This is a genomic window from Bacillus sp. N3378-2at, from assembly GCF_033412715.1.
Classification (GTDB): domain Bacteria; phylum Bacillota; class Bacilli; order Bacillales; family Bacillaceae; genus Bacillus; species Bacillus subtilis.
Window position 1 is genome coordinate 2705008 of sequence record NZ_CP117986.1, and the last position, 42493, is coordinate 2747500.

43 protein-coding genes, 3 tRNA genes, 3 rRNA genes, 1 other RNA gene and 1 other annotated feature (1 of these 51 cut by a window edge) are annotated in these 42493 nt (G+C 43.1%); of the genes, 5 read left to right on the plus strand and 45 right to left on the minus strand.

Annotation, left to right across the window (positions count from 1 at the left end; genetic code table 11):
- The 14 genes from PUN35_RS14560 to metG form a co-directional block, all read right to left on the minus strand.
- Positions 1 to 666, minus strand: the 5' portion of a protein-coding gene (locus tag PUN35_RS14560; RefSeq protein WP_014478600.1) for a ribose-phosphate diphosphokinase. The gene continues 288 nt to the left of window position 1, outside the view; 666 of the gene's 954 nt are visible here — the first part of the coding sequence; it begins with the start codon at positions 664 to 666; its stop codon lies off the left edge, out of view.
- A gap of 22 nt (positions 667 to 688) precedes the next feature.
- Entirely contained in the window at positions 689 to 2059 is a 1371-nt protein-coding gene (gene glmU / locus PUN35_RS14565) for a bifunctional UDP-N-acetylglucosamine diphosphorylase/glucosamine-1-phosphate N-acetyltransferase GlmU (protein WP_014478599.1), read from the minus strand.
- A 192-nt stretch (positions 2060 to 2251) separates the two neighbouring features.
- Positions 2252 to 2545 carry a septation regulator SpoVG gene (gene spoVG / locus PUN35_RS14570; protein ID WP_003218346.1) on the minus strand — a complete coding sequence of 98 codons (294 nt, stop codon included), beginning with the start codon at positions 2543 to 2545 and terminating at the stop codon, positions 2252 to 2254.
- Positions 2546 to 2739: 194 nt separating this feature from the next.
- Positions 2740 to 3117: a 2-iminobutanoate/2-iminopropanoate deaminase gene (ridA, locus tag PUN35_RS14575; protein WP_003226738.1), complete on the minus strand. Its 378-nt coding sequence runs from the start codon at positions 3115 to 3117 to the stop codon at positions 2740 to 2742.
- Positions 3114 to 3971, minus strand: a complete 858-nt coding sequence (gene purR, locus PUN35_RS14580; protein WP_014478598.1) for a pur operon repressor — start codon at positions 3969 to 3971, stop codon at positions 3114 to 3116. The genes ridA and purR overlap by 4 nt, the downstream gene beginning before the upstream one ends.
- A 55-nt stretch (positions 3972 to 4026) precedes the next feature.
- A complete protein-coding gene (gene ispE / locus PUN35_RS14585) occupies positions 4027 to 4896 on the minus strand; it encodes a 4-(cytidine 5'-diphospho)-2-C-methyl-D-erythritol kinase (protein WP_031600066.1) in 870 nt (289 codons plus the stop codon).
- Positions 4897 to 5043: 147 nt separating this feature from the next.
- A complete protein-coding gene (locus PUN35_RS14590) occupies positions 5044 to 5229 on the minus strand; it encodes a small, acid-soluble spore protein, alpha/beta type (protein ID WP_003218333.1) in 186 nt (61 codons plus the stop codon).
- Between the two features lie 159 nt (positions 5230 to 5388).
- Entirely contained in the window at positions 5389 to 5649 is a 261-nt protein-coding gene (veg, locus tag PUN35_RS14595; protein WP_003218330.1) for a biofilm formation stimulator Veg, read from the minus strand.
- A 210-nt stretch (positions 5650 to 5859) separates the two neighbouring features.
- The gene (gene prtG, locus PUN35_RS14600) at positions 5860 to 6732 is read right to left on the minus strand and encodes a sporulation-specific protease PrtG (protein WP_014475574.1); all 873 of its coding nucleotides are present in this window, start codon (positions 6730 to 6732) and stop codon (positions 5860 to 5862) included.
- A 161-nt stretch (positions 6733 to 6893) separates the two neighbouring features.
- Positions 6894 to 7772 (minus strand): 16S rRNA (adenine(1518)-N(6)/adenine(1519)-N(6))-dimethyltransferase RsmA, encoded by an 879-nt coding sequence (gene rsmA, locus PUN35_RS14605; RefSeq protein WP_003226751.1) that lies wholly within the window; start codon positions 7770 to 7772, stop codon positions 6894 to 6896.
- Positions 7765 to 8325 carry a ribonuclease M5 gene (rnmV, locus tag PUN35_RS14610; protein WP_014478596.1) on the minus strand — a complete coding sequence of 187 codons (561 nt, stop codon included), beginning with the start codon at positions 8323 to 8325 and terminating at the stop codon, positions 7765 to 7767. The genes rsmA and rnmV overlap by 8 nt, the downstream gene beginning before the upstream one ends.
- 144 nt (positions 8326 to 8469) lie before the next feature.
- On the minus strand, positions 8470 to 9783 hold the full coding sequence (locus PUN35_RS14615) for a ubiquitin-like domain-containing protein (RefSeq protein WP_003226754.1): 1314 nt from the start codon (positions 9781 to 9783) through the stop codon (positions 8470 to 8472).
- A 155-nt stretch (positions 9784 to 9938) separates the two neighbouring features.
- The gene (locus tag PUN35_RS14620; RefSeq protein ID WP_014478595.1) at positions 9939 to 10706 is read right to left on the minus strand and encodes a TatD family hydrolase; all 768 of its coding nucleotides are present in this window, start codon (positions 10704 to 10706) and stop codon (positions 9939 to 9941) included.
- A gap of 79 nt (positions 10707 to 10785) precedes the next feature.
- Positions 10786 to 12780, minus strand: coding sequence for a methionine--tRNA ligase (gene metG, locus PUN35_RS14625; RefSeq protein ID WP_014478594.1), 1995 nt, complete (start codon positions 12778 to 12780; stop codon positions 10786 to 10788).
- A 494-nt stretch (positions 12781 to 13274) separates the two neighbouring features.
- Here metG and abrB point away from each other — a divergent pair, with 494 nt between their 5' ends.
- The gene (gene abrB / locus PUN35_RS14630) at positions 13275 to 13565 is read left to right on the plus strand and encodes a transition state genes transcriptional regulator AbrB (protein ID WP_003226760.1); all 291 of its coding nucleotides are present in this window, start codon (positions 13275 to 13277) and stop codon (positions 13563 to 13565) included.
- Positions 13566 to 13613: 48 nt separating this feature from the next.
- Here abrB and rsmI read toward each other — a convergent pair whose 3' ends face one another.
- From rsmI to tadA, 25 genes are all read right to left on the minus strand, one after another.
- Positions 13614 to 14492, minus strand: coding sequence for a 16S rRNA (cytidine(1402)-2'-O)-methyltransferase (rsmI, locus tag PUN35_RS14635; RefSeq protein WP_003243457.1), 879 nt, complete (start codon positions 14490 to 14492; stop codon positions 13614 to 13616).
- The gene (locus PUN35_RS14640; protein WP_003242983.1) at positions 14467 to 14766 is read right to left on the minus strand and encodes a GIY-YIG nuclease family protein; all 300 of its coding nucleotides are present in this window, start codon (positions 14764 to 14766) and stop codon (positions 14467 to 14469) included. The genes rsmI and PUN35_RS14640 overlap by 26 nt, the downstream gene beginning before the upstream one ends.
- Entirely contained in the window at positions 14753 to 15496 is a 744-nt protein-coding gene (locus PUN35_RS14645) for a tRNA1(Val) (adenine(37)-N6)-methyltransferase (protein WP_003244526.1), read from the minus strand. Before PUN35_RS14645 ends, PUN35_RS14640 begins: the two co-directional genes overlap by 14 nt.
- A 58-nt stretch (positions 15497 to 15554) precedes the next feature.
- The gene (gene yabA / locus PUN35_RS14650; protein WP_003218308.1) at positions 15555 to 15914 is read right to left on the minus strand and encodes a replication initiation-control protein YabA; all 360 of its coding nucleotides are present in this window, start codon (positions 15912 to 15914) and stop codon (positions 15555 to 15557) included.
- A gap of 14 nt (positions 15915 to 15928) precedes the next feature.
- The gene (gene ricT / locus PUN35_RS14655) at positions 15929 to 16756 is read right to left on the minus strand and encodes a competence/sporulation regulator complex protein RicT (protein ID WP_003226767.1); all 828 of its coding nucleotides are present in this window, start codon (positions 16754 to 16756) and stop codon (positions 15929 to 15931) included.
- A gap of 2 nt (positions 16757 to 16758) precedes the next feature.
- The gene (gene holB / locus PUN35_RS14660) at positions 16759 to 17748 is read right to left on the minus strand and encodes a DNA polymerase III subunit delta' (protein ID WP_003226770.1); all 990 of its coding nucleotides are present in this window, start codon (positions 17746 to 17748) and stop codon (positions 16759 to 16761) included.
- A gap of 11 nt (positions 17749 to 17759) precedes the next feature.
- Entirely contained in the window at positions 17760 to 18200 is a 441-nt protein-coding gene (locus PUN35_RS14665) for a YaaR family protein (protein ID WP_009966249.1), read from the minus strand.
- Positions 18201 to 18212: 12 nt separating this feature from the next.
- On the minus strand, positions 18213 to 18542 hold the full coding sequence (darA, locus tag PUN35_RS14670; RefSeq protein WP_003242755.1) for a cyclic di-AMP receptor DarA: 330 nt from the start codon (positions 18540 to 18542) through the stop codon (positions 18213 to 18215).
- Between the two features lie 73 nt (positions 18543 to 18615).
- Positions 18616 to 19254, minus strand: coding sequence for a dTMP kinase (gene tmk / locus PUN35_RS14675; RefSeq protein ID WP_003226776.1), 639 nt, complete (start codon positions 19252 to 19254; stop codon positions 18616 to 18618).
- Positions 19251 to 20693, minus strand: coding sequence for an aminotransferase class I/II-fold pyridoxal phosphate-dependent enzyme (locus PUN35_RS14680; protein ID WP_014478592.1), 1443 nt, complete (start codon positions 20691 to 20693; stop codon positions 19251 to 19253). Before PUN35_RS14680 ends, tmk begins: the two co-directional genes overlap by 4 nt.
- 81 nt (positions 20694 to 20774) lie before the next feature.
- Positions 20775 to 21935: a toxic anion resistance protein gene (locus tag PUN35_RS14685; RefSeq protein WP_014478591.1), complete on the minus strand. Its 1161-nt coding sequence runs from the start codon at positions 21933 to 21935 to the stop codon at positions 20775 to 20777.
- Between the two features lie 18 nt (positions 21936 to 21953).
- A complete protein-coding gene (locus PUN35_RS14690; protein ID WP_014478590.1) occupies positions 21954 to 22568 on the minus strand; it encodes a 5-bromo-4-chloroindolyl phosphate hydrolysis family protein in 615 nt (204 codons plus the stop codon).
- Between the two features lie 119 nt (positions 22569 to 22687).
- Positions 22688 to 22882, minus strand: a complete 195-nt coding sequence (gene csfB / locus PUN35_RS14695) for an anti-sigma-G factor (protein ID WP_003243294.1) — start codon at positions 22880 to 22882, stop codon at positions 22688 to 22690.
- Between the two features lie 178 nt (positions 22883 to 23060).
- Positions 23061 to 23176 (minus strand): 5S ribosomal RNA (gene rrf / locus PUN35_RS14700).
- 55 nt (positions 23177 to 23231) lie between these two features.
- Positions 23232 to 26159: ribosomal RNA gene (locus PUN35_RS14705) — 23S ribosomal RNA — on the minus strand.
- Positions 26160 to 26240: 81 nt separating this feature from the next.
- A tRNA-Ala gene (locus tag PUN35_RS14710) sits at positions 26241 to 26316 on the minus strand.
- A gap of 11 nt (positions 26317 to 26327) precedes the next feature.
- A tRNA-Ile gene (locus PUN35_RS14715) sits at positions 26328 to 26404 on the minus strand.
- Between the two features lie 102 nt (positions 26405 to 26506).
- A 16S ribosomal RNA gene (locus PUN35_RS14720) occupies positions 26507 to 28056 on the minus strand.
- Together the 16S, 23S and 5S rRNA genes with 2 tRNA genes alongside form the textbook arrangement of a ribosomal RNA operon.
- A 246-nt stretch (positions 28057 to 28302) precedes the next feature.
- Positions 28303 to 28566, minus strand: a complete 264-nt coding sequence (gene bofA / locus PUN35_RS14725) for a sigma-K factor-processing regulator BofA (protein ID WP_003225421.1) — start codon at positions 28564 to 28566, stop codon at positions 28303 to 28305.
- 66 nt (positions 28567 to 28632) lie between these two features.
- A complete protein-coding gene (locus PUN35_RS14730) occupies positions 28633 to 28857 on the minus strand; it encodes a YaaL family protein (RefSeq protein WP_003242387.1) in 225 nt (74 codons plus the stop codon).
- Positions 28858 to 28874: 17 nt separating this feature from the next.
- A complete protein-coding gene (gene recR, locus PUN35_RS14735) occupies positions 28875 to 29471 on the minus strand; it encodes a recombination protein RecR (protein WP_003225425.1) in 597 nt (198 codons plus the stop codon).
- Positions 29472 to 29485: 14 nt separating this feature from the next.
- On the minus strand, positions 29486 to 29809 hold the full coding sequence (locus PUN35_RS14740) for a YbaB/EbfC family nucleoid-associated protein (protein WP_003225427.1): 324 nt from the start codon (positions 29807 to 29809) through the stop codon (positions 29486 to 29488).
- 23 nt (positions 29810 to 29832) lie between these two features.
- Positions 29833 to 31524, minus strand: a complete 1692-nt coding sequence (dnaX, locus tag PUN35_RS14745; RefSeq protein WP_014478588.1) for a DNA polymerase III subunit gamma/tau — start codon at positions 31522 to 31524, stop codon at positions 29833 to 29835.
- Between the two features lie 129 nt (positions 31525 to 31653).
- An RNA gene (gene ffs / locus PUN35_RS14750) (signal recognition particle sRNA large type) lies at positions 31654 to 31918 on the minus strand.
- Positions 31919 to 32000: 82 nt separating this feature from the next.
- Positions 32001 to 32486 carry a tRNA adenosine(34) deaminase TadA gene (gene tadA, locus PUN35_RS14755; protein ID WP_003226784.1) on the minus strand — a complete coding sequence of 162 codons (486 nt, stop codon included), beginning with the start codon at positions 32484 to 32486 and terminating at the stop codon, positions 32001 to 32003.
- A gap of 85 nt (positions 32487 to 32571) precedes the next feature.
- Between tadA and PUN35_RS14760 the strand changes: the two genes are divergently transcribed.
- From PUN35_RS14760 to dck, 4 genes are all read left to right on the plus strand, one after another.
- Positions 32572 to 33117: a cysteine hydrolase family protein gene (locus PUN35_RS14760; RefSeq protein ID WP_014478587.1), complete on the plus strand. Its 546-nt coding sequence runs from the start codon at positions 32572 to 32574 to the stop codon at positions 33115 to 33117.
- Between the two features lie 69 nt (positions 33118 to 33186).
- Positions 33187 to 34470, plus strand: a complete 1284-nt coding sequence (locus PUN35_RS14765; RefSeq protein WP_014478586.1) for a glycoside hydrolase family 18 protein — start codon at positions 33187 to 33189, stop codon at positions 34468 to 34470.
- Between the two features lie 98 nt (positions 34471 to 34568).
- Positions 34569 to 35192 (plus strand): deoxyguanosine kinase, encoded by a 624-nt coding sequence (dgk, locus tag PUN35_RS14770; protein WP_003226790.1) that lies wholly within the window; start codon positions 34569 to 34571, stop codon positions 35190 to 35192.
- On the plus strand, positions 35189 to 35842 hold the full coding sequence (gene dck, locus PUN35_RS14775; protein ID WP_014478585.1) for a deoxyadenosine/deoxycytidine kinase: 654 nt from the start codon (positions 35189 to 35191) through the stop codon (positions 35840 to 35842). Before dgk ends, dck begins: the two co-directional genes overlap by 4 nt.
- 111 nt (positions 35843 to 35953) lie before the next feature.
- On the opposite strand, the gene PUN35_RS14780 is transcribed toward dck, so the two are convergent.
- From PUN35_RS14780 to guaB, 6 genes are all read right to left on the minus strand, one after another.
- Positions 35954 to 36046: transfer RNA gene (locus PUN35_RS14780), tRNA-Ser, on the minus strand.
- Between the two features lie 134 nt (positions 36047 to 36180).
- Positions 36181 to 37458 carry a serine--tRNA ligase gene (gene serS, locus PUN35_RS14785; protein ID WP_021479916.1) on the minus strand — a complete coding sequence of 426 codons (1278 nt, stop codon included), beginning with the start codon at positions 37456 to 37458 and terminating at the stop codon, positions 36181 to 36183.
- 56 nt (positions 37459 to 37514) lie between these two features.
- Positions 37515 to 37727 (minus strand) — a binding site (T-box leader).
- A 52-nt stretch (positions 37728 to 37779) separates the two neighbouring features.
- Complete coding sequence (gene pdxT, locus PUN35_RS14790; protein WP_003226797.1) at positions 37780 to 38370, minus strand: pyridoxal 5'-phosphate synthase glutaminase subunit PdxT; 591 nt, start codon at positions 38368 to 38370, stop codon at positions 37780 to 37782.
- A gap of 21 nt (positions 38371 to 38391) precedes the next feature.
- The gene (gene pdxS, locus PUN35_RS14795; RefSeq protein WP_014478583.1) at positions 38392 to 39276 is read right to left on the minus strand and encodes a pyridoxal 5'-phosphate synthase lyase subunit PdxS; all 885 of its coding nucleotides are present in this window, start codon (positions 39274 to 39276) and stop codon (positions 38392 to 38394) included.
- A gap of 196 nt (positions 39277 to 39472) precedes the next feature.
- Positions 39473 to 40804: a D-alanyl-D-alanine carboxypeptidase gene (gene dacA, locus PUN35_RS14800; protein ID WP_014478582.1), complete on the minus strand. Its 1332-nt coding sequence runs from the start codon at positions 40802 to 40804 to the stop codon at positions 39473 to 39475.
- A 152-nt stretch (positions 40805 to 40956) separates the two neighbouring features.
- Entirely contained in the window at positions 40957 to 42423 is a 1467-nt protein-coding gene (gene guaB / locus PUN35_RS14805; RefSeq protein ID WP_014478581.1) for an IMP dehydrogenase, read from the minus strand.
- Positions 42424 to 42493: the final 70 nt, after the last annotated feature.

A 42493-nucleotide genomic window follows, 5' to 3' on the forward strand; every position in this document is an offset into this window, starting at 1 on the left:
GAGGATAGCAGTCTTCCCTTCGATGTTACCTACAATATTCATGACTTCCGCCACGTTTGGACGCGGACGGCGTTTATCGATAATCGCAATTGGCGCTTTTAGTCGGTCAGCCAGTTTGCGGGCACGTGTCACACCGCCATGGTCTGGTGAAACAATGACGATATCTTCAAGATTTTTGCCTTCAAAATATTCTCCTAAAATCGGAACACCCATTAAGTGGTCAATCGGTATATCAAAGAATCCTTGAATTTGCGGCGCATGCAGGTCAAGTGCAATCACACGAGTCGCACCGGCTGTTTCAAGCAGGTTAGCGAAAAGTTTAGCTGTGATTGGCTCACGGGATCTTGCTTTTCTGTCTTGACGCGCATAACCGTAATAAGGAATAACAATGTTAATCGTTTTTGCAGAAGCGCGTTTTAACGCATCTACCATAATCAGCAGTTCCATAATATGCTCGTTAACGGGGTCACTTGTAGACTGGATGATGTAACAATCACATCCGCGAATACTTTCTTCGATATTAATTTGGACTTCCCCGTCACTAAATCTTGTGACAGAACATTTCCCTAATTGAACTCCAACTATATCTGCGATTTCTTTTGCAAGCTCTGGATTCGAATTCAAAGAAAAAATCTTTAAATTCTTATCTCCGTATTGATTAGACATGGATAAACCTCCGAATTTAGGATTATTTTTTATGAATATTTTTCACATAATCGTCTTTATTTACTTGTCTCGCTCTGGCAATAGCAAGTGCTTTTCCAGGTACATCTTCCGTAACAGTTGAACCTGCCGCCACATAAGCGCCTTCTCCGACTGTGACAGGGGCAACCAAGTTGGAATTACAGCCGATAAACGCGCCATCTTCAATTTTTGTCAAATACTTATTCTTTCCATCATAATTGACAGTAATTGAACCGCAGCCCAGGTTTACATCAGTGCCTACCTCAGCATCGCCGACATAGCTTAGATGAGATGCCTTGCTTCGGTCTCCGAATTGAGTCTTTTTAATTTCTACAAAATTCCCGATCTTCACTTCATTCCCGATGACAGAATCAGGTCTGATGTGAGCAAAAGGTCCTATGTTTACATCATTCCCCACTTTACTGTGATTGACTACCGATTGTTTAATAACCGTACGGCTGCCAATGGCACTATTCATAATCTCCGTATGAGGGCCAATAATCGTATCTTCTCCGATTTGCACCTCACCTTTAATCACAGTTCCAGGGTAAATCACAGTATCGCTTCCGATAACAGCGTCAGGAGAAATATACGTATTCATCGGGTCGATCAACGTCACGCCATTTTGCATATGCCGTTTATTAATGCGCTCTTTCATAAATTGTTCTGCCTGAGAAAGAGCAACTCTATCATTAACTCCGAGCGTTTCTTGGAAATTACCAGTCTGGTAAGCGGCAACAGTTTCGCCTTCATTTTTAAGAATCTCTATGACATCCGGCAAATAATACTCGCCTTGGGCATTATCATTAGACACCTGATCAATAGCCCGAAATAGCGCTTCATTGTCAAAACAATACGTACCGGTGTTGATCTCAGTTACAAGACGTTCTTCTTCAGAGGCGTCCTTATGCTCAACGATTTTTTGAACCGCTCCGTTTTCGCTGCGAATAATGCGGCCGTATCCAGTTGGATCTTCTGCAACCGCAGTTAAAATCGTAGCTTTCGCTTCTCTTTGTGCATGTTCTTTCAGCATCTGTTCCATCGTCTCTGCTGTCAAAAGCGGCGTATCTCCGCAAATGACAATTGTGACGCCTTTTTCGTCAGCAAGAAATGGCTGTGCCTGTTTTACAGCATGAGCAGTGCCAAGCTGTTCTGCTTGAAGCGCGTACTCGCTTTTATCACCAAGCTGCTTTTTCACTTCTTCCGCACCATGTCCGACAATCGTGACAAGCTTCGATAAAGATAATTTTAAGGCTTCGTCCACGACGTGCTCTACCATAGGCTTACCGCAAACTGGATGAAGGACTTTATAAAGCTTCGATTTCATTCTCGTTCCTTGTCCAGCCGCTAAAACAACTGCAAACCGCTTATCCATTTATTGGCCTCCAATATCCCTTTTATCCATAGAAAAATATATCCTAAATATCTTCTGATTTCAAGGAGACTTCATGAAGTGCAAGAATTTTCTATTGAGTGCAACTAAGTTTGAAAAATCAGAATTAAAAAAGGACCGCCGGCAAAAGGCTTATGTCAGCCCTTTCAGCAGTCCTTGCTTTTTGGTTATTTTTTAAGAAGCTCCAGCTTCTTCGAATTCTAATGCTTCAGTGTCACCCAGACGATGATACTCATTTAACACGGCATCTTGAATCTTTCCTCGCGTGCTTGAATTAATAGGATGAGCAATATCGCGGAACTCTCCATCAGGGGTGCGTTTACTCGGCATCGCAACGAAAAGACCATTGTTTCCATCAATCACACGAATATCATGTACAACAAATTCGTGATCCAGCGTGATGGATGCAATCGCTCTCATGCGACCATCGGTATTCACGCGGCGTAATCTTACGTCAGTAACTTCCACAGTAGTTCACCACCTTTTCCCTATATAAAAGCATTAGTGTATCAATTCCACGATTTTTTCTGAAATCCTGCTCGTTTTTAAAATATTTTTTGAAAAAATAGGATATAGTTACACAATTAGGTCATAAAGCTTTCATTTCGGGCATAAGGTAAATAAAAAAGTGATCCCGGGCTCTCCCAGAATCACTTTTCTTATTATTTCACCAGTGCAATAACTTCAATCTCGACTAACGCATCCTTCGGGAGTCTCGCGACTTCAACACAAGATCTCGCCGGTTTGTGAGTGTCAAAGTATTGTCCGTACACTTCGTTTACTTCCGCAAACTGTTCCATATCCGCGATAAATACAGTTGCTTTTACAACTGTTTCAAAAGAAGCACCCGCTTCTTCCAGAACCGCCTTTAAATTGCTGAATACTTGATGAGTCTGCTCCTTAATATCGCCGTTCACCATTTCGCCTGAAGGAGTCAAAGGGATTTGGCCTGAGCTGTAAAACATATTGTTGACGATAATCCCTTGTGAATAAGGCCCGATTGCCGCTGGCGCATGTTTTGTGTGGACTGCTTTTGTCATGATTCTGTCTCTCCATTCTTTAAAAGATTGTCTTTAAGAAAACGCAGAAAATTGCCATTCTGAATTTCAATGGACTTCTCTTTCATGTTGATGGTTGAAAGAGTAAGAAGTGACATATATTCGTCAACAAGACGTTCATCTACTCCTTCGGCTTCAACTAAGACGCCGATTCCCGCCACATTTGCGTTAAACTCATCCAACAGATTAATCATACCATTAATGGTGCCGCCTGCTTTCATAAAGTCATCAATAATGAGTACGTTTGACCCCGTTTTCATGCTTCTTTTCGCAAGTGACATTGTTTGAATGCGGTTTGAGGAGCCTGAAACGTAATTAATGCTGACTGTGGAGCCCTCTGTTACCTTATTGTCTTTACGAACGATCACAACAGGTACATTCAAATAACTTGCAGCTGCATACGCAAGAGGGATGCCTTTCGTGGCAACGGTCATGACAACATCAATTTCGCGCTCTGCAAACACGGAAGCAAACAGCTTCCCTACCTTGGAGAGTACAGATGGCTTTCCTAAGATATCCGTTAAATATACATAACCGCCCGGAAGGATACGCTCAGGATTTGCCAGCGACTGTCCAAGTGTCTGCACAAACTCTTCAGCTTCAGCCTGCTTCATTTTCGGAATATATTTAACGCCTCCGGCAGCTCCGGGAACAGTAAGCAAAGTACCAATCCCCTGCTGTTCAAAGGTTTGTTTAATAATTGTTAAATCTTCACTGATCGATGATTTTGCAGATTCATACCGCTCAGAGAAAAAGGTTAGCGGTATTAACTCGTGCGGATGGGTTAACAAATAATTTGTTAAGTCCACCAATCTGCCGCTGCGACGAAACTTCATGAACTTACCCCCAAAATCCGAATATTTTAAGATCAATATAACTTAACATACGGATTTAATCAAGAGCGTTCTGTTCGCCGATCATTCTCACCGCATAAACTTGATCGCAGAAGCCTCTTAACCCGTTATAAATTCTCTGCACCTTCGACTCATACTGAACCAGTCCAAACACTGTCGGGCCGCTCCCGCTCATTAACACGGCATCTGCACCAAAGCGTTTCATCTGGTTTTTGATCATTGCAACTTCAGGATGCATATCGAGCGTAACAGATTCAAGCACATTGCCTAAACGGCTGCACATCTCCTGAAAACTCTTTTCTTCTATCGCCTCGATCATTCCTTGTACATCGGGATGCTCTATACCATCCAGTTTCAGCGCTCTGTACACTTCAGCAGTTGAAACACCGATAGTCGGCTTCGCTAAAATGACCCAGCAGTGCGGAGGCGTGCTGATATGTTTAATTTTCTCGCCGCGCCCTGTTGCTAATGCAGTTCCGCCATAGACACAAAATGAAACGTCAGAGCCAATTTCCGCTCCAAGCTCAGCAAGCGTTTCCGCAGACAGATTTAAATTCCACAGTCTGTTCAGCCCTCTGAGCGTCGCCGCCGCATCACTGCTCCCGCCGGCAAGACCGGCAGCCACCGGAATTACCTTCGTAATCATGATGGAAACTCCCTTTTTCACGTTGTATCTGTCCTTGATCAGCTTGGCAGCCTGATAAGCTAAGTTTCTTTGGTCATCAGGCACAAATCGGTTGTGGGAGGAAACCCTCACTTCATCCTCTGCAAGCTCCGTCAATTCAATTCGATCAGCTAAATCAATTGTCGTCATGATCATTTCGACTTCATGATAGCCATCCGGGCGTTTTCGGGTGACGTCAAGTGACAGATTGATCTTAGCTGGCGCTTTTTCTAAAATACGCATAGCTTTCACCTACTTCTCCATCTAAACATAAGTATGAACATTGTATCACATTTGAAGTACAGGATGAACATATCCATATTCAGCCCATTATGTATTTATATCCAAAATAAAAAAACCAGGGAACAGCACGTCCCCCAGGTCACATCCTTATCGGTTATTCTGATTCTGAGCCATTTGCTGTTCGGCGATTTCAATAGCACGCTTCACCATGTTACCGGCATCGCGAGCCCGAATTTCGCCCCAGCCGCCATTTTTTACTGTGTCATAAAAACCAAGGTCTTTAGCCAGCTCATATTTAAACTCATCTGACATAACTCCACGACGTCTGCCCAAACGAAACAACTCCTTTTTTAGAAGTGATAGCCATTCGTGCACGTCACGATAATATGTGACTGTTTTATCTTTTGTTAAATCAGATGGAACTTTCGTTAAAATTATTGGAAACCAAAAAAGGGCAAAACAAAAAGCAGTAAACAAAAGGTTCACTGCCCGTTAAAATGCCACTGAGCTTGCGGCGTCATCATTAAATGTCAGCTCAACAGTCTCAGTCAAAATATCAGCATAACTGTATGAAACTCTTTCAAACGAGTTCTCGTCTTGATCTAGTTGTATCACAAAAACAGAAGGGTACGTCTCAGCTAAAATGCCCGAACGCTCAATCGTTTTTCGGCGGCCACCGTTTGCTTTTAACGTCAGCCTTTTACCTAAATTCCCATCAAGCGATCTTTTAATATCGGACAACGTCTTCGCCATTGCATCCACCTCACTACATTTATTGTACAACACGAGCCCATTTTTGTCAAATAAAATTTAAATTATATCAACGTTAATAAGACGTTGTCAATAAAATTATTTTGACAAAATTCTATGATTCCTCAATTATGTTCCGCAAGTTTCGGTAAATTATGTATCATTATGTAAAATAAAAAACCCGCATAGCTCTCCTATGCAGGTTTTCAACTGTTAATTGGACTTATAAGGCATACCAATTCTCAGAACTCCTCTTGTTTCAATACCTCCAAGCCCTTTCTCTCTTGTCAGCGTATTACGGAGCACTTCCCATACATTAATCCGTTCCATAAACGGCGTAAAGCTGATCTTCGCGACGATATATACCGGATCAAGCGCATGAATATTGACTCTTGACGGTGAACTTGCAAAATTCGCACCCGCTCTGATGAGTGATTCAAAATGGGATTGGCAGGCCCCCGCAAAAATAACAAGCTGATCTAAGTGAGGGATCTTTTTTCGGGCTGTTTGAACAGTTTCAACAAAGTGCTTAGAATGTCTGTACGCATTCAAATCATCAATGCCGCCCTTTTGCTTCGAATACGCATCATGCCCTGTGATCACCAGGATATCAGGTCGATATTTGTCGAGCAATTCTTCAATAGAAGCAGACATTTTCTTTTCATGGCAATGGATGCCATAGACCGGCACTCCAATTTTTTTATAGACATTCAGGCATTTTTTCAGATATGCTTCGTCACCATCCAGATGAAGCACTTTGCCCGGCATATGGAAATAATGCTCCTGATGCTGATATTGGCTTGTCGCATAGTACTCCTGCTTTTCTCTGAGCAGCTTATAATCTTGGCGGAGCAATTCGAGCGACTCATTCATTCTGCTCTCATCTTTCTTTTTCCGCATCATCTGCTCATCCTTTTTCACTGCCACCAGATCAGAAAAATCCGAATCAGCAATCAGCCTGACTTCATCTCCATGCAAAATGGCAATTGAATTTCCTTTGCTTGTTTGCTCTATTCCTATAATTCGAAACAAAACATCCATCTGATAGGATTTTCTGGCTACCATATCCCCTATTTGAAATTGCACGTTCCTCACTCCACACATAGACTAAGCCTCATCATGAAAGAAAGAGCCTTGAGAAAGCGCCTTTTTTCGCTGAGTCCAAGTTTTTTCTTATCATTGAATGAAAGGTCCTTCTCTAGCCTATGTAGCGGCAGTCCATGTGGTGCGCAAAACAAAAAGCCCTTTTAGAAAAGGGCTTTATACAATCCGTTAGACAGCGCTGCGAATTCCTCAATAGACAGGGATTCACCTCGGCGCTTACCGTCAATATTTGTTTCTTCGAGCACTTGTTCAATCGTTGATTTTTGTGCTTTTCCTTCAGGCAGATTGTTAACTAAGTTATTGAGCAGCGTTTTACGGCGCTGTGCAAAGCTTGCCTTGATGAGCTGAAAGAAAAAGGATTCGTTTTCCACGTCCACTGCCGGGCCGTCTCGGAGAATCAGACGAATGACTGCGGAATCGACATTAGGCTGAGGAACAAATACGGTTTTCGGGACGATCATCACCGTTTTGGCTTCTGTATAAAACTGCACCGCGATTGAAAGCGAGCCGTATTCCTTAGATGAAGGATCAGCCGCCATGCGCTCAGCCACTTCTTTTTGCAGCATAACCACAATCCCTTTCAGCGGAAGATGTTCTTCAAGCAGTTTCATGATAATCGGTGTTGTTACGTAATAAGGAAGGTTGGCAACTACCATGATCTCATCACAATCTTGAAATTGTTCTTCAATGACTGATTTGACATCAGCCTTTAACACGTCCTGATGAATGACAGTGACATTTTCGTAAGGTGACAGTGTATCCTTCAGAATCGGCAATAATCGCTGGTCAATCTCAAATGCCACGACCTTTTTCGCCCGCTTGGCAAGCTGTTCGGTTAAAGCCCCGATTCCCGGGCCGATTTCAATGACACCTGTTTTCTCCGTCACTTCCGCGTGATCAACAATTCTGTTTAAAATGTTCGTATCAATTAAGAAATTCTGTCCTAAGCTCTTTTTAAAAGAAAAACCGTATTTCTTCAGTATCTCTTTCGTTCTAATCGGTGTCGCAATATCTTTATTCATTCTGTTCCTCCCGCATAACGGTATCGAGCGCACTCATAAAATCACTTTTTTTAATTTGAAACATTTGCAGCCGTTTTTGAAGCTGTTTGCCATTTGTATAGCCGATTTTCAACAGATCACCCAGTCGTTCCCGGCGGCATTTGGCCGCATGCCCGCCTATTAGTCCGGCATGAATCAAATCCTCAGCTGAAATGTCACTCGGCTGCGCTTCCATCTCCTCATGCACATTTTCTAAACATGCCCTAATGCTTTCAACCGATGCATGCTCCACACCAATTCCCCGCTTGTTTTTAGGTTTGGCAAGATGTTTTGGCAAAAATGCATGCTTACAGCCGGGTACAGCCTCTGAGATGGTTTTGCGAATCTTCTCTCCCGGAAAGTCCGGATCCGTTAAAATAATGACGCCTCTCGTCTTCTGGGCCAAACGGATTTGGTCAATCACATGATCATCGATGGCTGAACCATTTGTTTCAATTGTGTCTGCATCAACAGCCAATTTGATGCGGGCCGTATCGTCACGCCCCTCGACCACAATGATCTCTTTAATTTTCATTATTTCCTCCAAGACAAAATAAAAACTTTTGTATATTCATGAAACTTTTTCTTATATCGAGCGTCTAATAAGCAGAAAATGCACTTTGTCTATTATAACGAAAAAAACAGAGGGCGCAAAACCCTCTGAATACATAAGTATATACTAATTTAAGATTTTAATTTTGACTGTTTTATTTCCCCATCGGTACGCCGATGATTTCTCTGGGAAAAAGACGTCTATCTTGTTCCCTTTAATCGCTGAACCGGTATCTGCAGCAATGGCATATCCATAGCCTTCCACGTGGACTTTGGAGCCTAGCGGAATGACATTTGGATCCACAGCGATGACTTTGGCATTCGGATTATTTTTTAAATTGACGCCTGTCGCTGTATGTCCTGAACAACCGCTGCAGCTTGCCGTATAAGCCGTAGATGATACAGTCATGACTTTGCCTGTTGATTCATTGCTGCGGGACACAACTGTTTTTGAATCACCTGAAGCACTGACCGTTTCAAATTTTGGACTGCTTTGCTTTGTGCCGACAGCAATCACTTTATCTTTGCTTTGTTCAGCTGTTTCTTCTTTTACAAGCTCTCTGGACACTTCTTTACCGTTTTCTTTAACGACTTCGAAATGTTTTTTTAGCTTGCCTTCTTTTCCTTTTTGGACGACCTTTTCTTTCCCTTTTTCAAGAGAAGCGTCTTCTTGCTTTTTCACATCGAACGCAATCTTCTCTTCAACTACATCGGTGACCTTTTCGATACGAGTAATTGTAATATCAGCCTTTCCTTTCGTCAGCTTTGCATCTAACGCAGGCTTGATTTTATCTTCGTCTTTTATGTTCATCTTTTGCTGTTTTAAAAAGTCAGCGACCGTAGTCGAAGTCGTCCAGATCTTCTTTTGTTTCCCTGCATCATTCACAGTAACCTGAAATGCGGGCTCTATGTTAATCTTCATGTCTTTCGAAATATCCGTATCTATTGCGGGATCAATTTGATCTTGTTCTTTCACATCAACATCTTGTTCGTCCAGTAATGCACCGACCGTTTTTGCTGTTGACCATAACGTCTTTTCTTCCCCGTTTATTGTAAGCTTCACAGGTTTTGCAGCCTCATACACAACGTCCATGTCTGCTGTTATCTTTGTCTGTTTAGCAGGTGTGATCTTGTCTTCGTCTCTTGTCTTTATATCAAGCGTCTCCAAAAGATCACCGACTGTATTTGCATGTGTGCGTATATGTTTCTTTTTGCCATTGATAGAAACTGAGACTGATTGTTTCGTCAGCTCATGAGCCGCGTACGCAGTCCCGCTTCCTGCCAAAAGCAAACAAGCAGCAACCAGAATGACTTTGCTTTTGCTAAGCTTTACGGAAAACAGCTTTTTCATTTTTTGTGTGATGAAAAACGCCTCCTTCTCCTCGGAGAGATTATATAGAGTATCTAAAAGGCTGTCAACCCTCCCTTCTCTTTCTCCCAAAAGCTCAGTGTCCTCTTCATTATCCTGAAATACACTGAGAAACGGAAGAAAGACTTGTCGACAAACCTATCCTATGAGGAGAAGAAAGCATGTAGAACTTTTATAGAAAAACGCTGTAAGGGACAAGCTCTTACAAAACCCGCTAGCGTTTTTTGTCAGTTTATACGGAAAAGTCTTTTCGCATTTTCAGTCGTGATTGACGCAATCTCTTCAAAGGTCATTTCTTTTAATTCGGCGATTTGTTCTGCCACATATTTCACATAGCTTGGCTCATTTCTTTTCCCGCGGAAAGGGTGCGGTGTGAGAAACGGGCAGTCCGTTTCAATCAGCAGCCGGTCATTGGGAATTTCCTTCACTACTTCCTTCGGTTTCTTCGCATTTTTAAATGTCACCGGTCCTCCAAATGACAAATAAAAATTCATTTTCATGCATTCTCTTGCCACTTCCGCACTTCCTGTAAAGCAGTGCATGATTCCGCCCACAGCTTCTGCGCCTTCCTCTTTTAAAATGGTCACGACATCCTCCGTTGCATCACGGTTATGAATGATAATAGGCAAATTGACCTCTTTCGCTAAGGCGATTTGTTTTCTAAACACCTCTTTTTGAATATCTTTAGGTGATTTATCCCAATGATAATCCAGTCCCATTTCCCCTATCGCTACCACTTTCTCATGAGCAGAAAGCTCTTTAATCCACGCTAAGTCTTCCTCTGTCATGTCAATAGCGTCAACAGGGTGCCAGCCAATGGCTGCATAAATAAAATCATATTCCTCAATCATTTCCATCGCACGGGTAATCGTCGGACGGTCAAAACCAACTACGACAATTCGTTCAACTTTTTCAGCTTTTGCCCGTTCAATAACCTCATCCAGATCAGTATCATATTGTTCTGCATTTAAATGCGCGTGAGTGTCAAACAACATAAGTGAAAAACTCCTTTCTTGTCGAAACACAAAAGGTGTTCGACGAATTGTTACACGTGAAACACCTTTTGTTTTATCATTATTTAATTCTTGTGCCTTTTGGTAACGACTGATCGATAGACACGACCTTTAAAACGCCGTCTGCTTCTCCTGCAAGGATCATACCTTGAGAAAGCTCTCCTCTGAGTTTAACCGGTTTTAGATTTGTTACACAAACGAGTTTTTTTCCAACAAGCTCTTCAGGCGTATAATGCTTCGCAATGCCGGATACCACTTGGCGCTTTTCAAAACCAAGATCAAGCTGCAGCTTCAATAAACGGTCTGCTTTTTTCACTGGCTCTGCCTCAATGACCTCAGCTACGCGAAGCTCTACATCCATGAATTGATCAATCGTAATTTCAGGTAAACGATCGACCTCTTGCGGCTCTTCTTCTCTTGTTTCTTCTTTCGCTGGTGCCGAACCTTGCATTTTCCCTTTGATGTAAGCAATTTCTTCTTCTGCCTCTAAACGAGGGAACAACGGCTCGCCTTTTTGTACTTTTGTATCTTTCAGCTGGCCGAAAGCTGTAATGCTGTCCCAAGCTTTTAGAGAGTCATCAGTAATGCCTAGCTGCTCGAACATTTTTTCAGGTGTTTTTGTTAAGAATGGCTGAAGCAGTACCGCTGAAATACGCAATGATTCAGCGAGATGATACATAACTGATCGCAATTCTTCTTCTTTTGCCGGATCTTTCGCAAGCACCCATGGAGCTGTCTCATCAATGTATTTGTTTGTGCGGCTGATGAGCTGCCATAAAGTCGAAAGTGCTACCGAGAACTCCATATTTTCCATTGCTTTCTCATAAGCTTTCACTGTTTCTTCAGCAACAGAAGTGAGCGTTTGGTCAAATTCCGTAACAGCACCTTTGTAAGAACCAATTTGTCCGTCAAAATACTTATTGATCATCGCAACAGTACGATTCAATAGATTTCCTAAATCATTCGCTAAATCATAGTTGATTCGCTCAACAAATCCTTCCGGCGTGAAAACACCGTCAGATCCGAACGGCACTTCGCGAAGCAGGTAATAGCGAAGCTCGTCTAAACCATAGCGCTCAATTAATGTAACCGGATCTACAACGTTTCCTTTTGATTTCGACATTTTTCCGTCTTTCATCAAAAGCCAGCCATGCGCGAATACTTGCTTTGGCAGCGGAAGATCCAGCGCCATCAGCATAATTGGCCAGTAAATAGTATGGAATCGTACAATCTCCTTACCGACTAAATGAACATCGGCAGGCCAATATTTTTGATAAAGCTCATCATTTTCTGTATCATAACCGAGTGCCGTTAAATAGTTAAATAGTGCGTCAATCCAAACATATACAACATGCTTTGGATTTTCCGGCACCTTCACGCCCCAATCAAAAGTGGTACGTGATACTGCCAAATCCTCAAGTCCAGGTTTGATAAAGTTATTAATCATTTCGTTTTTGCGTGATTCTGGCTGAATGAATGTCGGGTTTTCTTCATAGTATTTCAGAAGACGATCCGCGTATTTCCCCATGCGGAAGAAATAAGATTCCTCTTTGATCAATTCAACTGGGTGACCGCTGTCAGGGCTTTTTCCGCCGATGACCTCTCCCTTTTCATTCCGCTCAATATCAACGAGCTGAGTTTCCGTGTAGAACGTTTCATCAGGGATGCTGTACCAGCCTTCATACTCATCAAGATAGATGTCCCCGTTATCAAGAAGCTTTTGAAACACTTTTTCAATGACAACTTTATGCCGTTTTTCTGTCGTGCGGATAAAGTCGTCGTTTGAGATTTCAAGCTGCTTCCACAGTTTTTGAATATCTGCCGCTGCGCGATCCACATACTCCTGAGGTGTAATGTTTTCCTGTTCAGCTTTTTGCTGGATCTTTTGTCCATGCTCGTCCGTTCCCGTTAAATAGCGAACATCGAACCCTTTTAGTCTTTTGTAACGTGCCATTGCATCTCCCGCGACTGTCGTATATGCATGGCCGATATGTAATTTTCCGCTCGGATAATAAATCGGTGTTGTAATGTAAAATGTATTGTTTTCTTGCGGCATCTTGAAACCTCCTAATCAGAATGTCAAAAAGCTCCCGCCCAAAGGACGAGAGCGGCGATAAGTGCAAATCATATATGAATATTATTTATATTTATCCTTTATCTATGATACCATCTTAGCCTTTAAGATCAAGAATATATACATACGCCCTGAAAAAGAATAATTAAAATTAAAAATCTTTAATGAAAATAAAAAAAGTCTGTTCGTGTCGAATTTTGTCGTATATAATCAAATGAAATAAAAAACTTTGGTTCGAAAGTCTTGATTTAAAAGGATTTTTAGTAGGATAATAGCTTTATTAAATATTTATAAAATGCTGTTATTTCGGTAGTTTCTAAGACATTACTGACTATAAGAACTAATTCTTACAATCAATAGTAAACAAAATGATTGACGATTATTGGAAACCTTGTTATGCTATGAAGGTAAGGATTTTGTCGAATAATGACGAAGAAAAATATAATTTAAACAAATAAGTATCTCTTGGGAGGAGAATGTTTATGAAATCTACTGGTATTGTACGTAAAGTTGATGAATTAGGACGTGTAGTTATTCCTATCGAACTGCGTCGTACTCTTGGAATCGCAGAAAAAGATGCTCTTGAAATCTATGTTGATGATGAAAAAATCATCCTTAAAAAATATAAACCAAACATGACTTGCCAAGTAACTGGTGAAGTTTCTGATGATAACCTTAAACTTGCAGGCGGTAAATTGGTTCTTAGTAAAGAAGGCGCTGAGCAAATCATCAGCGAAATCCAAAACCAGCTTCAAAACCTTAAATAATCATTTCTTGTACAAAAAACGTTCTTGTTATGACACAAGAACGTTTTTTTATTGCTTAATATGGTAAGCATCGTACACTTCACGCTTTGGTACATTGCGATCGACTGCTGCTTTTTTAATGGCTTCTTTAGAAGTAGCGCCTTTCGAGATGTAATGCTCGACATGTTCTTTCGCAGTGAGGGTTTCCCACCATTGTTCTTCCTCATCTACCTCTTCATTATTACTTCCTTCTACAACAAGACAAAACTCGCCGCGTATCTGATCCTCGTTTGCCCATCCAATGACCTCGGATATCGTTCCTCGGATAAACTCTTCATATTTCTTAGTGAGTTCACGCGTTACAGCGATTTCCCGATCTCCTAATATCTCTGCCATCGCTGACAAGGTTTCCTTCAATCTGTGAGGCGCTTCATAAAAAATGATCGTTTCCTGCCGTTTTTTAAGGGCTTCAAGCTCCTTCTTCTTTTCTTTTTTCTGTCTGTTGAGAAAACCGTAAAAGAAAAAAGGCTGCGGTACAATACCTGAAGCAATAAGAGCTGTTAATGCAGCATTTGCTCCCGGCAACGGAACAACATAACCGCCTATATCCGTAAAATCTTTTACAATTTCGGCTCCGGGATCAGAAATCGTCGGCAGACCGGCATCACTGACAAGAGCAATGTTTTTTCCCGATTTCAGCCATTCAATAATTTTGTGCCCACTGCTTTCTTTATTGTGTTCGTGATAGCTGACGAGCGGTGTTTCAATTTCATATACATGACAAAGCTTTTTCGTTTGCCTCGTATCTTCCGCAGCAATCGCATCTACTGATTTCAGCGTGTCGATCGCCCGGAATGTCATGTCCTCTAGATTTCCGATTGGGGTTGGGACCAAGTAAAGAATTCCCATGTCCGACTTTCCATTAAAGCTCATTTGGCGCCTTAACATATACAGCCTCCTTGCTGTTCCGCTTTTCTTCTATATAAAGCTCTTTTTTCTTTCGAGTTAGTTTTTTGAAATAATATTCCGCCTGCATAGCTTCCCGCTTTGTTGAAAAGCTCTCGGCAAAAATTAATTCAACCGGACGTCTTACTTTTGTGTACTTTGCGCCCTTTCCATCATTGTGTGTTTTCACTCGTTTATGCAGATCGTTGGTATATCCGGCATACCAGCTATTGTCCTTACATTTCACGACGTAGAAGAAATGGTTATTTGTCTCCATATAAAATGGTCCTGATTTCTTTTGTATATTCATTTTGTTCATCATAAACGAATAAAGGAGGAAGAATTTTTAAATCCGGACGCCCGCCTTTGATACCTTCAACCAAAATGGTATTGGCTTCTTTCCCTTGCTTCGGATAGACAAATTGTACACGTTTTGGCTCGATTTGATAAGCCTTCATCAGTTCAAAAATCTCCAGAAGCCTTCCCGGCCGGTGAACAAGAGCTGCTTTTCCCCCTTGCTTGAGCAGCTTGCTGCTGACTGAAATGACATCCTCCAGCGTGCAGTGGATTTCATGTCTTGCGATTCGGAGATGCTCGTTCATGTTTTGTTCAGTTTGTTTCGGCGTTTTAAAATACGGCGGATTGCAGGTGACAACATCATATCGATTATGTCCAAGTTTCTCCGGCATGTTTTTCAGGTCATCATGTATGATCTGGATCTGATCGTCCAGCTTATTATACTCCACGCTGCGAACAGCCATATCATGCAGCCTTTCTTGAATTTCGACTCCCAGAATGTCTGCTTTTGATCTTGTACTGAGCAGCAGCGGCACAATACCATTGCCGGTGCATAAATCAACAATTTTCCCTTTTTGAATCGGAACGTACGCAAATTTGGACAGAAGCACAGCGTCCAACGAAAAAGCAAACACTGTTGGGCTTTGTATGATTTTCATGTCCTCTGCCAGCAAATAATCTAATCTTTCATCATCATGTAATGAAACCATCTTCTTATCCTTTCAGTACCTTTGAAAAAGGCTCCCGTCTTATGCGGAAGCCTTTTCCCTATTTTTTATTTAAGAATGACAGACAGAAAAGACAATCCTCTTTTCGAACACTTCCATAGTGGACATTGCAGATATGAAATCCTTCTTGATACAGACGTGCCAGATTATCATATCCTTCCCCTATATCAGTTTGCTCCGTCTTCTGTGTTTTTGATTCTTTTTTATCAGCTTTGAACTTTTCAATCTGCTGCGTCGTATCGTCCAGCCGTTTGCGCAAATGCTTGTTTTCAAGCTGTAAATGATGATTTTCCTCAATCATCTCACCGATATGCTGCTTCAAATCCCCCAGCTGCCGGTACAGTGAGCCAATTTGTTCTTCTAAGTTAATGACTGTATCAAATAACTCTTTTTTATCCAAGGTTCCACACCTCGTTAATCTGTGGTTTGTGCGGATACGACGCCCTCTTCCAAGAGCTCTTCCCAAGTATATTCTATCACTTTTTCACGGTTTATCAGTTCCACCTGAAGCACCCGTTCCAGAATATTTAGTCCGACGACCTTCGCGGGACCGTTTGCTGTCGTAATCATTTCTCCTATATCCGGAAGCTGTTCTTTTGCCGTCTCATACTCATCGTTCTCATATTTTAGACAGCACATCAATCGTCCGCAAAGACCCGAAATCTTCGTAGGATTTAAAGACAAGTTCTGATCCTTGGCCATTTTAATGGAAACGGGTTCAAAATCTCCAAGAAACGTTGAACAGCAAAGCATTCTTCCGCAAGGACCGATTCCTCCGAGCATTTTTGCCTCATCCCTCACTCCGATTTGGCGCAGCTCAATTCTTGTCTTAAAGATAGAAGCCAAATCCTTTACAAGCTCTCTAAAGTCGACTCGGCCGTCAGCAGTGAAGTAAAAAATGACTTTATTGCGATCAAACGTGAATTCAACATCGACCAGCTTCATATCCAAGCCATGCTCAATCACTTTCTTTTGGCAGATATCAAATGCTGATAGTGCTTCCTGTTTATTTTCTTCTACAATGAGAAGATCGCGCTCGTCAGCCACACGTATCACTTTTCGAAGGGGAAGCACCACATCATGCTCATCCACCTGTTTATTTGCAATTACGACCTGGCCGTACTCAACGCCTCTGACAGTTTCTACAATTACGCAGCTGTCATGTTCTATATGAAATCCATTCGGATCAAAATAATATATTTTACCCGCTTTCTTAAAGCGGACACCAATTACATTGTACAAGCTTATCCCTCCTGCAACATTAACACCAAGTGCTCCATTAATCCTTGTACATTCACATTGGAATGAAGCCGTTTCTTTGCTTCTAAAACAGCAAGTATCTGATTCGTAACGCTTTGTTGTGTTGATTGTAGCGCATGCTGTTTTATTGATTGGAATAAGTCTTGATAAATCAATTTATCTTCATTTCCTATTTGGATGGACAACACATCACGATATATCAATAAGAGCATATCAAGACCCATTTCTTGATGGGTTTTTTCTTTGAAAAAGGGCATCCATTGATCTTGAATAAAGAAAAAAGCATGTCCTTTCCGCTGGTGTAGGACTTCATACAATTTTATCACTTTCGCTCTAGACTCTGCAAACTCATCATTTCGACTTAATTCGACTGCTTCTGCTACATTATTGGTCATGTTGGCCAGAAGCCTTGCCATATGAGGCGAGACGTCCTGTTCGATCAGTCTATCTTCAATTGCTTTCGGTTGCAAAGGCTGAAAAGGAAGGGTTTGGCATCTTGAAATGATGGTATCCAATAACCTTTGGGGCTGCTCAGTGATGAGGACGGCCATTGTGTCTTTGTTCGGTTCTTCTAAAAATTTCAGCAGGCTGTTCGCCGCATTTGCTGTCATTTGATCTGCGTGCGAAATAATATACAGCTTTTTATGCGATTCAAGTCCTGTCTTAGAAAACTCTTCTTGGAGCGCTTGAATTTGCGCCTTTTTGATTGATAAGCCATCAGGCTGAACAAGATGGAGATCAGGATGGTTCCCTGACTCTATCCGTTTACAGTTTCGGCAGCTCTCACAAGGCTCCGCGCCATCCTCCAGACAAAAGAAGCTTTTTGCAAGAAGCAGCGCGGCATCAAGCTTGCCTGTTCCTTTTTTTCCCTCAAACAAATAAGCGTGTGATAGTCTGTCCTTCTCAATACTATTATATAAAAGCTTCATCACTCTGGGCTGAAGCTCGTTCATTTCCTTCCAAGATATTGCCATTGTATCACTCTCTATGTGTAAAGGTTAATTAATAAACCTTTTATTTCGCCAATACGCTCCAGCAAATCAATTGCCGGTTTTTCCTGATCCATCATCTCTTCCGTAAGCTGTATCAATTTGTCATCTATTTCTTTCACAAGTCCCAGCGTTCTGCTGTTCCCGTAAAGGTCAAAGCTTTTCGATGTTTCATGTGAAAGGCCGCTGTCCACAGCTTCTTTGACAAAACGTTTCACAAGTCCTTTAAATCTCGCTAAGTCTTTAAAATTCCGAGATTTCGTTAGCCTTTTTCCGAATGCTTCTATATCAGATAACAGCCTGGTAAGCTGATCAAGCTTCATTTTGCTGCTTTGGTTTTCCATTGATGTTTTAAACGATGCCGTGATCTCAGATGTTTTCACAGAGGGAATCTGCTTATTATCTATAAATGTACGTATATCTTTATTAATTTTCACAGTTTCAGATCCTTAAAATTGATGAAATTCATCGACTGGAAGGACAAATACTGTCGCTCCGCCAACTTCAACTTCGACTGGATAAGGGACATAGGAATCAGCATTTCCGCCCATTGGAGATACAGGGGCAATCATCTGATCACGTTTCTGCCCGTTTTCTTTAATGAGACTCAACGCTTTATTGACGCGTATATCCTCGACACCGATCATAAACGTTGTATTGCCTGATTTAAGAAATCCTCCTGTCGTCGCAAGCTTTGTGACTCTGAAGTTGTGATCCGTTAAGGTTTTCAAAAGTCTGTTGCTGTCCTGATCTTGTACAACTGCCACTATCAATTTCATCTGTGAAGGCCTCCTTTAGATTGGAAACAACGTGATCTCGTTTACATTATTATATCAACTATTGGGAAACAGGTCACAATTGAATTTTTTTCAACGCTTCATCGATCACCTTTAGAACATCCTGAACGACGAGGCCTTTGGATTGCCCGGCATCAACTGAATGAAATCTTTCCGGAAATCGCTTCATCAGCTCTTGATAACCTTCTTGTACTTTTGTATGAAAGTCCAGTTTTTCTAAATCGAGCCTGTTTTTCTCCCGTGAGCCGTTTGCGTAAATACGCTTCAGTCCTTCTTCCGGATCAATTGAAAAATAAACCGTTACATGGGGCATCATATCTCCAATGGCAAATTCATTAATCGACAGAACCTCATCAATTCCAAGTCCTCTTGCATATCCTTGATACGCAAGAGAACTGTCTATAAATCTGTCGCAAAGAACGATAAACCCCTGTTCTAAAGCAGGTTTTACTTTTTCAACTAAATGCTGGCGCCTTGCAGCCGCATATAAGAGAGCTTCTGTTTTTGGGTCCATTAATGTGTTGTTCTCATTCAGAATAACCTCTCGAATTTGTTCTGCAATATCTATTCCGCCTGGCTCTCGAGTTGCCATAACCTGAAGGCCTTCTGCTGTCAGTATGTTTTTGATCTCCTGCAGAACAGTCGTTTTTCCTGCACCTTCAGGACCTTCGAATGTAATAAATAAACCGCTCATGATTTCTCCTCTTCTATATAAACAAGTAGTTGTTTCTCTTTGATTTTCATATTCCCTTGAACATGCGTTTTCATGCTGATCAAGCGGCTGAGCTTTTGCACACTTTCTTTTGTTATTCTTTCTCCCGCCATAATCATCGGGATACCCGGAGGATAAGGGATGATATCTTCTGCATTCAGCCGGCCAGTTGCTTCCTCAAAGTCCACATATTCTTTCTTAAACGAATGTAAGACCTTTTTTGGATAAGGCAAGACAGTAACAGGCTGCACTCCCCATTCTGCAGAAACAAACGCCTGATCCGGAGGCGTTTTCTCAATCTTTTCATCAATGCTTCTAATGGTTTCAGCATTTATTCTCCGTTTTCCCCCCAATGGGAGAACGAGCAGAACTTGATTTTCATCAGCAAGCTCAGTGAATATGTTGGCACGCTCTAATATGCTTTGCAGCGTATAGCCAGAATGCCCGCGTTTTGAACGAATTGTGAGCTTCAGCGGGTCCGTGATGATCAGTGGATTAGCAGGGTTAACAGCTTCTGCATTTGTAAGTGAATCAAACGTTTGTTTAAGTGTTTGTATCCGCTGCAGAATGTCAGAAAGCTTTTGTTCTTCTATAATATGCTGTACATAAGCGCGGGCAATATCTAACGAAGCCATTATCGGATAAGACGGGCTGCTGCTTTGTAATCGGTTTAAATACTCTGCCACCCGATCCCTGTTAATCCTGCAGCTGCTGTTAAGATGCAAATAAGAACCCATCGTCATGGCAGGCAACGTTTTGTGGGCCGACTGAACAACAATATCTGCCCCCATTTTTAAAGCTGAGACCGGAAAAGGCTCACCTAAAATAAAATGTGCGCCATGCGCTTCATCGACCAAAACAGGAATCCCGTAATGATGGGCTTCAGTAATGATCTCAGTCAAATCAGCACTATGTCCGTAATATGTCGGATTGGTCAGTACCAAGCCTTTCGCATCTGGATATGCTTCCAGGGCCTCTTTAATTGTTCCAAGCGGAACATGCGTAGGCACATGCATCGCTGAATCAACGTCAGGTGCAAGATAAACCGGCTTAGCACCGGCCAAATCAACAGCATGAAATACAGATTTATGACAGTTTCTTTGAACCAGAATTGTATCACCAGGTTCACAAACAGATAAAATCATCGCTAAGTTTCCGACAGTCGTACCATTTACCAGAAAAAAACTTTCCGCCGATCCATATAATTGACTGACAAGCTCCTGAGCTTCCTTAATCACCCCGGAAGGATGATGGAGATCATCCAATCCTGCCAGTTCAGTTACATCAATGGTGAGAAGCGGATCGAATATTGACTTAGCGTCATCAAAAAAGACATCTCCATTGTGATGTCCCGGAACATGAAATGAATGAGAATTTCTTCTCGCATGTTGAATTAATGCTTTATATAAAGGTGTGTTCATGAAAACAATCCTTTGAATGTGTCTTCTTACACCTTATTATATCGTGCCTCTGACAGAACTTAAAGCCAGACTTACTGGTAACTATCTTTCCTTTATTGTAAGCAGCTTTTGCTTCAGGTCGCCTTCCATCATCATGAGCTCTTCTTCTGCCTGACGGCGTTTGATTCGTCCTTCTTCTTGTATAGTCAGTGTTTCTTCAAGCGTGCTTATTAAGCTTTCCTGCACCTTCTTCAAGGTATCTATATCAACAAGGCCTCTTTCATTTGCCCGTGCAGTTTCAATTGTATTGGTTTTTAAAAGCTCCGCATTTTTCAGCAAAAGCTCATTGGTTGTATCAGATACTTTCTGTTGTGCATCCACTGCATTGCGCTGCCTTAAAAGCGTCAGCGCAATGGCAACTTGATTTTTCCATAACGGAATCGCTGTCACAATGGATGACTGAATCTTTTCAGCTAACGCTTGGTTTGTATTTTGAATCAGCCTGATTTGCGGTGCACTTTGAATTGTAACTTGCCTGCTCAGCAACAAATCATGCACCCTTTTATCTAACCGGTCAGCAAATTGAATTAAATCATTCACCTCTTGAACGGCCATTTGGTTATGATCACTCGATTCAGCCTGTTGCTTCAGTTCAGGAATTGTTTTCGTTTTTAATTCCTCCAGCTTCAGTTCTCCTGCAGCAATATAAACATTCAGCGCGGCAAAATATTCTTTATTTTTTTCATATAACTGCTCTAACAGCTTGTTGTCACTGATTAAAGCATTTTTAGAGTGCTCCAGCTTCAAGCTGATTCTGTCTATCTGCACACTGGTCTTTTGGTATTTAGACAGCACCTCTTGAAGAGAACTTGATACTCTTCCAAACATGCGTGCCAAAATACCCTTTTTCTTAGATTGGAGATCATCAGGATTTACTTGCTCCAGCTTTTTCATCAGCTCTCCAAGTATTTCGCCAATCTCCCCGACATCCTTCTTTTGAACATGATTAATCATATCATGAGAAAAGTTCAGCAGTTTAGATTGAGCTTGTGAACCGTATAAGACAATGCTTTGCATATTTTTATGATCAATCTGTCCAGCAAGCTGAATTGCTTTTTCCTTGTTTTCCTCAGGAAGAACATCAACAAGCCGTACTTGCTCTTTCTCTGCTTTTACAGCCTCCGAACCTGGTATCTCTATGTTACCACCAAAAGGATCTGCCAATAATTCATCTATATGAAGGTCGCTTTGGTCTCGGTTCATCGCTCTTACCCTCTTCCCTTATTTCTTTAATGAATGTTTTGCTGCGTCTAATTCAAACTGCAACTCGTCAAATTCATCATCCATTGCCTGAGTTAAATCTTCCTCTAAACGCTTGGTCAATTCAGTAAGAGTGATGCGTGTCTCACTTAACGACATCGACAGTTCTTTGCTTTTTTTTGGGTGAGATGATAGAAAAGCATACTTCTCTGTCAATTCAACAACCGAATCGAGAGTTTGATAAAAAAATCGTTCTGCCTGATAAAACCGCTTTGGCTCTTTTTTGGTGAGGAGATAAATCCTTCTCACAATCCTTAGCATTTCTGCATTTTGCTTAAACATTTGAATGCTTTTAGCCTGAAACAAGGTTTTCCTAAGACGGACCATTTTCTGCCTTGCTTCCTCTAAGTTTTTCTTAATGTAAGCATACTCTCTTCCTGTCAATTCATGCTTTTTAAGAAATAACCGTCTTGCATTCCAGATGCCAGCTATATATACGGCTGCTCCAGAAGCAAGCCCATAAACAATAGATAAAAAAAGCGACTGGTTTAAACCAAAAAAGCTCAATATTCCAATGAAAACAAAAGTCGCACTGCTAGTTAAACTCCACATCAAAAAGTGAAAAAATCTCTGCATGAGATAATCGACTCCTGTGTCTATACTCAGTTTTAATATTATTATCTACTACGTTCAATCCTTAAACAAGTTTCATCTTCTTTTTATTATTAAGAGTACAAAAAAAGACCTTTTCAGGTCTATGAATATAATGGCGGTGTATGAATGCTCTTTAGTTTTTTTACGTAAAACGCATAGTCAGGATCAGAAGTTGATGTAGAAATTACTTTTCTCTCACAATCTAAGCATATGAATTTCGTATAAAGATGAATGCCTCTATTCTTCTCTTGATCACAAATCACACATGTATGATTAAGTTTAACTGTTTCGTCCATCTTCTCCACCTCCGTACAATTAGCCTCCCCTTAAAACGGATATTGTATACACTATTTAGATCTTTTCGAAACTTGAAATTAGTATATGGGCTGTATAAGCCCTCGGTGTTTGTATTTGTTTGATTTTCTCGATCTTGAGTAAACAAAAAACCCAGCTCAATGAGCTGGGTTTAAGCTTGCTTGGCGGCGTCCTACTCTCACAGGGGGAAACCCCCGACTACCATCGGCGCTGAAGAGCTTAACTTCCGTGTTCGGTATGGGAACGGGTGTGACCTCTTCGCTATCGCCACCAAACAAATTGAGAGTGTTCTCTCAAAACTAGATAACAGGTGTGACATCATTCAAAAATATGGTTAAGTCCTCGATCGATTAGTATCTGTCAGCTCCATGTGTCGCCACACTTCCACCTCAGACCTATCAACCTGATCATCTTTCAGGGATCTTACTTCCTTGCGGAATGGGAAATCTCATCTTGAGGGGGGCTTCATGCTTAGATGCTTTCAGCACTTATCCCGTCCGCACATAGCTACCCAGCGATGCCCTTGGCAGAACAACTGGTACACCAGCGGTGCGTCCATCCCGGTCCTCTCGTACTAAGGACAGCTCCTCTCAAATTTCCTGCGCCCGCGACGGATAGGGACCGAACTGTCTCACGACGTTCTGAACCCAGCTCGCGTACCGCTTTAATGGGCGAACAGCCCAACCCTTGGGACCGACTACAGCCCCAGGATGCGATGAGCCGACATCGAGGTGCCAAACCTCCCCGTCGATGTGGACTCTTGGGGGAGATAAGCCTGTTATCCCCGGGGTAGCTTTTATCCGTTGAGCGATGGCCCTTCCATGCGGAACCACCGGATCACTAAGCCCGACTTTCGTCCCTGCTCGACTTGTAGGTCTCGCAGTCAAGCTCCCTTGTGCCTTTACACTCTGCGAATGATTTCCAACCATTCTGAGGGAACCTTTGGGCGCCTCCGTTACCTTTTAGGAGGCGACCGCCCCAGTCAAACTGCCCACCTGACACTGTCTCCCCGCCCGATAAGGGCGGCGGGTTAGAAGGTCAATACAGCCAGGGTAGTATCCCACCGATGCCTCCACCGAAGCTAGCGCTCCGGTTTCCAAGGCTCCTACCTATCCTGTACAAGCTGTACCAACATTCAATATCAGGCTGCAGTAAAGCTCCACGGGGTCTTTCCGTCCTGTCGCGGGTAACCTGCATCTTCACAGGTACTATAATTTCACCGAGTCTCTCGTTGAGACAGTGCCCAGATCGTTGCGCCTTTCGTGCGGGTCGGAACTTACCCGACAAGGAATTTCGCTACCTTAGGACCGTTATAGTTACGGCCGCCGTTTACTGGGGCTTCAATTCGCACCTTCGCTTACGCTAAGCGCTCCTCTTAACCTTCCAGCACCGGGCAGGCGTCAGCCCCTATACTTCGCCTTACGGCTTCGCAGAGACCTGTGTTTTTGCTAAACAGTCGCCTGGGCCTATTCACTGCGGCTCTCTCGGGCTTGCACCCTAACAGAGCACCCCTTCTCCCGAAGTTACGGGGTCATTTTGCCGAGTTCCTTAACGAGAGTTCTCTCGATCACCTTAGGATTCTCTCCTCGCCTACCTGTGTCGGTTTGCGGTACGGGCACCTCTCACCTCGCTAGAGGCTTTTCTTGGCAGTGTGGAATCAGGAACTTCGCTACTATATTTCGCTCGCCATCACAGCTCAGCCTTATGGGAAACGGATTTGCCTATTTCCCAGCCTAACTGCTTGGACGCGGATATCCAATACCGCGCTTACCCTATCCTCCTGCGTCCCCCCATTGCTCAAATGGTGAGGAGGTGGTACAGGAATATCAACCTGTTGTCCATCGCCTACGCCTTTCGGCCTCGGCTTAGGTCCCGACTAACCCTGAGCGGACGAGCCTTCCTCAGGAAACCTTAGGCATTCGGTGGAGGGGATTCTCACCCCTCTTTCGCTACTCATACCGGCATTCTCACTTCTAAGCGCTCCACCAGTCCTTCCGGTCTGGCTTCACAGCCCTTAGAACGCTCTCCTACCACTGTTCGAAGAACAGTCCGCAGCTTCGGTGATACGTTTAGCCCCGGTACATTTTCGGCGCAGAGTCACTCGACCAGTGAGCTATTACGCACTCTTTAAATGGTGGCTGCTTCTAAGCCAACATCCTGGTTGTCTAAGCAACTCCACATCCTTTTCCACTTAACGTATACTTTGGGACCTTAGCTGGCGGTCTGGGCTGTTTCCCTTTCGACTACGGATCTTATCACTCGCAGTCTGACTCCCAAGGATAAGTCATTGGCATTCGGAGTTTGACTGAATTCGGTAACCCGGTAGGGGCCCCTAGTCCAATCAGTGCTCTACCTCCAAGACTCTTACCTTGAGGCTAGCCCTAAAGCTATTTCGGAGAGAACCAGCTATCTCCAGGTTCGATTGGCATTTCACCCCTACCCACACCTCATCCCCGCACTTTTCAACGTGCGTGGGTTCGGGCCTCCATTCAGTGTTACCTGAACTTCACCCTGGACATGGGTAGATCACCTGGTTTCGGGTCTACGACCACGTACTCATGCGCCCTATTCAGACTCGCTTTCGCTGCGGCTCCGCATCTTCTGCTTAACCTTGCACGGGATCGTAACTCGCCGGTTCATTCTACAAAAGGCACGCCATCACCCGTTAACGGGCTCTGACTACTTGTAGGCACACGGTTTCAGGATCTCTTTCACTCCCCTTCCGGGGTGCTTTTCACCTTTCCCTCACGGTACTGGTTCACTATCGGTCACTAGGGAGTATTTAGCCTTGGGAGATGGTCCTCCCGGATTCCGACGGAATTTCACGTGTTCCGCCGTACTCAGGATCCACTCAGGAGAGAACGAAGTTTTGACTACAGGGCTGTTACCTCCTATGGCGGGCCTTTCCAGACCTCTTCATCTACCTCGTTCTTTTGTAACTCCGTACAGAGTGTCCTACAACCCCAAGAGGCAAGCCTCTTGGTTTGGGCTAATCCCGTTTCGCTCGCCGCTACTCAGGGAATCGCATTTGCTTTCTCTTCCTCCGGGTACTTAGATGTTTCAGTTCCCCGGGTCTGCCTTCTCATATCCTATGAATTCAGATATGGATACCACTCCATTACGAGTGGTGGGTTTCCCCATTCGGAAATCTCCGGATCAAAGCTTGCTTACAGCTCCCCGAAGCATATCGGTGTTCGTCCCGTCCTTCATCGGCTCCTAGTGCCAAGGCATCCACCGTGCGCCCTTTCTAACTTAACCGTTAAAAAGAACCACTATGTGATATCTTGTATTACTAATTGAATGTGATGTCTACTGTTATCTAGTTTTCAAAGAACACGTTGGTGGAGCCTAGCGGGATCGAACCGCTGACCTCCTGCGTGCAAAGCAGGCGCTCTCCCAGCTGAGCTAAGGCCCCGTTATATAAGATGGTGGGCCTGAGTGGACTCGAACCACCGACCTCACGCTTATCAGGCGTGCGCTCTAACCAGCTGAGCTACAGGCCCATCTTAACTTATTCAAGGAACAAAGTTCCTTCAAAACTAAACAAGACAGGGAACGTTCTGTTTATAAGACCCAAGGTCTTATATTCCGTAAAATATCCTTAGAAAGGAGGTGATCCAGCCGCACCTTCCGATACGGCTACCTTGTTACGACTTCACCCCAATCATCTGTCCCACCTTCGGCGGCTGGCTCCTAAAAGGTTACCTCACCGACTTCGGGTGTTACAAACTCTCGTGGTGTGACGGGCGGTGTGTACAAGGCCCGGGAACGTATTCACCGCGGCATGCTGATCCGCGATTACTAGCGATTCCAGCTTCACGCAGTCGAGTTGCAGACTGCGATCCGAACTGAGAACAGATTTGTGGGATTGGCTTAACCTCGCGGTTTCGCTGCCCTTTGTTCTGTCCATTGTAGCACGTGTGTAGCCCAGGTCATAAGGGGCATGATGATTTGACGTCATCCCCACCTTCCTCCGGTTTGTCACCGGCAGTCACCTTAGAGTGCCCAACTGAATGCTGGCAACTAAGATCAAGGGTTGCGCTCGTTGCGGGACTTAACCCAACATCTCACGACACGAGCTGACGACAACCATGCACCACCTGTCACTCTGCCCCCGAAGGGGACGTCCTATCTCTAGGATTGTCAGAGGATGTCAAGACCTGGTAAGGTTCTTCGCGTTGCTTCGAATTAAACCACATGCTCCACCGCTTGTGCGGGCCCCCGTCAATTCCTTTGAGTTTCAGTCTTGCGACCGTACTCCCCAGGCGGAGTGCTTAATGCGTTAGCTGCAGCACTAAGGGGCGGAAACCCCCTAACACTTAGCACTCATCGTTTACGGCGTGGACTACCAGGGTATCTAATCCTGTTCGCTCCCCACGCTTTCGCTCCTCAGCGTCAGTTACAGACCAGAGAGTCGCCTTCGCCACTGGTGTTCCTCCACATCTCTACGCATTTCACCGCTACACGTGGAATTCCACTCTCCTCTTCTGCACTCAAGTTCCCCAGTTTCCAATGACCCTCCCCGGTTGAGCCGGGGGCTTTCACATCAGACTTAAGAAACCGCCTGCGAGCCCTTTACGCCCAATAATTCCGGACAACGCTTGCCACCTACGTATTACCGCGGCTGCTGGCACGTAGTTAGCCGTGGCTTTCTGGTTAGGTACCGTCAAGGTACCGCCCTATTCGAACGGTACTTGTTCTTCCCTGACAACAGAGCTTTACGATCCGAAAACCTTCATCACTCACGCGGCGTTGCTCCGTCAGACTTTCGTCCATTGCGGAAGATTCCCTACTGCTGCCTCCCGTAGGAGTCTGGGCCGTGTCTCAGTCCCAGTGTGGCCGATCACCCTCTCAGGTCGGCTACGCATCGTTGCCTTGGTGAGCCATTACCTCACCAACTAGCTAATGCGCCGCGGGTCCATCTGTAAGTGGTAGCCGAAGCCACCTTTTATGTTTGAACCATGCGGTTCAAACAACCATCCGGTATTAGCCCCGGTTTCCCGGAGTTATCCCAGTCTTACAGGAAGGTTACCCACGTGTTACTCACCCGTCCGCCGCTAACATCAGGGAGCAAGCTCCCATCTGTCCGCTCGACTTGCATGTATTAGGCACGCCGCCAGCGTTCGTCCTGAGCCAGGATCAAACTCTCCGATAAAGTAGTTTGACTGACTACGCACATCGCTGTGCGATTTTTAAAAACTGAATTAACAGGCACGTTTTGTCTTGTTTAGTTTTCAAAGAACTTTGTTTACCGCTCGTTTAAGCGACTTTATTATCATAACATTTACCGTCGCTACTGTCAACAACTTTTTTAACATTTTCTTTTCAAAAAAGCTGTTCGTCATCAGCGACGTATACTAGAATAACACCTTCGGTTGTCTAAGTCAATACATAATATCAATTAAATGATAAATTGCTTAATAACGACTAACGCAGCTATTCCGGGTATCCCTAAAATTCCGCTGATAGCTGTTGTAACCAGATTAATCGGCACATGAATGCCAAGACTGCCGCCAAACATATTTACACAAACCAGCAGCAAAGCACCTGCCACAAATTTAACAGCTGTGATGCCAATCCACTTTAAAGGCTTCGCAGCTGAACCTGATAAAAAAAGAAGAATAACCAATCCTAAAATAATCCCAATAATAAAAATAGGCTCCATGAATCTTCTCATCTCCTTCGCTTGTTCTAGTACAAGCTTATGAGAAGATCCAGGAGTTTAGACCACTTACTTCCACCGGCTGATTTTTAAATTTCGCTGCTTCGCTTCCCTTAAGTAAAAAAAATACTTCGCTTCAGCTACTTTCAGTTCGTATAACACTTCAGCAGACGGTTCTAAGCTTTTTTCGACCAGCTTTTTTTGCCTGTTCCACTCTTCCTTTTGCTTAAAAAGCTGCTCGGTTAGTTTTTCATCAAACTCTCTTCTTAATGTTTTCTTGCGAAGAAAACCCATGGATCGCTTTTTCCTCCTTACAATTCGCGTCTTCCTTCAAGTGCTTTAGAAAGAGTGACCTCGTCAGCATATTCCAAGTCACCGCCGACGGGCAGTCCGTGGGCAATACGGGAGAGCTTAATACCAGACGGCTTGAGGAGCCTTGATATATACATCGCCGTTGCTTCCCCTTCTATATTAGGGTTTGTCGCGAGGATCACTTCTGTCACTTGATCATCCTGTAATCGTTTTAACAATTCTGGTATTTTAATATCCTCCGGTCCAATGCCGTCCATTGGAGAAATAGCGCCGTGAAGAACGTGATACTGTCCGTTGTATTCCTTCATTTTCTCCATAGCGATAACATCCTTAGGGTCTTGCACAACACAGATAACAGACTTATCCCTGCGCGTATCTTCACATATATAGCAAGGGTCCTGATCTGTAATATGCCCGCAAACTGAACAATATGTCAGGTTGCGTTTCGCATTTACTAATGCTTTCGCAAAATCTAATACTACATCTTCTTTCATACCTAGAACAAAAAAAGCCAGACGAACCGCTGTTTTCGGTCCGATCCCTGGCAATTTCATAAAGCTGTCAATCAGCTTTGATATTGGTTCAGGATATTGCATGTTCTTTTATCCCCCTAGAATAAACCTGGCATGTTCATTCCCTTTGTAAATTGACCCATTGTTTCGTTTGTGATTTCGTCAACTTTTTTCAAAGCTTCATTCGTTGCAGCAAGCACTAAATCTTGAAGCATATCAATATCTTCAGGATCAACGACTTCTTCTTTGATGATAACATCCAGGATTTCTTTTTGGCCGTTTGCTTTTACTGTTACCATACCGCCGCCTGCAGTTCCTTCAACAACCTTTTCTGCAAGCTCTTCTTGAGCCTTCGCCATGTCCTTTTGCATTTTTTGCATTTGTTTCATCATTTTTTGCATATTACCCATTCCGCCACGCATAGCATTCACTCTCTTTCATTTTGTTAGTCTTTTATTTCAATTAAATCCGCTCCAACAAGCTTTTTCGCTTCGGCAATAAGCGGGTCTTCTTCAGCCGGTTCATTTGATCCTTCATTTTCCTGCTGATGATCTTCTAAAAATTCTTCTCTTATTTTACCCCATTGTGCTTCTGGAACGCCAATCAAATCCATTCTTTTTCCGAGCATCGATTCTAAAATCTGCTCAAGATTAGTCCGGACTCCGTTGTTATCCTCAGCAACCATTTTACAATGAATTTCATATTTGAATTTCAGAACAAATGCCGCCGATCCGGCAGCCACAGGTTCACTGTCATTCAGCAAAGCGGCATGCGATACTTTGTTTTGCTGTTTGAGATGAGCAAGAAGCTTGCCCCAACTGTTTCTGAGCAGATCAAGATCCGGTCTTGTGGCTTCCTTCAAAATCTCATGAATTCTGCCTACTGGCGCTTTGTAATTGGATTTCCCGCCCTTTGGCACACGCGGCGCTTCTTTTTTCGGGCTTTCCGCAGCTGCTTTTATGCCCGTTGTTTTGAGCCGCTCTACTTCCTGTTCGAGCTGCTGGATTTTTTTCATCAGCATATCCACTTCCGGGAGATCAGCAGCAGATTGATGTGAGGTTTGGCAAATCTTCACAACGGCCACTTCGAAAAAGATACGCGGATGATTTGTCCATTTCATTTCCTGATGGCTCTTGTTCAGAATATCAATCATTTCATATAGGGCCTGAGCCGGAATTTGTTCACTTAGTTTCCGGAACGTTTCATCGACTTTTACTTTCTCAAGCACTCCCTCTAAGCCAGGGGCTGTTTTGTACAGCAGCATGTCCCTGAAATAGAAAATCATATCTTCTATCAGCTTAGCTGGATCTTTTCCTTGCTGAAGCAATTCATTTAATGTTTCCAGTGCGTCAGAAACGTTTTTATCATGCAGGGATTGTGCAAGCTTCCCGATATATAATTGAGAAACAGCACCCGTAATTAAAAGCGCATCTTCGACTTTCAGGATATCGCCGCTGAATGATATGGCCTGATCAAGAAGGCTCAGGGCATCCCTCATCCCTCCGTCTGCAGCACTCGCGATGATATCCAGCGATCCTTCCTCCACTTGCAGCTGTTCAGCATCAACAATTTTATTCATGCGCCCTACAATCGCTTGGGAGGTAATTCGTTTAAAGTCAAAACGCTGACATCTAGAGATAATGGTTAAAGGAATTTTGTGCGGTTCAGTTGTTGCTAATATGAAGATACAATGCTCAGGCGGCTCTTCTAATGTTTTTAGTAATGCATTAAAAGCGCCGATAGAAAGCATATGCACCTCATCTATGATATATACCTTATATGTGACGGCCGATGGGGCAAACTTCACTTTATCGCGAATGTCACGAATCTCATCAACACCGTTATTAGAAGCGGCGTCAATTTCTATGACATCGGATATTGACCCGTTTGTTATCCCTTTACAGGCCGCACATTCGTTGCATGGCTCATCAACAGGAGCATGTTCACAGTTGACAGCCTTAGCAAATATTTTGGCTGCACTGGTTTTTCCGGTTCCTCTTGGCCCGGAAAACAGATAGGCGTGAGAAAACTTTTTTTGCAAAAGGGCATTTTGCAGCGTTTTTGTAATGTGTTCTTGTCCGACCACATCTTCAAAGCGCTGAGGCCTGAATACTCGATATAAAGCTTGGTAACTCACGGGTTTGCCCTCCTCCGTTATTCATCATTCCCATTATACATGAACCTTGTTTCGATTCCAAAAGCTCTTTTTACATAACAAAAAACTCACCTAATGTTAGGTGAGTCTGAAAATTTGATGATTGATTTACCGTGCACCTTCTGTCGATTCGCTACCCTAAGCGTTACTTAAGCAGTTAGCTCGGCCCAGGCAACCCTGCGGCACATGAGAGGTTTCACTTAATGCTGCTTCCTTCCGGACCTGACATGGTTCATGAATTCCCATTGCGCAGGACCCAAACGTCAACACCACTTACTTAAGGCAGGCCTTAAAGTAAACGAACCTCGAGAAGGGATTCGGCCCTGCTAGAGCGGATTGCAGGTACAGGGCACCGCTACCTCCCCGCTTAGCACGGCAAAATAAATATCAAATTTTATGTTGCATCTATTACGATGCACACTTAAGTATATCTGTTTCCCCTAAAAATTGCAACCGTACTATTCAGACAAGTTTTTCCTGGCGGCTTTCTTCTTTTTTCTTAGTTCTCTGAAAAACGCACTGAGCATTCCGCCGCATTCTTCCTCAAGTACACCGCTCACCACTTCAGCCTGATGATTAAAGCGTTCCTCCTGAAGAAGGTTCATTAGTGTGCCTGAACAGCCGCCTTTCGGATCAAATGCGCCAAAAACCACTTTTTCCACTCGAGAAAGTACGACGGCACCAGCACACATTGGACATGGCTCAAGCGTCACATAAAGAGTCGCACCTTCCAGCCGCCATGTTCCGAGTGCCTTACATGCTTCATCAATTACAAGCATTTCTGCATGGGCAATAGATCGTTGCTCAGTCTCTCTTAAATTATGTGCACGCGCTATAATTTCATCATTAACGACAAGCACCGCACCTATTGGCACTTCACCTTTCTCTTCAGCCTTTTTCGCTTCTTTAATTGCTTCTTTCATATAAAGTTCATCTTGTGTCATAAGGATAAGCTCTCTTTTCAAAGTTTTTTCATCGCCTAAAAAGGCTACATATTAACTATAACTGAAACGGAAAGGAGACTGTCGATTGTCCAAAGCAGATACAGCCCTTCTCATTGTAGACATGATCAATAATTTTGAATTCGATATGGGAGAAACCCTCGCTAAAAAAACAGAAAAAATCGTTCCTCATATTTTATCATTAAAGGAGCACGCGAGACAAAATGAATGGCCGATTATTTACATCAATGATCATTATGGACTTTGGCAAGCTGACATTAAAAACATTCAGCAAGAATGCACAAATGAAAGAAGCAAGGATATCATCACAAAGATAGCTCCGAAAGATGCTGATTATTTTTTAATCAAACCGAAACATTCCGCTTTCTACGAAACTGCACTTCACACCCTTCTTACTGAGTTGCAGGTGAGACATATTATCTTAACAGGTATAGCCGGCAATATATGTGTGCTGTTTACTGCTAATGACGCTTATATGAGGGAATACAGCATCACGATTCCTAAGGACTGTATCGCGTCAAACAGTGACGAAGATAACGAATTCGCCTTAACTATGATGGAGAATGTTCTTTTCGCAGAAATTACGACGGAAGAACAAATTACAGAAAAATAAACATGATCAGCGCTTTTCTTTCATACATTGATAGCGATATGAAAGGAGGCGTTTTTCATTCAAATTTATGTGGTAAAACAAGGCGACACTCTTTCTGCTATCGCTTCACAATACAGAACAACCGCAAATGAGATCGCTGAAACGAATGAAATACCGAATCCCGACAGCCTTGTTGTCGGACAAACCATTGTCATTCCAATAGCTGGCCAGTTCTATGATGTGAAGCGAGGTGATACCCTGACATCTATCGCCCGGCAGTTCAATACAACGGCAGCCGAGCTCGCAAGGGTTAACCGCATCCAGTTAAATACCGTGCTTCAGATTGGTTTCCGTTTATACATCCCACCATCTCCTAAACGAGACATCGAATCAAATGCTTATTTGGAGCCCCGAGGAAATCAAGTCAGCGAAAATCTCCAGCAGGCGGCCAGAGAATCGTCGCCCTACTTAACGTACCTTGGCGCATTCAGCTTCCAGGCACAGCGTAACGGAACCTTAGTCGCACCGCCTTTAACGAATTTAAGGAGCATTACAGAAAGTCAAAATACAACATTGATGATGATTATAACGAACCTAGAAAACCAAGCATTCAGCGATGAACTTGGCCGGATCCTTTTGAACGACGAAACTGTAAAAAGACGGCTTCTAAATGAAATAGTCGAGAATGCCAGAAGATATGGCTTCCGTGACATTCATTTCGACTTTGAATATTTGCGGCCCCAGGATAGAGAGGCTTATAATCAATTCCTCCGCGAAGCAAGGGATCTTTTTCATCGAGAGGGCTTAGAAATTTCTACGGCTCTTGCTCCTAAAACAAGTGCAACACAGCAGGGCAGATGGTATGAAGCTCATGATTACAGGGCACATGGCCAAATTGTCGACTTTGTTGTTCTCATGACATATGAATGGGGCTATAGCGGCGGGCCGCCTCAAGCGGTTTCTCCAATTGGACCTGTCCGTGATGTCATAGAATATGCTTTGACTGAAATGCCTGCGAACAAAATTGTCATGGGCCAGAATTTATATGGATATGACTGGACGCTGCCATATACAGCAGGGGGAACTCCGGCAAGAGCAGTAAGCCCTCAGCAAGCCATTGTCATAGCTGATCAGAACAATGCTTCCATTCAGTATGATCAAACCGCTCAAGCTCCTTTCTTCCGCTATACTGATGCAGAAAACAGAAGGCACGAGGTATGGTTCGAGGATGCCCGCTCGATTCAAGCAAAATTCAATCTGATTAAAGAGCTGAATTTAAGAGGCATCAGCTATTGGAAGCTGGGTCTTTCCTTTCCACAAAACTGGCTGCTGCTGTCTGATCAATTTAATGTTGTCAAAAAGACGTTTCGATAATTTGGAAACGTCTTTTTTTCATGGGGGCACCCAAGGGTTGTGATACAATATGAAGGTCGGTAACTGACGCACGTTTTTCAGATATAAGGAGGATTCCGATGAATACAGCCCCTTTTATTGCAATAGAAGGTCCTATCGGGGCAGGAAAAACAACTCTCGCAACGATGCTCTCACAAGAATTCGGATTCCCTATGATCAATGAGATTGTAGAGGATAACCCGTACCTTGATAAGTTTTATGACAATATAGAGGAATGGAGCTTCCAGCTCGAGATGTTTTTTCTTTGTCACAGATACAAACAGCTTGAAGACACCAGTGATCACTTTTTAAAAAAGGGACAGCCTGTAATAGCTGATTATCATATTTATAAAAATGTGATTTTTGCGGAACGCACCTTGTCTCCACATCAGCTGGAAAAATACAAAAAGATATATCACCTGCTAACGGATGATCTGCCAAAGCCGAATTTCATCATTTACATAAAGGCCAGTCTGCCTACATTGCTACACCGCATTGAAAAACGCGGGCGCCCCTTTGAGAAAAAAATTGAAACTAGCTATTTGGAGCAGCTGATTTCAGATTATGAAGTCGCCATCAAGCAGCTGCAGGAAGCAGACCCTGAACTTACAGTGTTAACCGTAGATGGTGATTCAAAGGATTTCGTTTTGAATAAGAGCGACTTTGAACGCATTGCCGCCCATGTAAAGGAGCTTATCGTATGAAGGAACATCATATCCCTAACAATTCAATTATTACAGTAGCAGGAACAGTAGGTGTCGGAAAATCGACTTTAACAAAAACTTTAGCTAAACGGCTTGGATTTAAAACATCGTTGGAGGAAGTCGATCATAATCCATACTTGGAAAAGTTCTATCATGATTTTGAACGTTGGAGCTTTCACCTTCAAATTTACTTCTTAGCTGAACGCTTCAAAGAACAGAAAACAATTTTTGAAGCCGGCGGAGGTTTTGTACAGGATCGTTCGATTTATGAAGATACAGGAATTTTCGCAAAAATGCATGCTGATAAAGGGACAATGTCAAAGGTTGATTATAAGACTTACACAAGCCTTTTCGAAGCAATGGTAATGACACCGTATTTCCCACACCCAGATGTGTTGATCTATTTAGAAGGAGATCTGGAGAACATTTTAAACCGGATTGAACAACGCGGCCGTGAGATGGAGCTTCAGACAAGCAGGTCTTATTGGGAAGAAATGCATACACGCTACGAGAACTGGATAAGCGGTTTTAATGCCTGCCCTGTTTTAAAACTTCGCATTGAAGATTATGATCTTCTGAACGACGAAAACTCGATTGAAAATATTGTAGATCAAATTGCTTCAGTTATTCATGATAATCAAAAAAAGTGAATCTCAGTCGAGATTCACTTTTTCTTTAAAATAAAAAATCCGCCGCACCGAATGCAACGGACAAAACAATCTCCAATATATGCTTGTGTTTCATTAGAATTAAAATCAATATGGCGGAGGAAGAGGGATTCGAACCCCCGCGGGCTTTGACACCCCTGTCGGTTTTCAAGACCGATCCCTTCAGCCGGACTTGGGTATTCCTCCGTATCGACAAGACTTACTATATCACGTATGTTCTCGTGTGGTCAAGCATTTTTAAAAACTTTTTTTGTTTTTATGAAAATGCCGTGTTTACATAAGCAAAAAGGCGCACCTTGTCAGGCACGCCTTTCCATAATTTACGGTTTCATTACTTCTCTATTCCCCATATAAGGACGAAGCACTTTCGGAATCACAACGCTTCCGTCTTCCTGCTGATAATTTTCTAAGATAGCGGCAACTGTTCTTCCAACCGCCAGTCCTGAACCGTTCAGTGTGTGTACATGCTCAGGCTTGCCTTTCGCTTCACGTCTGAATCGAATATTCGCACGTCTCGCCTGGAACGCTTCGAAGTTGCTGCAAGAAGAGATTTCTCGATATGTGTCTTGGCTTGGAATCCAAACTTCGATATCGTATTTTTTCGCAGCCGTAAAGCCTAAATCACCCGTACACATGCTCATGACACGGTATGGAAGCTCAAGCAGCTGAAGAACCCGTTCTGCTTGGTTTGTAAGCTTCTCTAATTCTTCATAAGAATCTTCAGGCTTCACAAACTTTACAAGCTCAACTTTATTAAATTGGTGCTGACGAATTAATCCGCGTGTGTCACGTCCTGCTGAACCAGCTTCAGAACGGAAGCAAGCACTGAATGCCGCATAGTTGATCGGCAGGCTGTCACCTGAAAGGATTTCATCGCGATGCATGTTTGTAATCGGCACTTCCGCCGTTGGAATTAAGAAATAATCTTCTTCTCTGATTTTAAATGCATCCTCTTCAAATTTAGGAAGCTGCCCCGTTCCCGTCATGCTTGCGCGGTTTACCATATATGGCGGGATCACTTCAGTGTAGTTATACTCATCCACATGCAGATCAAGCATAAAGTTATAAAGCGCACGCTCCAGACGAGCACCTAAGCCTTTATAGAACACGAAACGGCTTCCTGTTACTTTGGCAGCACGTTCAAAATCCAGAATACCCAGCTCATCCGCAATATCCCAGTGCGGCTTCGGCTCATAAGCAAATGAAGGCTTTTCACCCCATTTACGCACTTCTACGTTGTCGTCTTCTGTTTCACCGACAGGTACAGACTCATGCGGAATATTCGGGATTGAGAGAAGGATTGTATCAAGCTCAGCTTCCACTGTTCGCAATTCTTCATCAAGCTTTTTAATTTCCTCGCCGACTTCACGCATTTCTTTAATAATGTGATCCGCTTCTTTTTTCTCACGCTTCAGCACAGCAACCTGCTGAGAAACTTCATTTCGTTTTCCTTTTAACTCTTCAACCTTGCCGATAAGCTCTCTTCGTCTATCATCCAGCGCCTCAAACTTATCAAAATCAGTTAAGTCTTCGCCTTTGTGTACAAGCTTTGCTTTAATTTCTTGAAAATTTGCTCTCAGCATTTTCGTATCAAGCATGCGAAACACTCCTTTTTTTATTGATTTGTCGAAAATAAAAAGAGCCCTCATCCCCATAAAGGGACGAGAGCTCTCGCGTTGCCACCCTGATTGAAAACAAATCAAAGACTCGTTTTCCACTTTCAAACATAACGGTTATCCCGTAAATGCCTACTCGCTTCAGCATTTCGCTCAAGGATGGATTCAGACAGCATCTTTCACCGATTCGCACCAACCATCGGCTCTCTTAGAAAGAGAGGCTCCCTACTAGTTCCTATCAACGCTTTTCGATCTTTATTTGTGCTTATAATGTACTATAAGTTTCCACAGCTTTCAACTGTTTTATACAAGTGCCTTTTGCTTATATTCCTCAACCATTTCAACAAACAGCTGCGTCACTCGGTGATCTTCTGTCAGCTCCGGATGGAATGAGCAGCCAAGGAATTGCCCCTGTTTCGCGGCTACAATACGACCATTATGCTCCGATAGAACTTCAACATTTTCACCAGCTTCTAAAATATGCGGAGCACGGATGAATACCCCAGTAAAAGGCTCGTCCAAGCCTTTAATTGTTAAATCAGCTTCAAAGCTGTCAACCTGCCGGCCAAATGAATTACGTTCTACAACCACATTCAGAAGACCTAAATGAGGATTATCTGAACCGGCAATTTCTTTTGCTAATATAATTAATCCGGCACATGTTCCAAACATCGGTTTGCCCTGAGCAGCGAATTCACGAAGCGGCTCCATGAATTGATACGTATCGATCAAACGGCGCATCGTCGTGCTCTCACCGCCCGGCAAAATCAACCCGTCAACTTCGTTCAGCTGCTCCGGACGTTTTACGACAAGACCAGCCGCGCCGCATGCTTCAATCGCATGGATGTGCTCTCTAACTGCTCCTTGAAGTCCTAGTACACCTATTGTTAACATGTCAGCAGCGCTCCTATGTTCTTACCAGCCGCGTTCTTGCATACGCTGTTCTGGAAGTAAGTTTGAGATTTCAATCCCTTTCATTGCAGTACCAAGCTCTTTTGACAACTCAGCGATTAATTTGTAATCAGTAAAGTGAGTTGTTGCTTCCACAATTGCTTTCGCAAATTTAGCAGGGTTGTCTGATTTAAAAATACCAGAACCAACAAATACTCCGTCAGCACCAAGCTGCATCATGAGAGCAGCATCAGCTGGAGTTGCTACGCCGCCAGCGGCAAAGTTAACGACAGGAAGCTTGCCGTCTTTTTTAATTTGAAGAAGAAGCTCGTAAGGAGCACCTAGGTTTTTCGCTTCTGTCATTAGCTCATCCTCACTCATCGCAACTACTTTGCGCACTTGAGCGTTAACTTTACGCATATGGCGAACAGCCTCAACAATATTACCTGTTCCAGGCTCACCTTTTGTGCGAAGCATAGAAGCACCTTCCGCAATACGGCGTGTTGCTTCACCAAGATCACGGCAGCCACAAACAAAAGGAACTGTGTATTCATTTTTATTTAAATGAAATTCTTCATCAGCCGGCGTCAGAACTTCACTTTCATCAATATAGTCAACACCCATAGCTTCAAGCACACGCGCTTCAACAACATGTCCGATACGCGCTTTTGCCATTACAGGGATAGATACTGCATTCATTACTTCTTCCACGATTGTAGGGTCAGCCATACGGGCAACTCCTCCAGCCGCGCGAATATCTGCCGGCACACGTTCTAGCGCCATTACAGCGACAGCTCCAGCTTCTTCAGCGATTTTCGCTTGTTCCGCATTGATGACGTCCATGATGACGCCGCCTTTTTGCATTTCTGCCATTCCGCGTTTTACACGTTCAGTACCTGTTTGAGCCATTTCTTGGTCCCCCTAATCAAGGTATAGTTATATGATTTCTAATCCTTATTGTATCCTAGAAATCCAATAATTCATATGGATATAAACTATTTTATTCGGTTTTTAGTGCTTTGAAAATCATTTTTTATTAAAAATTGGATTTTTTCAGTATATTACGCGAAAGAGCCCTAACATCCATCAGAGCTCTTTCAATTGATTAAAACCAGCCGGTTACCGTATCAACAATGCTTCCCCAAATTCCGGCAAAAAATCCGCCGATACTGCGCATTGTCAAAACAAACCAGTTTGCTTTTTCTACATTTTCTTTTGTAACAAGGTCTACACCAGCCAGATCGCTGTTAAGGAATCCGTAATCCTTTTCATCACCTGTGTATTCCGCAGTCAGCTTCCCAACCTTGGTTCCTTTTTTCACAGGAGCAGTTAAGTTATCTTTATTCAGTGTGACCTTCGCTTTGTAATTCTTTTCCTCACCATTTTTGACAGGAAGAGAGAACGCCTTGTTTGTCACAATGCCTACTTCTTTCTCTTTACCCTTATCAACTGAAACTGTTTTATGGCCTTTTACTTGATCGCCTTCAGCATAAATTTCTTTCATGGAGAAATTGTCGAAAGCATAATCAAACATTTTCTTCGTTTCATCGAAACGGCCTGTATGAAGGTTGCCCTTTGCGTATAATACAACAGTGATGACACGCATACCGTTGCGTTCAGCTGTTCCTGTAAAGCATGAACCCGCAGAGTCAGTAGAACCTGTTTTCAGTCCGTCTACAGTCGCTTTTTTATACTCGCTGACAAGCCCCTTCAGCATAAAATTCCAGTTCGGCATGTCCATTTCATCATCGGTGCCTTCTCTGAATTTCGTTTTGGCGATACTGGAAGTCTCCAGTATCTCAGGGTAGTCAGTAATCAGGTGATCCGCAAGAATGGCCATATCCTTTGCAGAAACTTCACTTTCTTCATTTACGCTTGTCCCCTCAGGCTGATGCCCGTGAAGATCTTTGTTTTCAAGACCTGTTGCGTTAACAAATTTGTAATCTGTTAAGCCTAGTTCTTTTGCTTTTGCATTCATTTTTTCAACAAACTTAGTTTCAGAACCGGCAACGATTTCTGCAATCGCAATAGCAGCAGCATTTGCAGAATAAATTGCTGTAGCTTGATATAATTCTTTTACTGTGTATTTCCCGTCTTTCCGAAGAGGAACGTTTGATAAGCTGTTATCTTGGGAAATTTCATACACATAGTCATCAGGCGTATAGGTTTGGTCCCATTTCACTTTACCTTGATCAATTGCTTCTAATAACAGATACTCTGTCATCATTTTTGTCATACTCGCAATTGGCAGTCTCTTATCTGCATTTTTACTGTAAAGAATTTTACCTGAAGAAGCTTCGATCATAATAGCAGCAGATGCATTGATATCAATTGGATCGCTGGCTGCTTTTGCTTTTGACATTGGAGCCAGACACGTGACAGCTAGAGTTAACACAACCAATGACATCAGTAGCTGTTTACATTTCTTGATGTTCAATCGTACGACCTCCGTATTTCATTTTCTTCATCTATAATTAAGCCGTTAAGGACATTTTCAATGCACAACAGTATAAATTTTATCATAATCAGTATAAAAAAAATAGACAGAGTCAGAGACCCTGTCAAATGTTTTTAATTTGTAACAATTTATTATGAAATTGTATAGTTAGGTGATTCTTTTGTAATCTGTACGTCATGCGGATGGCTTTCGCGAAGTCCTGCGCCAGTCATGCGAATGAACTGAGCTTCTTCTCTTAGCGCACGCAGATCTTTGGACCCGCAATACCCCATACCAGAACGAAGGCCTCCGACTAGCTGATAAACGGTTTCTTCAACTGGCCCTTTGTAAGGTGTGCGTCCTTCAATTCCTTCAGGAACAAATTTTTTGTTTTCTTCTTGGAAGTAACGGTCTTTACTTCCTTTTTCCATTGCAGCAACTGATCCCATGCCGCGGTATACCTTAAATCTTCTGCCTTGGTAGATTTCAGTTTCACCAGGGCTTTCTGATGTGCCTGCAAGCAAGCTTCCGAGCATAACAGCATGTCCGCCGGCTGCCAATGCTTTAGTGATATCGCCAGAGAATTTAATCCCACCGTCGGCGATGATTGTTTTGCCGTGTTTTCTTGCTTCAGTCGCACAATCATAAATTGCTGTAATTTGCGGAACACCCACCCCGGCTACAACACGTGTAGTACAAATTGAACCAGGCCCTATTCCAACTTTGACAACGTCTGCTCCAGCTTCGATAAGCGCTCTTGTCGCTTCAGCTGTTGCCACGTTTCCAGCAATAATGTTTAATTCGGGATACGTTTCACGGATTTTTGTAACTGTGTTTAAAACGCCTTGAGAGTGTCCGTGAGCTGTATCGATAACAATCACATCAACATTGGCTTCAACAAGCTTTTTGACGCGAGTCATTGTATCGCCAGTTACACCAACTGCCGCGCCAACGATCAGGCGGCCGTGAATGTCTTTAGATGAGTTCGGGAACTCAATGACTTTTTCAATGTCTTTAATTGTGATAAGACCTTTTAATTTATTCTGGTCATCTACGAGAGGAAGCTTTTCAATTTTATGTTTTTGCAAAATCTTTTCAGCTTCATCCAGAGTAGTTCCTACAGATGCAGTAACTAGCTCTTCTTTCGTCATGACGTCGCTGATTTTCATTGAGTAGTCAGAAATAAAACGAAGGTCACGGTTTGTAATAATTCCAACAAGCTTCTGGTCTTCTTCGTTATTTACAATCGGAACACCGGAAATTCTGTATTTCCCCATCAAATGCTCCGCATCAAATACTTGGTGATCAGGAGTTAAAAAGAAGGGATTTGTGATAACGCCGCGCTCAGAACGCTTTACTTTATCAACTTGTTCAGCCTGCTGTTCAATGGACATATTTTTGTGAATGATGCCCAAGCCGCCCTGTCTTGCCATTGCAATTGCCATTGCTGATTCTGTTACAGTGTCCATACCTGCGCTGATGACAGGAATATTTAGCTTTAACGTTTTTGTAAGTTCTACAGATAAATCCACATCATGCGGAAGTACCTCAGACTTTGCTGGCACAAGCAGCACATCGTCGAACGTTAAGCCTTCTTTTGAAAATTTACTTTCCCACATTAGTAAATCCCCCTCTTTTCGGCAAAATATTATATGTAGATTATCAACTAGCCAAGAGCATGTCAAGGAA

Coding starts and splice junctions, on each gene's coding strand:
- glmU (WP_014478599.1), bottom strand. CDS start 2,059: ATGGATAAGCGGTTTGCAGTTGTTTTAGCGGCTGGACAAGGAACGAGA.
- ridA (WP_003226738.1), bottom strand. CDS start 3,117: ATGACAAAAGCAGTCCACACAAAACATGCGCCAGCGGCAATCGGGCCT.
- purR (WP_014478598.1), bottom strand. CDS start 3,971: ATGAAGTTTCGTCGCAGCGGCAGATTGGTGGACTTAACAAATTATTTG.
- ispE (WP_031600066.1), bottom strand. CDS start 4,896: ATGCGTATTTTAGAAAAAGCGCCAGCTAAGATCAATCTGTCACTTGAC.
- veg (WP_003218330.1), bottom strand. CDS start 5,649: ATGGCGAAGACGTTGTCCGATATTAAAAGATCGCTTGATGGGAATTTA.
- rsmA (WP_003226751.1), bottom strand. CDS start 7,772: ATGAATAAAGATATTGCGACACCGATTAGAACGAAAGAGATACTGAAG.
- rnmV (WP_014478596.1), bottom strand. CDS start 8,325: ATGAAAATTAAAGAGATCATTGTGGTCGAGGGGCGTGACGATACGGCC.
- PUN35_RS14620 (WP_014478595.1), bottom strand. CDS start 10,706: ATGTTGTTTGACACTCACGCGCATTTAAATGCAGAACAATATGATACT.
- metG (WP_014478594.1), bottom strand. CDS start 12,780: ATGCCGCAAGAAAACAATACATTTTACATTACAACACCGATTTATTAT.
- abrB (WP_003226760.1), top strand. CDS start 13,275: ATGTTTATGAAATCTACTGGTATTGTACGTAAAGTTGATGAATTAGGA.
- rsmI (WP_003243457.1), bottom strand. CDS start 14,492: ATGTTAAGGCGCCAAATGAGCTTTAATGGAAAGTCGGACATGGGAATT.
- PUN35_RS14640 (WP_003242983.1), bottom strand. CDS start 14,766: ATGGAGACAAATAACCATTTCTTCTACGTCGTGAAATGTAAGGACAAT.
- PUN35_RS14645 (WP_003244526.1), bottom strand. CDS start 15,496: ATGGTTTCATTACATGATGATGAAAGATTAGATTATTTGCTGGCAGAG.
- holB (WP_003226770.1), bottom strand. CDS start 17,748: ATGGCAATATCTTGGAAGGAAATGAACGAGCTTCAGCCCAGAGTGATG.
- darA (WP_003242755.1), bottom strand. CDS start 18,542: ATGAAATTGATAGTGGCAGTTGTACAAGATCAGGACAGCAACAGACTT.
- tmk (WP_003226776.1), bottom strand. CDS start 19,254: ATGAGCGGTTTATTTATTACATTCGAAGGTCCTGAAGGTGCAGGAAAA.
- PUN35_RS14680 (WP_014478592.1), bottom strand. CDS start 20,693: ATGAACACACCTTTATATAAAGCATTAATTCAACATGCGAGAAGAAAT.
- PUN35_RS14685 (WP_014478591.1), bottom strand. CDS start 21,935: ATGAACCGAGACCAAAGCGACCTTCATATAGATGAATTATTGGCAGAT.
- PUN35_RS14690 (WP_014478590.1), bottom strand. CDS start 22,568: ATGCAGAGATTTTTTCACTTTTTGATGTGGAGTTTAACTAGCAGTGCG.
- csfB (WP_003243294.1), bottom strand. CDS start 22,882: ATGGACGAAACAGTTAAACTTAATCATACATGTGTGATTTGTGATCAA.
- bofA (WP_003225421.1), bottom strand. CDS start 28,566: ATGGAGCCTATTTTTATTATTGGGATTATTTTAGGATTGGTTATTCTT.
- PUN35_RS14730 (WP_003242387.1), bottom strand. CDS start 28,857: ATGGGTTTTCTTCGCAAGAAAACATTAAGAAGAGAGTTTGATGAAAAA.
- recR (WP_003225425.1), bottom strand. CDS start 29,471: ATGCAATATCCTGAACCAATATCAAAGCTGATTGACAGCTTTATGAAA.
- PUN35_RS14740 (WP_003225427.1), bottom strand. CDS start 29,809: ATGCGTGGCGGAATGGGTAATATGCAAAAAATGATGAAACAAATGCAA.
- tadA (WP_003226784.1), bottom strand. CDS start 32,486: ATGACACAAGATGAACTTTATATGAAAGAAGCAATTAAAGAAGCGAAA.
- dgk (WP_003226790.1), top strand. CDS start 34,569: ATGAATACAGCCCCTTTTATTGCAATAGAAGGTCCTATCGGGGCAGGA.
- dck (WP_014478585.1), top strand. CDS start 35,189: ATGAAGGAACATCATATCCCTAACAATTCAATTATTACAGTAGCAGGA.
- serS (WP_021479916.1), bottom strand. CDS start 37,458: ATGCTTGATACGAAAATGCTGAGAGCAAATTTTCAAGAAATTAAAGCA.
- pdxT (WP_003226797.1), bottom strand. CDS start 38,370: ATGTTAACAATAGGTGTACTAGGACTTCAAGGAGCAGTTAGAGAGCAC.
- pdxS (WP_014478583.1), bottom strand. CDS start 39,276: ATGGCTCAAACAGGTACTGAACGTGTAAAACGCGGAATGGCAGAAATG.
- guaB (WP_014478581.1), bottom strand. CDS start 42,423: ATGTGGGAAAGTAAATTTTCAAAAGAAGGCTTAACGTTCGACGATGTG.